Consider the following 57,671-nt stretch of genomic DNA (forward strand, 5'->3'; position numbering starts at 1 on the left):
CTAGTCGCGCTCGGCGACAGTCCAACGAGTGCGGCGCATTCGGTGGCGGTCACCCCCTCACCCGTGCTCCCGAGGTATTCCATGATCTCCATCCGCGCCGGATGAGCCATCGCTCGCATGACCTGCGGATTGGTGATTTTCCTGGTGGTCGACGCCGGACGCCCTTCAGCCATACCCCGTATGATCCCGCACCGTTCTGCTTGCGGCGCCATCGCCACCGCGCGCGGACGGCACGCGACTGTGGACGCCTACGCGGAAGCGGTACGTAGACCGAACCGTGTGGGCGTAACGGCGGCGATCCGTGATGTGACGCACTGTGCCGGCCGCCAATCATGGGAGGGCTATAAGTGCGCTTACGCCCGTTTCGTAGATTGGGCAAGGCCACTGCCCTGCGCTACCTGGAGTGGTACCGGCAGCACCGCAACCTGCCTTACGCGGCGCTAGCGCTGGGCAACGTGTACGGCCCCCGCCAGTTCGGCCAGGACTGCGGCGTGGTGTCACGGATGGCCAACGAGATCGTGCGCGGCTCGATGCCCTCGATCACCGGCGACGGACAGCAGACCCGCGACTTCGTCTACGTCACCGACGTCGCCGAGGCTGTGGCGATGTCCTGTGCTGCGGGCGACGTCGGCTCGGTCAACATCGCTTCCGGCACCGAGGCCACGGTCTACGACGTGTTCAATTCGGTGCGTTTGTTCACCGGTTCCCGCATGTCGCCGCGTTTCATCGCAGCCAGCCCCGGTGAGGCCCGCCGCATGGTCATGGACATCAGCCGAGCCCGCACCGTCCTGGGCTGGCTGCCCGCAGTCAGGCTGGACGACGGCATCAAATTGATCATCCGTGAAGATTCGATGGATATCAACGCCTGGGGGAGTCAGCTACAGCTCCAACCCGATCGCGCGCCGACTGCGACTGCGCTCAACCGACCCGGGCAACCTGGCCATCACCACCCGCAAAGCGGTCCGCGAGGCGCTGGTCGACTACTGCGAGCAGCGCCGATACGCCGAGCCGGCCACCGGCACCGACGCGCAGGCGTCGCGGCTGGCCCTCACCTCGCTACCAACTCCGATCCCTCTCAAGGTCGGCACGTTCCTCGACTTGGAACACCGTCTGCCCGCGCCGTGGGACACCGAGGGTCTCGACATCGACGCGCACCGGGCGATCCCCGCGCGAGCAGCTCTACAAGCTCGACCAGCGAGTGCTCTACACCTTCGCCGGACTCGGCCGGGACAGCCCGATCACGGCCAGCCTCGCCGATGCGAACACCGGCCCCAACGTGCTGGTGGTGCTGGCCAGCTACACCAACGACACCCCGGCGGAGACGACGGAGGTCGCCGACCCCATCGACGCGCTCATGGCGCACGTGCGAAGTGACTGGATGTCCGACCCCACCCTCAACCAGCGATACCCGCCCCGCCACGAGCGCCAGCCGGCACCTCGTCGTCGATCTCGACGAGCCGTCACCGATCTACGCGGGCACCCGAACCCCAGCGCATCACGGCGTCCGCAGCCTGACGACACGGAGGAAAGACGAACGTGGCTGTTACGTTGAGCAGCCGATCGGCCTCACTGCGCTTTTGCAGTTCTGTGATGTGCCCCCGGCAGGATTCGAACCTGCGCTCCCGCCTCCGGAGGGCGGTGCTCTATCCCCTGAGCTACGGGGGCTCAGCGACTGGAGAAGAGTAGCAAACCCTTGCCGCGATCACCGAATCGGTGTACACGGATACGCTCCAGTCGCCCGGACCCGGCCGAGCTGGGTCACGCGGCGACGGCGCGACCGCAGCTGGGCAGCGGGTGTAGCGCGATGCGGCGGGGCAGCCGACGCGGCCACTCGTTGCGGGGCCACGAGCCGTCCACGATCAGGTGGACGGTGCGTTGCTCCGCTCCGCTGAGTCGGAGTACGAAGTCGCGAGGGAGCGGCGGGTCCACCGACGGCGTAGTGATCATGAATTGGACCCGCCCCCGCGACGAGACCGCGGAGATGATGTCGGCCGCTGGCATCGTGCCGCGGAGCCGGATCCGGCCGATCCAGTGCACGTCGGCCAGGTGCTCCTGAGCGGCCCGGATGATCGCTGGGTATCCGGTGCGTACCCAGCGCTCCACCGCGCCGACGCAGAGCCCGCAGGCGCGCTCGCGTGGCTCCCGGGGGCCGAGTCCCCACGCCCGCAGGTACGCCGCGACGGCGCCGGGGTCGAGCGGCAACCCGAATCGGTTCTGGATGAGGGTGTGGAGCCCCTGTCGCGTCCAGAGCTCCTCGTCCAAGCCGAACGCGTCGGGGTAGCTGCCCCGCAAGGTGTCGATCAGCTCGAGTTCCTGTTCGCGGCTGAGCGCTCCCGGCTCGCTCTGCCGCACTCCGCGACGGACGGCCGCCACCGCCCCGTCACCGCCGATTGTGTGGCGCCGACACCAGCTGGTGACCGAGCGCCGTGCGTCTCTCAGTGCAACACCCACGTCCTACGCAACGAGCTCGAATCGCAACTGGTCACGATATGTGGGGAGAAACTTCTCTTTGAGATGTATTCGCCCGGAGAGGGAGCAAACTCTCGAATCGGACTTACCGCGTCGGCTGGGTGGCCGTCCTGCCCGTGAGGTGAGACGGATTCGGTGCCCGAAGCCGTGCGCGCGGAGCGCGCCTCTGACCATGACAAACGACCCGCACCACCCGGTGGTGGTGCGGGTCGCGGGACGGCCCAGCCGCCCAATCAGCCCTGAATGCGCTCGAGTGCGTTGCGCAGGTTGGTCAGATCTGTCTGCTGGGTGTTCTTCATCGTCTGCGCGGTCTGGACCACGTCCTTCTCGTCGCTCTGGTCGAGCAGGGCATCAACCATGTGGATGCCACCGATGTGGTGCGTGATCATGAGCTCGAGGAAGAGGACATCCAACTCCGTGCCCCGGGCCTCCCGGAGCTGGGTCATCTGCTCCGCAGTGGCCATCCCGGGCATCAGCCCGTCGCGGATCATCTCGGTGCCATCCGGCAGCCACGCCATCCGCGGCTCCGAGCCGGTCGGGTCCAGCTCCCATGACCGCAGCCAGGCCTGCATGATGCCGATGTCACCCTGCTGGCCGAGGGCGATGTCGTTACCGATCGTCTGGACCTCCCGGTCCGTGCCGTGCTTGAAGGCGATCAACCCCATCTCCACCGCCTGGGCGTGGTGGGTGGTCATGTCCCGAGCGAAGCCCGCCTCGGCGGAGGTGTCCCCCGGTCGATTGAGGTCGGGGGTGAGTAGGCCGCCCGCATAGCCGAGCAGGAGGCCGATCACGATGGCGATCGCCATCACCGCCGTGCCGAACCGGGTCGCGGGGCGACGGGTGCTTTCGGTGGGCGGAGCCCCATCGGGCTTTCCGTCGAGGGTCGTGAGGGCGGACATCCCGGCTCCTTAGCTACTGCGGCATCTGCGGGCCGAGTTCCCGCGGTGTGGTGCCGGTGGCGGTGACGCCCTGGGCGCAGAGGGCGGTGGGGCCCTCGACGGAGGCATTGACCCTCAGCGTCTTGATGAAATCGTCGATCCGGCCGTCGTCGGCGTTGTCGACCTTGAGCTGGTAGCCCCAGGCTTGGAGCGAGATCGGCTGGTCCAGCCCTTCGTGCGGGCTGAGGAAGAGCTTCTCGTTGCCGCGTACCCGCTCGGCCAGCTTCTCGACCTGGCCAGCGTCGAGGTCGGGCTGGTAGGTGATCCACACCGCGCCGTGCTCCAGGCTGTGCACGGCGTGCTCGTTGGCGATCGGGGCGTCGTAGATGTCGCCCATGCAGTTCTGCCAGGCATCGTTGTGTGGGCCGGCGACCGGGGGCAGGACGGAGTACTCGATCGAGCCCTGCTGGTGGTTGCCGCCCGCGACCAGCTCCGGGTCCTGCTCGCGGTAGTTGACGATGTCGGCGATATCGTTCGCCCGCTCATCCCACGGCTTGGAGCCCTGGAATGCCGCCCAACCGCCGTAGCCGACGATCGCGACAGCGAGCACGCCGACGGCGACGAAGAGGGCGATCGGCCCCCAGTTGCGCTGCTGGGTTACCTTGACCGGAGTGATCGGCTTGCGCGGCTTCTTGCCGCCGCGTTGGCTGCCCACTGGTTTACCGGACCCCGGTCTGCCCCCCGTTGGCTTGCCGGATCCGGGCTTGCCGCCGGCTGGCCTGCCCCCGGCTGGCTTCTTCGTGGTGCTGGCAACGGTCGGGTGACGTTCTGGGCCGCCCGGGGTGCTGATGCTCATCGTGCCTCGTCAGGTCGGTCGGTCGGGGGATCTGGCGGGCCGGGGTCACATGCTGGGTCGCCGCCGCGGGGACTGAGTCTACCCCCGATAGCATGGTTCGGTGACTCCCGCAGAACTCGCCGAGGTCGTCCTCACCGCAGCCCACGCCGTCTTCACCGAGCGGGGCCTGGACCGCTCCACGCTTCCGGAGCGGACCGCGGTGGAGCGACCCCGCAACGTCGAGCACGGGGACTACGCCTCGACGCTGGCCCTGCAGCTCAGTAAGAAGGTGGGGGTCCCGCCTCGGGAGCTCGCCGTCGCGCTGGCCGAGCAGCTCGGCCAAGCCGTGGGAGTCAAGTCGGTGGAGATCGCCGGCCCGGGCTTCCTGAACATCCGCCTGGACGCAGCCGCCGCGGGCCAACTGGCCCAGGTGATCGTCGAGACCGGCGCGGAGTACGGCCGCAGCGGCCGACTCGCCGGTCAGTCGATCAACCTCGAGTTCGTGTCGGCCAATCCGACCGGCCCGGTGCACATCGGCGGTGTCCGGTGGGCGGCGGTCGGTGACGCGTTGAGCCGGTTGCTGCGCGCCACCGGGGCCGCCGTCGCCACCGAGTACTACTTCAACGACGCCGGTTCGCAGATCGACCGGTTCGCCCGCTCCCTGCTGGCCGCCGCGAAGGGGGAGCCGGCGCCGGAGGACGGGTACGCCGGCGCGTACCTCGCGGAGATCGCGCAGCAGGTCCAGTCCCGGCGCCCGGACGTGCTGGCGCTCGACGCCGCCGCCGCCCAGGAGGTGTTCCGGGTCGAGGGCGTCGAGTTGATGTTCGCCGAGATCAAGTCGTCGCTGCGTGACTTCGGCGTGGAGTTCGACACCTACTTCAATGAGAAGGACCTGCACGACCGGGGCGAGTTGGAGCTCGCCCTGGAGCGGCTCCGGCAGCAGGGCCACATCTTCGAAGCCGACGGCGCCACCTGGCTACGTACCACCGACTTCGGCGACGACAAGGACCGGGTGCTGCGCAAGTCCGACGGCGAGTGGACGTACTTCGCCGCGGACTGCGCCTACTACCTGGACAAGCGGGAGCGTGGCTTCGAGCGGGTCGTGCTGATGCTCGGCGCGGACCACCACGGCTACCTGGGCCGGATGAAGGCGATGGTCGCCTGCTTCGGTGACGACCCGAGCCGCAACCTGGAGATCCTTATCGGGCAGCTGGTCAACCTGGTCCGTGACGGGGCCCCGGTGCGGATGAGTAAGCGGGCCGGCACTGTGGTGAGCCTGGAGGACCTGGTTGACGCGATCGGTGTGGACGCCGCCCGGTACGCGTTGGCGCGTTACTCCACCGACTCGCCGATCGACATCGACATCGAGCTGTGGACCCGCGCCACCCGCGACAACCCGGTCTACTACGTGCAGTACGTGGCGGCGCGTACGGCGAGTGTCGGGCGTAATGCCGCGGAGGTCGGGCTGGCCCGGGGCGGCCCGGCGGACTTCCACCCCGAGCTGCTCGACCATGACAAGGAAAACGAGCTGTTGAAGGCGCTGGCCGAGTTCCCCGCCGTGGTGGCCACCGCCGCCGAGCTGCGGGAGCCGCACCGGATTGCCCGGTACCTGGAGGACCTGGCCGGGGCGTACCACCGCTTCTATGACAACTGCCGGGTGCTGCCGCGGGGCGACGAGGAGATCACCGACCTGCATCGCGCCCGGCTCTGGCTCAACGACGCCACCCGCGTGGTCATCGCCAACGGCCTGCGGTTGCTCGGCGTCACGGCCCCAGAGCGGATGTGACATGCGAGCGCGAGGAGTGAGCTTGCGAGCCCCGCAGTCGGGAAGCGGGGATGTGACATGCGAGCGCGAGGAGTGAGCTTGCGAGCCCCGCAGTCGGGACGCGGAGATAAGTCGGGAAGCGGAGATAAGTAATGCGTGCACACGAGGCCGGCGCCCTGCATGGGGAGATCGGCAGCCATACGGCGTGGCTGCGTGCCCCGCGGGACGTGAACGCCCTGCTGCCCGGGCTGTGGCCGCGTACCGTCAGTCGGGCGGCGGACGGCGCGCTCGCCGTCGCGGGCCGCTCGGTGCGGGAGCTCGCGGCCGAGTTCGGCACCGCGGTGTACCTGCTGGACGAGGCGGACCTGCGGAGCCGCTGCCGGGATTTCCGTGCCGCTTTCCCGACCGAGGATGTCTACTACGCCGGTAAGGCGTTCCTCTGCCGGGCGGTCGCCCGGATGGTCGCCGAGGAGGGCCTGTACCTGGACGTGTGCAGCGGTGGCGAGTTGGCGACCGCGCTGGCGGCCGGGATGCCGGCGGAGCGGATCGGCTTCCACGGCAACAACAAGTCGGCCGCCGAGCTGAGCCGGGCGTTGGAGGTCGGGGTGGGGCGGATCATCGTCGACTCATCCCACGAGATCGACCGGCTGACCGCGTTGGCCCGCGCGCGGGGCGTCCGCCCGCGGGTGCTGGTGCGGGTCACCGTCGGGGTGGAGGCGCACACCCACGAGTTCATCGCCACCGCGCACGAGGACCAGAAGTTCGGCTTCTCGCTGGCGGACGGCGCGGCGATCGCCGCCGCGCTGCGCATCCTCGACGAGGACGTGCTGGAGTTGCGCGGTCTGCACTCGCACATCGGGTCGCAGATCTTCGATGCGAGCGGGTTCGAGGTCTCCGCCCGCCGGGTGCTGGCGCTCCAGGCGCAGATCCGCGACGCGCGGGGGGTGCAGTTACCGGAGCTGGACCTGGGCGGCGGTTTCGGCATCGCTTACACCTCGCAGGACGACCCGGCCACGCCGGCCGACCTGGCGAAGCGGCTACGCAAGATCGTTGACGCGGAGTGTGCCGCCGAGCGGCTGGCGGTGCCGCGCCTGTCGATCGAGCCGGGCCGGGCGATCGTCGGCCCGGCCATGTTCACGCTCTACGAGGTGGGCACGGTCAAGTCGGTGCCGGTCGGAACCGGTGGCGACGCGGCGGATGGGCGTCGTTGCTATGTGAGTGTTGACGGCGGCATGAGCGACAACATCCGAACCGCGCTCTACGACGCGTCGTACTCGGCGACCCTGGCGTCCCGAGCGAGCGTTGCCGAGCCGGTGCTTGCCCGCGTTGTGGGAAAGCACTGTGAGTCCGGGGACGTCGTGGTGAAGGATGAATTCCTGCCCGCCGACGTGCAGCCGGGAGATCTTGTCGCCGTGCCCGGCACGGGTGCGTACTGCCGGAGTATGGCCAGTAACTACAACCACGTGCCGCGCCCCCCGGTGGTCGCGGTACGCGACGGCCGGGCTCGCCTGATCGTCCGCCGGGAGACCGAAGAGGACCTGCTCGCTTTGGATGTGGGATGACATCACCTGTGCGCTTGGCGCTGCTCGGCTGCGGTACGGTCGGCAGCGAGGTGGTTCGGCTGCTGCACTCGCAGTCCGCCGATCTCGCCGCCCGGATCGGTGCCCCGCTGGAGATCGCCGGCATCGCCGTCCGGCGGATCGGCCGGGACCGGGGGGAGCTGCCGGTCGATCCGGCCGTCTTCACCGCTGACCCGTTCGACCTGGTCAAACGGGACGACATCGACGTGGTGGTGGAGTGCGTCGGCGGCATCGAACCGGCGCGGAGTTGGCTGGTGGAGGCGCTGCGGGCGGGTAAGAGCGTGGTAACCGCGAACAAGGCGCTGCTCGCCGAGGACGGCGGGACGCTGCACGACGCGGCGGCGCGGGGTGGGGGCGACCTCTACTACGAGGCGGCTGTGGCCGGCGCGATTCCCCTGCTGCGCCCGCTGCGGGAGTCGCTGCACGGGGATCGGGTCACCCAGGTGACCGGCATCGTCAACGGCACCACCAACTTCATCCTCTCCGCCATGGACACCACCGGCGCCGGCTTCGCCGAGGCGTTGGCCGAGGCGACCGATCTGGGGTACGCCGAGGCTGACCCGACGGCCGACGTGGAGGGTTTCGACGCGGCGGCCAAGGCGGCGATCCTCGCCTCACTGGCATTCCACACCCGGGTCGGTGCGGCGGATGTGCACCGGGAGGGCATCACCGAGGTCACCGCCGCCGATGTCGCCAGTGCCAAGGCGATGGGCTGCACCATCAAGCTGCTCTGCATCGCGGCCCGGGGCACCGCCGCGGATGGCCGGGAGACCGTCAGCGTACGGGTGCATCCGGCGATGATTCCGCTCACCCATCCCCTCGCCGGCGTGGGTGACGCCTTCAACGCGGTGTTCGTGGAGGCCGAGGCGGCGGGGCAGTTGATGTTCTACGGGCCGGGTGCGGGTGGGGCGCCGACCGCCAGCTCGGTGCTGGGTGACGTGGTGGCGGTCTCCCGTAACCGGCTCGCCGGGGTTCGGGCGGCCAGTGAGTCCGCCTACGCCGACCTGCCGGTGCGGCCGATGGGGGAGGCGCTCACCCGGTACCACATCAGCCTCGACGTGACCGACCGCCCCGGGGTGTTGGCGGCGGTGGCGGGCGTGTTCGCGGAGCACAGCGTATCGATCGCAACCGTTCGGCAGGGCGCTGCGGGCAGCGGCGTCGCCGAACGGGACGAGGATGCCGACCTGGTCATCGTCACCCATGTCGCGTCGGACGCCGCACTCGCCGCGACGGTCCAGGCGTTGCGCGGGCTGGACGCGGTCCGGTCGGTGGCCAGCGTGCTGCGGGTCGAGGGGAGCGCATAGCTTAGCCCCGGTGGAGCCTGGGAGAGGCGGAGGAGACGACATGTGGCGGGGTCTTATCGACGCGTACCGAGAGCGGCTGCCGGTCACGGCAACCACCCCGGTTGTCACCCTGCACGAGGGGAACACCCCACTGCTGCCGGCGCCGGTGCTGTCGGCGCGGACCGGGTGCGAGGTCTATCTGAAGGTCGAGGGCGCCAATCCGACCGGCTCCTTCAAGGACCGGGGAATGACCGTCGCGGTCTCCAAAGCGGTCGAGGCCGACAACAAGGTGATCATCTGCGCCTCGACCGGTAACACCAGCGCCTCGGCCGCGGCCTACGCGGCGCGAGCTGGCCTGACCTGCGCGGTGCTGGTGCCACAGGGAAAGATCGCGCTGGGCAAGCTCGCCCAGGCGTTGGTGCACGGTGCCCGACTGCTCCAGGTCAGTGGCAACTTCGACGACTGCCTGTCGTTGGCCGCCAAGCTCGCTCAGGACTACCCGGTCGCGTTGGTGAACTCGGTGAACATCGACCGGCTACACGGCCAGAAGACCGCCGCCTTCGAGATCGTCGAGGCGCTTGGCGCGGCACCGGACATTCACTGCATGCCGGTCGGTAACGCGGGGAACATCTCCGCCTACTGGCTCGGCTACTCGGAGGAACAGGCTGCCGGAAATATCATCCGGACCCCGAAGCTGTACGGCTTCCAGGCCGCTGGTGCGGCGCCGATCGTCACCGGCCAGGCGGTGCGTGAACCGGCCACGATCGCCACCGCAATCCGGATCGGCAATCCGGCGAGCTGGCCGAGAGCACTGGATGCCCGGGATGCCTCGGGCGGTTTGATCGCCGCGGTCACCGACCGGGAGATCCTGACCGCGTACCGGCTGCTCGCTCGCGATGTCGGGGTCTTCGTCGAGTTGGGCAGCGCCGCGAGTGTCGCGGGACTGCTCCAGCAGGCCGCTGCGGGTACGGTGCCGCCGGGTTCCACGATCGTCTGCACGGTCACCGGCCATGGCCTGAAAGACCCGGAGTGGGCGATCTCGACCGCCCCCGCGCCGGTGACCATCGCCAATGACCCGCTGGCCGCGGCCCGTTCGCTCGATCTGGCCTGAGGGCCGGGACGGGCTCGTTCGCGGTGCCGGCGAACGAGTCCCGCGGGCGTTGCCGAGTGAACTCGTGGGCCTCAACTGGTGAACCCCGTCGCACCGGTGCCGAACCGGTACGGGACACTCGACTCGCCCGTACCCGATTCCCGCATCAGGAGTGAGCCCAGTCGATGTCGCTGCTCGCCAGATTTAGTCTCGCCAATCGAGGGCTGATTGCCCTTGTCGCGGTGGTCACCACGGTGTTCGGAGCGTTCGCCGTACCGTCGCTGAAGCAGCAACTCCTACCGTCGCTGGAGTTCCCGGCCGCCTTCATCGTGGCGGCCCATCCCGGCGCCGGTCCGGAGGCTGTTGAGTCGCAGGTAACCGTGCCTATTGAGAACAGCCTGCAGGGCGTCGCCGGGCTGGAGAAGATTGTCTCGACCTCGCGCGAGGGGTCGGCGACCATCCAGGTTGAGTACGCGTTCGGTACCGATGTGGACGATGCGGTCAACCAGCTGCAGAGCGCGGTCAACCGGGTCGCCGGGCTGCCGGACGGGGTTGAGCCGCAGGTCATCGCCGGCGGCACGGATGACCTGCCGGCGGTGGTGCTCGCCGCCTCCGGCGGGGCCGACCAGCGCGCGCTCGGCGAGCAGCTGCGCAGTACGGTCCTGCCGGAACTGGCCGCGATCGAGGGTGTCCGTACGGTCGACCTGACGGGCACCCGCGACGAGGTGCTGGTGATTTCCGCAGATGTGGAGAAGCTCACGAAGGCCGGGATTCGGCCCGACGCCTTCGCCAGGGCACTGCAGGCCAACGGCGTCGCTATCCCGGCCGGCGCGGTTGTCGACGGCCAACGGACGCTCCCGGTGCAGGTCGGCACCCCGCTGGGCACCCTCGACGAGTTGCGCGACGTCATCCTCACGGTGGCGCCGGCCGACCCGGTGCGCCTCGGCGACGTGGCGACGGTCGAGGAGCGGCTCACGCCGGTCACCGCGATCACGCGTACCAACGGCCAGGAAAGCCTGGGCATCGCTGTGACCGCGACGCCGGACGGAAACGCGGTGGAGATCTCCCAGGAGATCCGGGACCGGCTCGCGGAACTGCGCACCGCCTCCGGCGCCGAGTTGACCGTCGTCTTCGACCAGGCACCCTTCGTCGAAAAGTCGATCAAGGGTCTCGCCACCAAGGGGCTGATCGGCCTCGTGATGGCCGCCCTGGTGATCCTGGTCTTCCTGCTCTCGGTGCGCTCCACCGTCGTTACCGCGGTCTCCATCCCGTTGTCGGTGTTGGTCGCGCTGATCGCGCTCTGGATCGGCGACTACTCGCTCAACCTGCTCACCCTCGGCGCGTTGACCATCGCCGTCGGCCGGGTCGTTGACGACTCGATCGTGGTGCTGGAGAACATCAAACGGCATCTCGAGTACGGCGAGTCCAAGCAGGAGGCCATCCGTACCGCGGTCCGTGAGGTGTCCGGTGCGGTGACCGCCTCCACCCTCACCACGGTCGCTGTCTTCGCCCCGATCGCGCTGGTCGGTGGATTCATCGGGCAGCTCTTCGCGCCGTTCGCGATCACCGTCACGGTGGCGCTGCTCGCCTCGCTGCTGGTGTCGCTGACCCTCATTCCGGTGCTGGCGTACTGGTTCCTCCAGCCGGCTGGTAAGACCGCGGGCGAGGCGGCGGTGCGCCGGGCCGCGGAGGAGAAGGAACTGCGTAACCCGCTGCAGCGCGCGTACCTGCCGGTCATCGGCTTCGCCACCCGGAAGCGGTCGACCCGGTGGATCACCCTCGGCCTCGGCGTCCTGGTCCTCTTCGGCACGTTCGGCCTCTCCCGCCAGCTGGAGACGAACTTCCTCGACGACTCCGGCCAGGACACGATGACCATCACCCAGGAACTGCCGGCGGGCACCGGGCTGGCGGGTACCGACGCGGCGGCCCAACAGGTGGAGGAGGTGCTGGCCGGGACCGAGGGCATCGAGACCTATCAGGTTACGGCCGGCGCGGGGGGTAACCCGTGGGCCGGTGCCGGTGGCAACAGTGTGGCGACCTGGTCGCTCACCCTCACGGATATCGACGCCGAGCAGATGCGTGCTGTCCTGCGCGAGAAGTTCGATGAGTTCGGTGCCGAGGCGGGTGAGTTCCGGTTCGGGGCCGGGCAGGGTGGAGCCGCCGCGAATCAGCTTGAGGTAGTCGTGCAGGCTACCGATCCGGCGATCCGGTCCCAGGCCATTGACGAGGCATTGGCCGCGATGACGGGGCTGTCCGGCGTCGAGGATGTGACCACCAGCGTGGCGACCCAGGTCGGGCAGGTCGAGGTCAAGGTTGATCGGGCGAAGGCCGCGGCGGCCGGGCTCACCGAGGCGGGCGTCGGGCAGCTCGTCGCGCAGGCATTCCGGGGCGCCCCGCTAGGGCAGCTGACGATCGAGGGCCAGCAGCGGAACGTGGTCCTGCAAACCGCCCAACCGCCGGTGTCGCCCGAGCAGTTGCGGGCGCTGCCGGTCGGCGCGGTCCCGCTGGGCGCCATCGCTGAGGTCAGTGAGGTTCTCGGCCCCCAGCAGATCACCCGGATCGACGGTGAGCGCAGCGTCTCGGTGACCGGCACGGCCACCGGCTCCGACCTCGGCGCCACCAGCCAGGAGTTGCAGGAGCGGCTGGACGCGATCGACGTCCCCGGGGCCACCTTCGTCATCGGTGGCGTCAGCGCGGATCAGGAGGATGCCTTCGCTGATCTGGGGCTGGCGGTGCTCGCCGCGATCGCGATCGTCTTCCTGATCATGGTTGTGACGTTCCGTAGCCTGACTCAGGCGCTGATCCTGCTGGTCTCCGTGCCGTTCGCGGCGACCGGCGCGATCGGGCTGCTACTGGCCACCGGCACCCCCCTGGGAGTACCGGCGTTGATCGGCGTTCTCATGCTGGTCGGCATCGTGGTGACCAACGCGATCGTCCTGCTCGACCTGGTCAACCAGTACCGGGCGCAGGGCCTGGGGGTCCGGGAGGCGGTTGTCGAGGGCGGCCGGCGGCGGCTGCGCCCGATTCTGATGACCGCGGTCGCGACCATCTTCGCGCTGCTGCCGATGGCCCTCGGCCTCACCGGCGAGGGCGGCTTCATCTCGGAGCCCCTGGCGATCGTGGTGATCGGTGGTCTGCTCAGCTCGACCTTGCTCACCCTGGTGCTGGTTCCGACCCTGTACGTCATGGTTGAGCACGCCAAGGAGTCGATCCGGGACCGGCGGGCCGGTCGGCGGGGGCCGCGGGCCGGGGCGGATGCCTCGGTCGGCACGCCCGCCTCAGCTGAGCCGGCGGCCACTGGGCCCGGTGCGGCCTCCGCCGCGGTCAGCGGTCCCGGTGCGGCGGAGTCGGCGGGTTCGGGCGGTGGCGCCGACACCGGCACCGACACCGCCGGCGAGGTGTCCGACCAACCGACGCCCTCGCCGGCACTGGTTGAGGGAACTGACCAGTTCGAGGTGCTGCGACTGCCCAGAAGCCGTACCTCGCCGCTTCCGCCGGCGGAGTAACTCTGCGGCTCGCGGACGCCCTCGACGGCTGGTCGAGGGCGTCCGCGCCGTTTCCGGGCCCTGCTGTCCGCACGATGACCAAAGCGCGGCACCGCGGTGGATAGGGTTCGGTGATGCCGTCCGTCCTCTCGGTCCTGCGTCGTAACCGGAGCTTCCGCAAACTGCTCTTGGCCGAGCTGATGGTCTTCGGCGTGGACTGGTTCGTCATGGTTCCGTTGCTGGTGCTCCTGCCGGCGTTGACCGGCAGCGGCGTGTGGGGTGCGCTGCTGCTGGCCATGGACACCGGCGTCGTGGCACTGCTGCTGCCGTACACCGGGGCGATGGCGGACCGGTTCGACCGCCGCCGGATCATGATCGGAGCCAACCTCGCCGCGTTGGTCGGCGTCCTGCTGCTCCTCGGGGTACGCGATGCCGGCACCGCCTGGCTGGCGTTGGTGGGGATCGGGGTGGTGGCGGTAGCCAAGGCGTTCTACTCGCCGGCCGCGCAGGCCGCCCTGCCGAACGTGTTGGACCGGGACGAGTTGGCTGCGGGTAACGCGGTCGCGGGTTCGGCGTGGGGCACGATGACGATTGTCGGGGCGTCGCTGGGTGGGGTGCTGAGCAGCGCCACCGGACCGTACGTCGCCTTCTGGGTAGCTGCCGGCGGTCTGGTCTTGGCGGCGATCCTGGCCGCGCTGATCCGCCGGCCGTTGCAGGCTTCCCGAGAGCAGGATCGGCCGGCACAGCAGACCTGGGCGGCGGTCCGGGAGGCGCTTGGCTACATCGGCCACCGGCCCCGGGTGCTGGCGTTGGTCACGGTGAAGTCGGCAGTCGGTCTGGGTAACGGTGTGTTGACGGTTTTTCCCTTGCTGGCAGCGACCTATGGGGCCGGCCCGATCGGCGCCGGTCTGCTCTTCGCGGTCCGTGGGGCGGGAGCTCTGGTCGGTCCGATCCTGATGCGACGGGTCCTGGGTAACCGGGCCTGGCTGCTGCCGGGCCTGGCGCTGTCCATGTCGCTGTACGGGCTGGCCTATCTGGGTACCTCGGCGGTGAATTGGTTCCCGCTGGTGCTCGTGTTGGTCTTTGTGGCGCACTTCGCCGGGGGCAGTAACTGGGTCATGTCCAACTACGCCCTCCAGGGTGAGGTCCCGGACCGGCTCCGCGGGCGGGTTTTCGCCACCGACATGATGCTGGCGACCCTCGCCATCTCGGTGAGCCAGCTGGTGGTGGCGTCGGTGATCGACGTGGTGGACCAACGGGTGGTGCTGGCCGGTGGCGGTCTGGTCACCCTGGTCTACGCGATCGGCTGGCGGGTGGCGACCCGCCACCTCTCGCTGACCGAGCCGGTCGCCGAGCCGGAGTCGGCTCCGCGCTGACCGGCCGCGGGTTCTCCGCCCCTATCATCTGCCCAACAGCCGGGTCGGGGGCGGTGGTTCGGAGCGTCGGTGCGCGGTCCTAGCATGAGCGCGTGTCGACCAATTTCCTGCCAGGCCCGGTCCGGGTGCGAGTCGCTGCCACCAGCGCGAATCTGGGGCCGGGTTTCGACGCCGTCGGGCTCGCCCTTGGACTCTATGACGATGTCTGCGCCGAGGTTACCGCCGGCGGTGTAACCGTACGGGTGCTCGGCGAGGGCGCCGGTGAACTGCCCAGCGACGACCGGCACCTCGTGGTGGGCGCGATGCGGGCCACCTTCGCCGAGTGTGGCGGCCAGCCGGCGGGGCTGGCGGTGGAGTGCGTCAACCGGATCCCCCAGGCGCGTGGCCTCGGCTCGTCCTCGGCGGCGATCGTCGCCGGGGTGCTGCTGGCCCGGGCCCTGGTGCCCGACGGGCAGCAGCGGCTGGACGACGCGGCCGTGCTCCGTCTCGCGGCCCGGCTCGAGGGCCATCCGGACAATGTGGCGCCCTGCCTGCTGGGTGGGTTCACCGTCGCCTGGACCGAGCCGGAGGGTGCTCGGGCGGTGTCGCTTCCGGCCGCCGTCGGGGTCCGGCCGACGGTGTTCGTGCCGGCGGAGCGAGGGCTCACCGTCGCCGCGCGGGCCGCGCTGCCGGCCACGGTGCCGCACCAGGACGCGGCGCACAACGCGGGCCGGGCCGCCCTGCTGGTCCATGCGCTCAGCGTCGCGCCGGAGCTGTTGCTGCCGGCCACGGTTGACCGGTTGCACCAGGATTATCGGGCCGAGAGCATGCCGGCGACGGCCGCGTTGGTCGCCGAACTCCGCGCGGCGGATGTGCCAGCGGTGGTTTCCGGGGCCGGCCCGACTGTGCTGGCGCTGCATGATCCCCCCGCCGACCTGGTAACGGGGCCAGACTGGCAGGTTTGGTCGTTGCCGGTAGAGGTGCACGGCGCCCGGGTTGGGCGGGGTAGACTGGGACACGCGGAGCGGGATCCTGTTGCCGCAGGTCGGAAGAGTTGATTACGCTCTAGACTTAGCACAGCCGCGAAGCATGCGATCTTCCTGCGGGTCGGCGCACCCCCGAAACTATCGGCGGTCTGCCCGTCACCCCTGCCTAGATACGCCGCACCGCAGTGCACACCGGTCGCGGCAGACGGCGAGCCCGTCCTCATCACCTCGGTGAGTCGGGAAGGCAGCCGGCTGCTGTGCCACCATCTCCCGCGACGCGTCCAGCGAGGCGGGTGCACCGAGGCCGCCCGGCCACCTGTATGTCGATTCCGGGCAGTCCCGGCCTATCGAGGGAAGGATTCCATTGAGCGACACCACCGACGTGACGTCGGATGTTTCCAACGTCGCTGGCGATGCCACGACCGCTGCTCCCACCCGTCGTCGGCGTAGCGGCACAGGTCTGTCGGCGATGCTGCTGCCGGAGCTTCAGAGCCTGGCCGCGTCGCTCGGCATCTCGGGCACGGCCCGCATGCGCAAGGGTGAGCTGATCAGCGCGATCACCGAGCGCCAGAGTGGCGGGGCAGCCACCGGAACCCCTCGACCGCGGGCCGAGGTTGCGGCTGCTGCGGCCCCCGCCCGGGGAGAGGTCCACGCAGAGGTTCGGGAGTCGGGCGAGCGGCCGGAGGCCGAGTCGCGTCCCGCCGAGTCGTCAACAACCACGCCGACCACCGGGCGCGCCCGTGGCCGACGTGGCCGGGCGGCCAGCGAGGCCGGTGAGGCCCGCGCTGAGACGCGGCCGGAGGGGACCGAGGCCGGCGAACGCCGGGAGCGCGGTGAAGGCCGCGGTGGCCGGGACCGTGCGGAGCGGGGCGACCGCGCTGAGCGGGGCGACCGGACCGACCGGAACGACCGTGCGGAGCGGGGCGACCGCGCTGAGCGGGGCGACCGGACCGACCGGAACGACCGTGCGGAGCGGGGCGACCGCGCCGACCGGAACGATCGGAACGACCGCGCCGAGCGGGGCGACCGGAACGACCGGAACGACCGCGCCGAGCGGAACGACCGGAACGACCGGAACGACCGGGGTCAGCGTGACAACGACGGCGAGGAGGAGAACGAGGGCGGCGGTCGGCGCGGCCGGCGCAGCCGCTTCCGGGACCGTCGGCGCGGCCGTGGTGACCGGGACGGCGATGGCGGCCGGGAGCCCCAGGTTAGCGAGGACGACGTCCTGGTCCCGGTGGCCGGCATCATCGACGTGCTCGACAATTACGCTTTCGTCCGGACTACCGGTTATCTGGCCGGGCCGAACGATGTTTACGTCTCTATGTCCCAGATCAAGCGGTACGGTCTGCGGCGCGGTGACGCGATTACCGGTGCCGTCCGCGCGACGCGGGAGGGCGAGCAGCGGCGGGACAAGTACAACCCGCTGGTCCGGCTGGACACCATCAACGGGATGGAGCCGGAGGAGGCGAAGCGCCGGCCCGAGTTCTACCGACTCACCCCGCTCTACCCGCAGGAGCGGCTGCGGTTGGAGAGCGAGCCGCACATCCTCACCACGCGAGTGATCGACCTGGTGATGCCGATCGGCAAGGGCCAGCGGGCACTCATCGTTTCGCCACCCAAGGCCGGTAAGACGATGGTGTTGCAGGCGATCGCGAACGCGATCACCCACAACAACCCGGAGTGCCACCTGATGGTGGTGTTGGTGGACGAGCGCCCAGAAGAGGTCACCGACATGCAGCGGTCGGTGAAGGGCGAGGTCGTCGCGGCAACCTTCGACCGCCCGCCGCAGGACCACACCACCGTCGCCGAGCTGGCGATCGAGCGGGCGAAGCGGCTGGTCGAGTTGGGCCACGACGTGGTCGTGCTGTTGGACTCGGTGACGCGGCTCGGCCGGTCGTACAACCTGGCGGCGCCCGCCAGTGGCCGGATCATGTCGGGTGGTATCGACTCCACCGCGTTGTATCCGCCCAAGCGGTTCCTGGGTGCGGCCCGCAATATCGAAAACGGCGGTTCGCTGACCATCCTCGCCACCGCGCTGGTGGAGACCGGTTCGACGGCGGACACGGTCATCTTCGAGGAGTTCAAGGGCACCGGCAACGCGGAGTTGAAGCTGGACCGGAAGATCGCCGACAAGCGGACCTTCCCGGCCATCGACATCCACCCGTCCGGCACGCGTAAGGAGGAGATCCTGCTCGCGCCGGAGGAACTGGCCATCGTCCACAAGCTTCGGAAGGTGCTGCACGCGCTGGACTCCCAGGCCGCGCTGGATCTGTTGCTGGACCGGCTCAAGCAGTCGCGGACCAACATCGAGTTCCTGATGCAGATCGCGAAGTCGACGCCCGGGGAGTGAACCCCCGGTCGGCCCGGGGCACGGCCGCGTGGGTCGTGCCCCGGCGCCGCTAACAGCGGCGACACCGCGGTGGATCGTCCGTACGCCCGGAGCGGAACCGCCCGGGCGAATGCTCGGCGGCGGATCGGGGAATGCGGTGGTACGGGTCGACGTTTACGCTGCCAGTGCCGTGGCGCGGCCCGCCTGCCGAGCCGACGCGACCCCGTGGCAGACTGGTTCGTCGGCCACCGGTTCCGGTTCACGCCCTCCGTCGTACACCTGCGGCCGGGCGACCCGGCGACCACCAACGAGAGGACCGAGGCGACATGAAGCCCAACATCCACCCGGAGTACGCGACCACGGAGGTCGTCTGCTCCTGCGGTAACACCTTCACCACCCGCAGCACCGCCAAGGGCGGTTCCATCCACGTGGAGACGTGCAGCGCCTGCCACCCGTTCTACACCGGTAAGCAGCGCGTTCTGGACACCGCCGGCCGGGTGGCCAAGTTCCAGCAGAAGTACGCCAAGGTTCAGGCCAAGAAGGGCAAGTAACGCCCCAGTCGGCGCCCGTGTCCGGTTTCTGGCCGGGCGCGGGCGTCGTCCGTATTCCGCCCCGGCGGCCCGGGGCGCCGCCGTCCAGCGCCGTTGTCGAAGGAGTAGCTGTCCATGAGTAGCGAGCGTCTGGCAACCCTCCTCGACGAGTACGCGGAGCTGGAAAGGCGGCTGGCCGACCCGGCTATTCACGCCGACCAGAACGCGGCTCGCCGGGTGGGCCGCCGGTACGCGGAGCTGGTGCCGCTGCACAAGGCCGCCACCGAGCTGGCGCAGGCCCGAGCCGACCTGACGGCGGCGAGGGAGCTGGCGGCCGAGGAGCCGGCCTTCGCCGCCGAGGCCGAGGCGATCGCGGCGACCCTGCCGGCGCTGGAGGAGTGCCTCGCCGAGCTGTTGATCCCGCGGGACCCGCACGACGCCAAGGACGTCATCGTCGAGATCAAGGCGGGGGAGGGGGGCGAGGAGTCGGCGCTCTTCGCCGGCGACCTGCTGCGGATGTACACCCGGTACGCCGAGCGCTGTGGCTGGCTGGTCGAGGTGATCGACGCGCAGGACTCCGACCTGGGCGGGGTGAAGGACGTCTCGCTCGCCATCAAGTGCAAGGGAGTGCCGGAGGGCGGCAACGGGGTGTGGTCCCGGCTCAAGTGGGAGGGCGGGGTGCACCGGGTGCAGCGGGTGCCGGTCACCGAGTCCCAGGGACGCATCCACACCAGCGCCGCCGGCGTACTGGTGCTGCCGGAGGCCGAGGAGATCGACGTGACGATCGACCCGAACGAGCTTCGGATCGACGTGTTTCGCTCCTCTGGTCCCGGTGGTCAGTCGGTGAACACCACCGACTCCGCGGTCCGGATCACCCACCTGCCGACCGGCATCGTCGTCTCCTGCCAGAACGAGAAGTCCCAGTTGCAGAATCGCGAGCAGGCGATGCGGATCCTGCGGGCCCGACTCCTGGCGGTGGCGCAGGAGCAGGCCGACGCCGCCGCCTCCGACGCGCGTAAGGCTCAGGTCCGGACGGTGGACCGCTCGGAGCGGATCCGCACCTACAACTTCCCGCAGAACCGGATCACCGACCACCGGATCGGCTACACCGCGTACAACCTGGACCTGGCCCTCGCCGGAGAGTTGGACGGCGTGCTGGCGGCGCTGGGCGAGGCCGACCGGGCGGCCCGGTTGGCGGGCAACGTGGAGCTGGGGCGCCGCTGACCAGCCCGCCCCGGGCAGCGCCCCCGCGGACGGTACGTGCGGGCCCGCTTGGTGACGGTCAGGAGGCGCGGGGGCGGGTCTTGGCGCGCAGCATCTCCCGGTCGGCGGTCTCGAAGGCGATGCTCAGCGCGTCCGGTACGTCGGGGCCGGTGGCGGCCACCTCGGCGAAGCCGATGCTGACCCCGACCGGGGTGCCGGGCACGAGCGCTTCCCAGTCCTCGGTCCGCACGGCGGACTTGATCCGGCGCGCCACCTCCTGGGCCTCGGCCATGTCCGTACCGGGTAGCACCACGACGAACTCGTCGCCGCCGTAGCGGGCCACGAAGTCGTTCCGCCGCATCACCCGGTTGACCACTCCGGCGACGCGCTGCAGGACCAGGTCGCCGGAGTGGTGGCCGTGGTAGGTGTTCACCGCCTTGAACCCGTCCAGGTCGCAGACGCCGATCACCACCCGTTCCCCCTGGGCCATCACGGCGGCGATGTGCCGTTCCAGCCGGCGTCGGTTGGGTAGCCCGGTCAGCGGGTCGGTCAGTGCCTCTCCCTCGAAGCGGGCTGCTTCGCGGCGCATCTCCTCGTGATCGATGCGGGCGGCGATTCCGTCGATGTAGACGTCCCGAAGTCGATCGTTGCGTTGCGCGGCGAGCCGGAACGCCAGCCGGTCGACCCGATGCGCGGCGACGTGTTCACCGGCCCGGCCCAGCGCGATGCTGCGGAGCCGATCGGGCTCGGCCGCGCCCAGGGTCTCGGTGGAGACCTGCACGGTGTCCAGTCGGCTGACCGCCTCGATCGGGCGGTCGGCCGCGATGGCCAGGCAGACCCCGCCGAGTTGGCGCATGTCCCGTGCCCGGGCACTGTCGCCGCCGTGGCCCAGCAGTCGGGCCGGGGCGGCGTCCGTTCCCACCTCCAACCGGTCACCCAGGGCGGCCTGCCGCGCCGCGGCGTAGCCGTACGCGGCGAGGCTGCTCGGGCGCAGCCGCCCGGCCTGTCCGGCGTGCAGGAACTCCCTCAGGTCGCTGCCGATGTCGCGGAGCACCCGTAGGCAGCCGTCGCTGTCGCCGGTGTGGTCCAGCGCGACGGCGTTGCGCAGGCGGATGCCGGGGGCGGCGAAGGTCTCCGCCGGGATGCCGGCGGCGAGCCCGAGCTGTCGTGCTCGCTCGATCGCACCCAGCGCATACCCGTGGAAGCTGAGGTAGGAGTAGGCCATCGCGAGGTCGTGCCAGCCCCAGGCGGTGTCCCGGTCGGGGTCGCTGACGGCGCCCAGCGCGCGAGCGGCCCGCACCAGGTGCATGACACACCGGTCCAGCGCGCCCTGGTGGTGGGCGGCGAGCGCGGCGAGCGCGTGGAGGTGCCCGTGCGGGTACGGCTCGGCGAGGTCCCGGACGGCGGTGGTGGCCTCCTCGATGGCCCGGGTGTACTCCGCGGTCCGGCCCAGGTTGACCACCGCGGACAGGCGTTGCACCAGGGCGTCGGCCCGGGCGTATCGGTCGGTGGTGGTGGCGAGCACCTCCGAGAGGATGCGGTACGCCTCGGCGGAGCGGCTCGATTCCTGCAGCCCGCGTGCCCGGGTCAGGGTGTCAACCTGGTCGCCGACTTGGTCCAGCCAACCCACCCGCGACCTCCTGTCTGTGTGCGTCTGACCGCACCGGCTCGTGGTTGGTTGCGTGACGCTTCATGATTATGGCGTGAGCTTTTTGGCGCAACAGCCGTCCGAAGGGACGAACCGGGAGCGACCCACTCGGGCGGTCGTCCGGGCCGCCCGGGTGCTGGCCGATGCCGGGGTGGAGGGATCCCGGGGGGAGGCGGAGGTGCTGGCCGCGTACGTGTTGGGGGTGCCGCGGGGGCGGCTGGCGTTGGCCGACGGGCTGAGCCTGGATCAGCGTCGCCGGTTCGACGCGTTGGTGGCCCGCCGGGCGGGCCGGGAACCGTTGCAGCATCTCACCGGCAGCGCCCCTTTTCGGCATCTCGACTTGGCGGTCGGGCCGGGTGTTTTCGTGCCTCGACCGGAGACGGAGCTGCTCGCCGGGTGGGGTGTTGAGCAGGCACGCCGGGAGGCGGCGCCGCTGGTTGTGGATTTGTGCAGCGGCTCTGGGGCGATCGCCCTGGCGGTGGCGCAGGAGGTGCCGGCGGCCCGGGTGGTCGCGGTGGAGCGTTCCTCGGGGGCGCTTTCGTGGCTGCGGCGTAACGCGACCAGCCGGGCCGCTGCCGGCGATCGGCCGGTTGCGGTGGTGGTCGCCGATGTCACAGCGCCCGACCTGCTCGACGACCTCCTGGGTCGGGTGGACGTGCTGCTGTGCAACCCGCCGTACGTGCCGGTGGACGTGGTGGTGCCGCCAGAGGTCGGCCGGCATGATCCGGCGGCTGCGGTCTTCGCTGGCGCGGACGGGTTGGCCGTGATCCGGCCGGTGGTGTCCCGGGCCGCGCTGTTGCTGCGGCCCGGGGGCCGGCTCGGGATCGAACACGACGACACGCAGGGTGCGGCGGTGCCCGGGCTGCTGGCCGGGGACGGCCGGTACGACTCGATCGCCGAGCACGCTGACCTCGCCGGCCGCCCTCGATTCGCTACCGCGACCCGGCGTGGGGAGGCCGGGGACCCGCGAGAGCCCGGTGACGTTGGCCGCTAGCCGGCGAACTTGCCCACCTCCGGGGTAGGGGTGGAGCGCGTGTCTCCCGCCGTCCCGGTATGGCCGGCACACCGCCCGGAACCGGGCGTGGCAGACTGCTGCTCGTGATGCTCTACGACTGCCGGTCGCCCGTTGACCGGGACCGCGGCATCGCGGCAGCCATCAAGGCGGTCCGCGACGGCGAGTTGGTCGTCCTGCCGACCGACACGGTCTACGGGATCGGGGCGGACGCGTTCGCTCCGCACGCGGTCAAGGCCCTGCTCGACGCCAAGGGCGGTCAGCCGGTGCCGCCACCGGTGCTGATCGGTTCCCGGCACACCCTGGACGGGCTGGTCTTCTCGTTGCCCAGCGCGGCCCGGGACCTGGTGGCGGCCTTCTGGCCGGGTGCGCTGACCATCGTGGTCGAGCACTCGCCGAGTCTGCGCTGGGATCTGGGGGAGACCGCGGGACGGGTCGCGGTGCGGATGCCGTTGCATCCGGTCGCGCTGGAGGTCCTCCGGGAGACCGGCCCGATGGCGGTGGCGTCGGCGAATACGGCTGGGCTGCCCGCGGCGACCACCGCGGAGGCGGCCCGTGGACAGCTCGCCTATTCGGTGCGCACGTATCTGGAGGCGGGGCCGGCGGTGGATCCGGTGCCGAGCACGATCGTGGACCTGACCGGGCCGGTGCCCCAGCTGCTCCGGGCCGGTGCGATCGAGCTGGACCGGCTGCGGGATGTGGTGCCGGAAATCGACTCAAGCCGGGTGGCCTGAGTGCCGCCGTTTACCGTTCTCCACGTCTGTATGGGCAATATCTGTCGCTCGCCGATGGCGGAGCGGCTGTTGGTCCTGGCTGTCCGGGAGCAGCTGGCCCGGCGCGGCGATGCCGTACCGGGGCTCGCCGACGAGCTGCTGCTCAGTCACAGCGCCGGCACCGGCGGCTGGCACGCCGGTGAGGAGATGAACCCGCCGGCGGCCCGACAGGTGACCGGGCGGGGTGGTGGCGCCGACGGTTTCGCGGCCCGCAAGCTGCGTTCGGAGCACATCGACGGCGCTGACCTGGTACTCACCGCGACCGCCGACCAGCAGGAGTTCGTGTCGGTGTTGCGGCCGGGTGCGGTTTCCCGCACCTTCGTGCTGGGTGAGTTCGGCCGTCTGCTGCAGGCGGTGGACCTAGCGGGTCTGCCGGCGGCCGGAGCGACCCCGGCTGCGGTCTACGCGCGAGGCGTGGCGCTGGTCGAGGCGATCGACGCCGTTCGGGCTGGGGCCGAGCCGCTGCCCGCGGATGACCTTGACGACCCGTGGGGCCGGGGCGACCAGTGTTTCGGCCGGGTCGCGGACGAGGTGGAGGCGACGGTACGTCCGTTGACGGCGGCGTTGTTGCCGTAACCCACCCGGGTTACCCGCCGACGAACGAGACGGACAAGAGGCGCATTCGGGTCATTCTGGACGGGTCCTGCCGGCTCCTGCGGGGAGAGCTGATGACCCGGGCACACCTGACCAAGCTGATGACCGTCCTGCTCGCCGGCCTACTGGCCGGTCTCGGGCTCGCGGTGGCGGCCCTGCCCGCCGCCCTGGTGTACGGGGTCGGCCTCTCGGCGCTCGCCGCGCCCTACACCGAGCTGCCGAACACCCTGCGGACGCCGCCCACCCCCCAACGGTCCAACCTGTACGCCAACGACGGCAGTACGTTGATCACGTCCTTCTACCAGGAGGACCGGGTGGATGTGCCGCTGCACGAGGTGGCCCCGGTGATGCGTCAGGCGATCCTCGCCGCCGAGGATGCCCGCTTCTACCAGCACCGGGGGGTGGACCTGCGCGGCGTCGTCCGGGCGTTCACCGCCAACCAGCGTGGCGGGGTGGTCCAGCAGGGGGCGTCCACCCTGACCATGCAGTACGTCCGCAACGTGTTGTCCAGCGACCCCCGTCTCACCGAGGAGCAGCGCCGGGCCGCCACCGAGGTCACCCCCGCGCGCAAGGTGCAGGAGGTGCGGTACGCGCTGGCGCTGGAGCGGGAGCTGGGCAAGGACGAGATCCTCGCCCGGTACCTCAACATCGCGTACTTCGGCGCCGGCGCGTACGGGGTGGCGGCAGCGAGTAAGCGCTACTTCACCAAGTCCCCGGCGGACCTGAACCTGGCCGAGGCGGCGTTGCTCGCCGGACTGGTCCAGTCCCCGCACACCGACGACCCGCTCAACGGGGATGCCGATGCCGCGTTGGAACGCCGGGCGTACGTGCTGGACCAGATGGTCGAGGCCGGTCAGCTCGCGGCGGAGGAGGCGGCCCGGGTGGCGGCCGAACCACTGCGGCTGCGCCCCACCGAGACGCCGAATGACTGCGCGGCGGTGCCGGCGGAGCAGAACGACTGGGGTTTCTTCTGCGACTGGTTCACCCGCTGGTGGAACTCGCAGGAGGCGTTCGGCTCGACGGTTGACGAGCGGCAGCTCGCCCTGCGTCGGGGCGGATACCAGATTGTGGCGTCCCTGGACCCGACGGTGCAGCAGGCCGCGGTCGAGCAGGTGCGGCGGATCTACTCGGCGGAGCACCCGCACGCGCTGCCGACCGCGGTGGTGCAGCCCGGCACCGGGCGGGTGCTCGCGATGGCGGTCAACCGTACCTACGGCGTGGCGCCGAACCCGGCAGGGTGGAAGAACCGCCCGAACACGGTCAACCAACTGGTCGCGGGCGGCGGCGCGATCCAGGGCTACCAGGGCGGAAGCACATTCAAGTTGTTCACCGTGCTCGCCGCGGTGGAGGCGGGATTGCCGTTGAGTACCGTGTTTGACGCGCCCGACCGGATCGTCACCAGTTTCCCGGTCAGCGGTCCGGTGAGCTGCGACGGGAAGTGGTGCCCTCGCAACGCCAGCCCACTGGTCCGGGGCGAGCACACCATGTGGAGCGCGTTCGGCAAGTCGGTCAACACGTACTTCGCCTGGTTGACCGAGCAGGCCGGCGCGGACCGGGTGGTGGAGATGGCCGAGCGGCTGGGCATCGAGTTCCGGGCGCCCAGCGACGAGCAGCTGGCCCGGCACGGTGCTCGGGCATGGGGCCCGTTCACGCTGGGGGTCTCGGCCACGACCCCGTTGGATCTGGCGAACGCGTACGCCACCATCGCGGCCGAGGGCCGGTGGTGCGCGCCGCTACCGGTGGTGCGGATCACCGATGCGGCCGGGCGGCCGGTCGCGGCGGGGTCGCCGGACTGCCGGCAGGTCGTGGACCGGGACGTGGCCCGGGCGGCGGTGGATGCCGCCCGCTGCCCGGTCGGGGACCAGTCGATGTACCGGGGCTGTGAGGGGGGAACCGCGGAGGAGTTTCGCTCCCGGCTGGGACGACCGGTCGCCGGTAAGACCGGCAGTTCGGAGGGGTACGGCACGGAGTCCTTCGTCGCGTTCACGCCGCAGCTCGCGGTGGCGGCGATCGCCGCCAACCCGGATGAGCCACGCGATGCGGTGGGGCACGCGGTCCAGGCGCGGATGGCCGACGGGGTGGCGGAGCTGATGTCCGTCGCGCTGCGGGGGCAGCCGGTTCGGGACTTCGTCCCGCCGAGCCAGGTAACCGCCTTCGACGTGATCCAGGCCCGGACCGGGGAGTAGGAGCCCTCGCCCGGGGTGGACGTTCTTGCCCCGGTGCGGCGCGGTCTCGCCCGCGGGGCGGGAGTCGCCCGCCGGTGTGCCCCGTCGCACCGGCGCACCTGGCGTCGCGCGGCCGCCGGCGCGGGGAGCAATAGACTGTGGTGCTGTGAGCACCGAGACGACGCCGACCGCCCGGGGGCGGGACGACGACCAGCCGCGGCGGACCGAGCCGGCCGCGGGCGAGCCGGGCGCGATTCGCGCGCGGCTGCCGTACCTGCGGCTGCCCCTGGCCGCGTGCGCCCTCCTCGCGGTCGCCGCGGTACCGGTCGCGGCGGCCGTCCGGGGTGCTACCTCCGCGGTCGCGGTGGCGGCGGGGATCGCGCTCGTTGTCGTGAGCTATCTGGTCTCCGGTCTCTCGGTGGCCTGGGCGGACGCGGTCAGCCCGCAGCTGATCATGTCGGTTGGGCTGGTCACCTACGTCACGAAGATCGTGGTGCTGGGCGTGGCGATGGCGGCGGTCGCCGCGACTGGTTGGGCCGGGTTGCCGGACCTGGGGGTGGCCATCGTCGCCGCCGTGGTGGTCTGGACGGCCGCCCACCTGACCTGGGCGCTCCGCGCTCCGTTACCCACAGTCGACTCGTCGTCGCGGAGCTGAGCAGCGGTTGGCGGGCTGCAGGCGGACGGCTGGCGTCTACCCGACGTTTTGATGTCCTGTGCGGCGTGTCGGACAGGAGTAGGCTGGCCCGGATTGATGCGCCAGCCGCCGCCCGCACGCCGTCCTGCAGTGTGGGGGGTGCCGCACACTCCTGCGAATTACGGCTGCTAATGTACGCGTCGTAATGGCCGACAACCCAGACCGCGAACCGTCCGACGCGCACTCGTCGGAGGGTGTGGCGGGTGCCGTGCTTGGCTATCTCCTCGCCGGCATTCTGGTCTGGGGATTTCTCGGCTGGTTGGCGGAGGGCTTCCTCGGCGTGCCGGCCGGCGTGGGGATCGCCGTCGGCATGATGCTCGGCGCAGCCGCAGCGATCTACCTGATCATGAAGAGGCTCGGTGCCTGAGTGTCGGCATGCGCCGGTCTGTCGAGTGTGGAGGATGACACGGTGAGCGGACAGCTGGTCGTCGCCCAGGACCTTCCCTGGCCCCCCAGCGTCAATGACTTCTACCCGCCAGCGGTGGCTGGACCGTGGGTCACGAAGTTCACCCTCATGGTCTGGCTGGCCGTCGGGCTGGTGATCATCTTCTACATGGCCGCCTACCGGAACCCGAAGCTGGTCCCCAGCAAGGGGCAGTGGCTGGCCGAGTCGGCCTACGGGCTGGTGCGGGACAACATCGTCCGGGAGCAGATGGGTAATGCCGGTATCCGGTTCGCCCCCTACTTCACGGTGCTCTTCAGCTTTATTCTGGTCACCAACATCTTCAGCATCCTTCCCGGGCTGCAGATCTCGCCGAACGCGCACATCGCCTTCCCGATCGTGCTCTCGGCGATCTCCTACGTGCTCTACCTCGCGGTCGGGGTCCGCAAGCACGGTCTCGTCAAGTACCTCAAGATGAGCCTGATCCTGCCGGGCGTGCCGTGGCCGATGCACTTCCTGCTGATCCCGATCGAGTTCCTGCAGAACTTCGTGGTGCGGCCGGTTACCCTGGCCCTCCGGCTCTTCGCCAACATGTTCGCCGGTCACCTGCTCCTGCTGGTCTTCACCGTGGGTGGCTTCGTGATGCTCTCCGCGGACAACCTCTTCGTTCAGGTGACCTCGGTCTTCTCCTTCGCGATGGCGATCGTGATGGCCTTCTTCGAGGCGCTGGTGGCCGTGCTGCAGGCGTACGTCTTCGTCACGCTGTCCGCCAACTACGTCGGCACCTCGCTGGCCGAGGAGCACTGAGATCCCGCTCGGCGGGCTGCCCGGCCCGACCAAGCTTCTGGTACAAACCCCGAACGCGTGAGCCCTCACGTGTGAGCTAGGAGGAATACCCGCAATGGACGTTCTCGCCGCCCTGGAAGGCAACCTCAACACCGTCGGCTATGGCCTCGCCGCCATCGGCCCCGGTATCGGTGTTGCACTGGTCTTCGCGGCCTACATCCAGGCCAGCGCCCGCCAGCCGGAGTCCGCTGGCTTCAACCGCACCTGGCTGGTCCTGGGCTTCGCCCTGGTCGAGGCGCTCGCCCTCTTCGGCCTGGTGCTCGCCTTCGCCCTGAGCTGACGAGTACCCTTCCCCGACCCGGAGGTCTGACATGTATCTCGCCGCCGAAGGTGGGCACAATCCGATCCTGCCGATCTGGCAAGAGCTTGTCGTCGGGACCATCGCCTTCGCCTTACTCGTCTTCGTGCTGCTGAAGTTCGTCATGCCGCGCATGGAGACGATGTACCAGGCGCGGGTGGACGCGATCGAGGGCGGCCTCAAGCGCGCCGAGGTTGCTCAGGCCGAGGCCAACCAGCTGCTCGAGCAGTACCGGGCCCAGCTGGCCGAGGTGCGCACCGAGGCGGCCCGGATCCGGGACGACGCCCGGGCCGACGCGGAGGGCATCCGGCAGGACATCCTCGCCAAGGCACGGGAGGAGTCCGACCGGATCATCGCCGCGGGCAAGGAGCAGCTCGTCGCCGAGCGGACCACGATCGTGCGCGAGCTGCGCACCGAGGTCGGCACGCTCGCGGTGGACCTGGCCAGCAAGATCGTTGGCGAGTCGCTCGCCGACGAGGCGCGCCGCGCCGGCACCGTCGACCGGTTCCTGGACGGTCTCGAGAGCGCGGGGGCCCGCTGATGCAGGCCGCCACCAGCCGGGAGTCGTACAAGATCGCGGCCGACCGCCTCGACGCGTACGTCCGGGGCGCGGAGTCTTCGGCGGTGGCCGCCACCGCCGAGGACCTTCTCTCCGTCGCCGACCTGCTCCGGCGCGAGCCGCGGCTGCGTCGGGCCCTCGTTGACCCGGCCCGCTCCGGTGCGGACCGGGCCGACCTGCTCGCCGGAATCCTCGGCGGGAAGGTCGGCGGGGACGCGCTCGACCTACTGACCACGTTGGTCTCCCACCGCTGGTCGGCCCCGTCGGAACTGCTCGACGGCGCCGAGCGGCTCGGGGTGGCCGCGCTACTGGCCGCCGCCGACAAGGCGGGCGACCTCGGTGAGGTCGAGGACGAGCTGTTCCGTTTCGGTCAGGTCGTGGCCGGCCAGTCCGCGCTCTCCAACGTGCTGTCGGACCCGGCGGCCCCGGCCGCGCAGCGGGCCACCCTCGCCGGTGAGCTACTCGCCGACAAGGCCCGCCCGGTCACCGTCCGGCTGGTCGAGGTGGCGCTCGGCGGGTTCGGCGGGCGCTCCTTCGTCGGGGCGCTCACCCGGCTGGTCGAGCTCGCCGCCGACCAGCGGGACCGACAGGTGGCGTACGTGACCGTCGCGGCCCCGTTGGGTGCGGAGGAGGAGCAGCGCCTGGTCGCCCGCCTCTCCGCCATCTACGGTCGCGAGGTGACCGTCAAGCAGTCGGTCAACCCCGAGGTCCTCGGTGGGGTCAGCGTCCAGGTCGGCTCCGACCTGTACGACGGCACCGTCCTGCGTCGCCTCAACGAATCCCGTAACGCGCTCGCTAAGCGCTGAGCCGGAAACTGCCGCGCCAGCGCCTGACCAGACGTCATTCGGACCGGTCGGTACTAGGTATCCCGGGCCCCTGATACTTAAGGAAGCAGAGGATGGCCGAGCTGACCATCTCGACGGAGGAGATCCGCGGCGCGCTGGAGCGCTACGTCTCCTCCTACCGCGCCGACGTGTCCCGCGAGGAGGTCGGCACCGTCGCTGACGCCGGCGACGGCATCGCCCACGTCGAGGGCCTGCCCTCGACCATGACCAACGAGCTGCTCGAGTTCGAAGACGGCACGATCGGGGTGGCGCTGAACCTCGACGTCCGGGAGATCGGTGTCGTCGTCCTCGGCGACTTCGCCGGCATCGAGGAGGGGCAGCGGGTCAAGCGCACTGGCCGGGTGCTCTCGGCGCCGGTCGGCGACGCCTTCCTCGGCCGCGTGGTCAACGCGCTCGGCGAGCCGATCGACGGCCTCGGCGACATCCCGAACGAGGGCTACCGGGAGCTGGAGCTCCAGGCCCCGAACGTGATGTCCCGGAAGTCGGTCGACGAGCCGCTGCAGACCGGCATCAAGGCCATCGACGCGATGACGCCGATCGGCCGGGGCCAGCGCCAGCTGATCATCGGTGACCGGAAGACCGGTAAGACCACCGTGGCCCTGGACACCATCCTCAACCAGCGGGACAACTGGCGCTCCGGCGACCCGAAGAAGCAGGTCCGCTGCATCTACGTCGCCGTCGGCCAGAAGGCCTCCACGATCGCCTCGATCAAGGGCGTGCTGGAGGAGGCGGGCGCGATGGAGTACACCACCATCGTGGCCTCCCCGGCGTCCGACCCGGCCGGCTTCAAGTACCTCGCCCCGTACACCGGCTCGTCGATCGGGCAGCACTGGATGTACGGCGGCAAGCACGTCCTGATCGTCTTCGACGACCTGAGCAAGCAGGCCGAGGCGTACCGGGCCGTGTCGCTGCTGCTGCGTCGCCCGCCGGGCCGCGAGGCGTACCCGGGTGACGTCTTCTACCTGCACTCCCGGCTGCTGGAGCGCTGCGCGAAGCTCTCCGACGAGATGGGCGGCGGCTCGATGACCGGTCTGCCGATCATCGAGACCAAGGCGAACGACATCTCGGCGTTCATCCCGACCAACGTCATCTCCATCACCGACGGCCAGATCTTCCTGGAGACCGACCTGTTCAACCAGGGCGTCCGGCCGGCGATCAACGTCGGCACCTCGGTCTCCCGGGTCGGCGGTGCCGCGCAGGTGAAGCCGATGAAGAAGGTCTCCGGCTCGCTGCGGTTGAACCTGGCCCAGTACCGTGAGTTGGAGGCGTTCGCCGCCTTCGCCTCGGACCTGGACAAGGCCTCCCGGGCCCAGCTGGAGCGGGGTTCCCGCCTGGTGGAGCTGCTCAAGCAGTCGAACTACACGCCCTTCCCGGTGCAGGATCAGGTCGTCCTGGTCTGGGCCGGGGTCGAGGGCAAGCTGGACGACATCCCGGTCGGCGAGATCGGCCGCTTCGAGTCCGAGTTCCTGCAGTACCTGCGGCACCGGCACGAGGGGATCCTCGCGCAGATCGCGGGCGGCACCTGGGGCGACGACGTCATCGCCTCCCTGGACGCGGCGATCAGCGACTTCAAGAAGCTCTTCCTGGGCAAGGAGGACGAGCGGCGGATCAACGAGCCGGCCGCCGAGCCGCTGGCCGGCGAGGAGGACCGGGAGACGGTTACCCGGTTCCAGGACGAGCCGACCGACCGTCCGGCTGGAAGCTGACCGATGGCCGCCCAGGTACGCGTACTCCGCCAACGCATCCGCGCGGCGAAGTCGATGAAGAAGATCACCAAGGCGATGGAGCTCGTCGCGACGAGCCGGATCGCCAAGGCCCAGGAGCAGGTGGCGGCCTCCCTGCCCTACTCCCGGGCCATCACCGAGGTGCTCACGGCGCTGGCGTCCAACACGCGGATCGACCATCCGCTACTCACTCCCCGGGAGCGGGTGCGGCGGGCCGGTGTGCTGCTGGTCACCAGTGACCGGGGCCTGGCCGGCGGCTACAGCTCCAACGCCATCAAGACGGCGGAGTCGCTGCTCGCCCGGCTGCGCGCCGACGGCAAGGAGCCCTCGCTCTACGTCATCGGCCGCAAGGGCGTGCAGTACTACCGGTTCCGCAACCGGCCGATGACGGCGTGCTGGACCGGCTTCTCGGAGCAGCCGACCTTCGCCGACGCCCGGGAGGTGGGTGAGACGCTGATCAAGGCGTTCACCGCCGGTGTGGACGACGGCGACGGGGATCCGGGGCCGGACGGGGTTCTCGGTGTGGACGAGCTACACATCGTCTCCACCGAGTTCAAGTCCCTGATGACCCAGGTGCCGGTACCGCGGATCCTCGGACCGATGCAGATCGAGGACCGGCCCCGTTCCGAAGGCATTCTGCCGGCCTACGAATTCGAGCCGGAGGCGGAGGCGCTCCTCGACGCGCTGCTGCCGAAGTACATCAACACGCGGATCTACGCGGCGTTGGTCGAGTCGGCGGCGAGCGAGTCGGCGTCGCGGCGGCGGGCGATGAAGAGCGCCACCGACAACGCCGAAGAGATGATCGAGAAGTACACCCGCGAGATGAACTCGGCCCGCCAGGCCGGGATCACCCAGGAGATCAGCGAGATCGTCGGCGGCGCGAACGCGCTGGCCGCGTCGGGAAGTGAAGTGTGATGACTGTTTCCGCTACTGCTGATGGGCCGGCCGGCACCAACGCGGCCACCGGTCGCGTGGTCCGGGTCATCGGCCCGGTCGTCGACGCCGAGTTCCCGCGCGACGCGATGCCGGACCTGTTCAACGCCATGCACGTTGACGTGACCCTCTCCGGCGGCGAGAAGACGCTGACCCTGGAGGTCGCCCAGCACCTGGGGGACAACCTGGTCCGTGCGATCTCCATGCAGCCGACCGACGGCCTGGTCCGCGGGGTGGAGGTGCGGGACACCGGTTCGCCGATTACGGTGCCCGTGGGTGACACGGTCAAGGGCCACGTGTTCAACGCGATCGGCGAGTGCCTCAACCTGGAGCCGGGTGAGACGCTCAGTCCGGACGACCACTGGCAGATCCACCGCAAGGCCCCGGCCTTCGCGGACCTGGAGCCGAAGACGGAGATGCTGGAGACCGGCATCAAGGTCATCGATCTGCTCGCCCCGTACGTCAAGGGCGGCAAGATCGGTCTGTTCGGTGGCGCCGGCGTGGGCAAGACGGTGCTGATCCAGGAGATGATCACCCGGGTCGCCCGGAACTTCGGTGGTACCTCGGTCTTCGCCGGGGTGGGTGAGCGCACCCGCGAGGGTAACGACCTGATCGCCGAGATGACCGAGTCCGGCGTGATCGACAAGACCGCGCTGGTCTACGGCCAGATGGACGAGCCGCCGGGCACCCGCCTCCGCGTCGCCCTCTCCGCGCTGACCATGGCGGAGTACTTCCGGGACGTGCAGAAGCAGGAGGTGTTGCTCTTCATCGACAACATCTTCCGGTTCACCCAGGCCGGCTCCGAGGTCTCCACGCTGCTCGGCCGGATGCCGAGCGCCGTGGGCTACCAGCCGACGCTCGCCGACGAGATGGGCGAGCTCCAGGAGCGGATCACCTCGGTCCGGGGTCAGGCGATCACGTCGCTGCAGGCGATCTACGTGCCTGCTGACGACTACACCGACCCGGCGCCGGCCACCACCTTCGCCCACCTGGACGCGACCACGAACCTGGAGCGTTCGATCTCCGACAAGGGCATCTACCCGGCGGTGGACCCGCTGGCGTCCTCGTCCCGGATCCTCGCCCCGGAGTTCGTCGGCCAGGAGCACTTCACGGTGGCCACCGAGGTGAAGCGGATCCTGCAGCGGTACAAGGACCTGCAGGACATCATCGCGATCCTGGGTATTGAGGAACTCTCCGAGGAGGACAAGCTCACGGTCGGCCGGGCGCGTCGGATCGAGCGCTTCCTGTCGCAGAACACCTACGCCGCTGAGCAGTTCACCGGCATGAAGGGCTCGACGGTCCCGATCAAGGAGACCATCGAGGCGTTCAAGAAGATCAGTGAGGGTGAGTACGACCACTTCCCCGAGCAGGCATTCTTCATGTGCGGTGGCCTGGAAGACCTGGAGAACAAGGCCAAGGAGCTGATGGCGGAGGGCTGATTGCCCCCGCTGCGGCTACCGCCGCAGCCTGCGCGAGCAGCGACGAAAGGCCGCTCTGGTGGACGCCGGGGCGGCCTTTCGGTGCATCCGTTGCCGCCTTTGTGGTCGCGGGCTTCGCATCGACGGTGGGTGATCTTGATGTGTGGCGCGGTACCGTTCACGCGCGTCGCGCTGACCGTGCGCGCATTCGTGCAATCATTCGCTGACGTGCGCCCGTCCCGACAGACGTTGACGAACGGAGATGATCGTGGGTAAGGCCGGCAAAGGCGGTAAGAAGCCGTCGGTGTGGGCGGGCGTGCCGCGGTGGGCCCAGGTGTGCACCGTCTTCGGCGCTGTCTTGATGTTCGTCAGTGGCGTGGCACTGGTCGGTGTCGAGGCGCTGGTGGCACGGTACGAGGGTGCGGTGGGCAAGGCGGACCTGTTCGGGGACCAGGCGGCGGGAGCCAATGAGCGCACGAGCGACATCAAGGGCCCGCTCAACATCCTGCTCGTCGGCGTTGACCCGCGCAAAGAGGAGCAGCTACCGCTGGCTGACTCGATCATGGTGCTGCACGTGCCGGAAGAGCTCGACCAGGCATACCTCTTCTCGATGCCCCGGGATCTCTACGTCGAGATTCCCGCTTTCGACAAGGCCGGATTCCGCGGCGGTACGGACAAGCTCAACGCGGCGATGTCTTACGGAAGCCGGATGCAGGGGGAGAATCCCAGCACGGCGCAGGGCTTCGAACTGCTCGCCAAGACGGTCCAGTCGATCACCGGCATCCAGCGGTTCGACGCCGGAGCGATCATCAACTTCGGTGGCTTCATCAAGATTGTGGATGCGATGGGCGGCGTCACCATGGACATCGAGCGTGAGGTGCGCTCGGAGCATCGCCATCCCGACGGCACGCACCGGGAACTGCGCCCCGGCGGTGGGGGATACCTCGGTGAGCAGGCGGTCTACCCGGAGGGGGAGCAGCTCCTCGAGGGTTGGCAGGCGCTGGACTACGTCCGTCAGCGCTACCCCAAGAACGGTGTGCCAGACGGTGATTATGGCCGCCAGCGGCACCAGCAACAGTTCGTCAAGGCCATGGCGAGCCAGGCCCTCAGCGCTGATGTGGTGACCAACCCGATCAAGCTGGACTCGGTGCTTCGGGCGGCTGGTGAGTCACTGGTCTTCAACGGTCGGGGGCACAGCGTGATCGACTTTGGCCTCACCCTGAAGGACCTCCGGCCGAGCAACATTCAGATGATCAAATTGCCGGGCGGTGGCATCATGGATGGCGGGCAATACCGCGGTGAGCGCTTCGAGCCGGCCGTTCAGGATTTCTTCCAGGCGCTGCAGGACGAGCAGCTCGACGCGTTCCTGCTGGAGCACCCGGACTTCCAGAACAAGATCTGACGCTGACCGCATCGGGCCAAATCCGAACCCCGAGTGGCGTACGTCTCGCCACCCGCGTTACCGGCCCCCCGATGGCGAGACTAGAATTTCGGCAACCCGCCGCCGCAGCAAGGAGACAGCGTGGCACAGCAGCTTCACGTCGAGCTCGTAGCCGTCGAGGAGACGGTATGGTCCGGCGAGGCCGAGATGGTCATGGCCCGGACGACCGAGGGTGAGCTTGGTGTGATGCCGGGGCATGCTCCCCTGCTCGGCCAGCTCGCGGAGTCCGGCCAGGTTCGGATCAAGGTCCCCGGAGGCGACCAGCTCTCCTACGAGGTGGCTGGCGGTTTTCTCTCCGTGAGCGACAAGGGCGTCACCGTCCTGGCCGAGAGCGCCAGCCCGGTCCGGGCCGCGCAGGGTAGCTGAGCGCCACCCGGCGATGGAGATCGTCGAAGGGGTCGGGATCGGCATCGCCGTTGTCGTCGGCGCGCTCCTGATTCTCTTCGTCCGGCGGGCGTTGGTGACCCGCAGCGGGGGAATTATCCGGCTCAGCGTCCGGACCTCCGCGATGCTCGATGGCCGGGGTTGGGCCCCCGGCTTCGGCCGTTTTGTGGGGGACGAGCTTCGCCTCTACCGGATGTTCAGTCTCGCCCTCCGTCCCCGGCGGACGCTCTCCCGGAAGGGCCTCGCGGTGGAACGCCGTCGGCTGCCGGAAGGGCAGGAGCGGTTTTCGATGCCCGCCGATTGGATCATCCTCCGCTGCACCAGCCGCCGCGCCCCGGTCGAGATCGCTATGGCGCGCTCGACCGTCACTGGGTTTCTTTCCTGGCTTGAGGCCGCTCCTCCGGGAGCGGCCTCGCCGAATCTAACTGCCCAGGACTGGCCAGCGGCCTAGCGCGCCGCCCGCCGAGCGGCACCAGAAACCCGCCGAGCGGCACCAGAAACCCGCCGAGCGGCACGGGGGGAACCCCGGTCGAACAATCCTGCTGTTTTCCCCGTCGAGCTGCTGCCCTTGGGCGCGGATGGTATCCGGCAGGTCGGGTATGCAGACCGCGGTGCGGTGCGGTGCGCCGGCTCCCACACCGGCGCGTCGGACGGTTTCGGTCAGTGCTTACCGCCGGGTACCCATAGCACATCTCCGGCCGGATTTGCCGTCCTTGACAGGATAAAGAGTAGATCGGAGAGCCGGTTGAGATACTTTGCCGGGAGCGTGCTGGTTCGGTCGGGGTCCTGGGTGATCAGGGCCCAAGCCGCACGCTCGGCGCGCCGGGCTACCGTCCGCGCAACATGCAGTAGCGCCGCGCCAGCGGTGCCGCCGGGGAGGGTGAAGGAGTCGAGCTTGCTCAGGCGTGCGTTGTATTCGTCGCACCAGGCCTCAAGGCGCTCGACGTACGCCTCGGTGACCCGCAGCGGCGGGTACTTCGGGTTCGGCTCGACCGGCGTCGCCAGGTCGGCCCCCACGTCGAACAAGTCGTTCTGGATAGCTCCAAGGATCGTGCGCAGCTCTTCGTTGAGTTGCCCGAGGGCGAGCGCCACGCCAATCGCCGCGTTGCACTCGTCCACGTCCGCGTACGCGGCGATCCGCGAGTCGGTCTTCGGAACCTGCTCGTTGTTGCTCAGCCTGGTCGTGCCGGCGTCGCCGGCCTTGGTGTAGATGCGCGTGAGGTGGACGGCCATGACGCACAGCCTACGGACACCGGATCTGATGATCCCGGACCGGCCGGACCCCGCCTGGCTGACCGGCCCGGGTGCTGCCGGCGGTGCGCCGGTTGACGATGCTATTCGGGTGCGGGGTGGCATCCAGATGGCCGGCACGGTGCATGTGGTGGGCGCCAAGAACTCAGCCTTGAAGCTCATGGCGGCCGCGCTGCTGGCGCCGGGCCGGAGTGTCATCACCAACGTCCCACGGATCACCGATATCGCAATCATGGGAGAGGTGCTGCGTGGGCTCGGCTGCGGGGTTCGGTTCGACGAGGACGATCCGGTGGACCCGATGGTGGCATACGGTGGGGTTCCCCGCTCCCGGTCGGTGATCATTGACGTGCCGGAGCGCCCCGACATCGACGCGGACTGCGATCTGGTTCGTCGGCTGCGCGCGTCGATCTGCGTCCTCGGTCCGCTGCTGGCGCGTCGGGGAGCTGTCCGGGTGGCCCAACCGGGGGGCGACGCGATCGGCTCGCGCGGGTTGGACATGCATATCTCCGGGCTCACCCGAATGGGCGCCGAGATCTCTGGGGAGCGCGGCTGCGTGGTCGCCACGGCTCCGCGTGGGCTGCGCGGCACCGAGATCGTGTTGGACTTCCCGAGTGTTGGCGCCACCGAGAACCTGGTGATGGCGGCGGTGCTCGCCCAGGGCACCACGGTCATTGACAACGCCGCCCGGGAACCCGAGATTGTGGACATCTGCACCATGCTCGAACGGATGGGTGCGCTCATCGACGGTGCCGGCACCTCGACGTTGACCGTCGTCGGCGTGCCGGGGCTGCATCCGGTACGGCACGCCACCGTGGGGGACCGGATCGTCGCGGGTACGTGGGCGTTCGGCGCGGCGATGACCCGGGGTGATGTGACGGTGACCGGCGCCTCCCCGGCCTTCCTCGACATCGCCCTGGACAAGCTGGTCTCCGCCGGTGCGCTGGTGGAGACCCGGCGGGACGCCTTCCGGGTCCGGATGGAGGAACGCCCCCGTGCCGTGGATGTGGTCACCCTGCCCTACCCCGGGTTCGCCACCGACCTGCTACCCATGGCGATCGGGCTGGCGGCGGTCAGCGACGGTGCCTCCCTGATTACCGAGAACATCTTTGACGGCCGGTTCATGTTCGCCAACGAGATGATGCGACTCGGCGCGGATATTCAGACCGACGGCCACCATGCCGTGGTCCGGGGGCGACAGCGACTCTCCGGGGGGCTGGTCCGGGCAACCGACATCCGGGCCGGAGCGGGCCTCCTGATCGCCGGGCTCTGCACCGACGGGGTCACCGAGGTCTCCCAGGTGCACCATGTGGACCGGGGCTACCCGGACTTCGTGGCGGACCTGCGGGCCCTCGGCGTCGAGGTGGAGCGGGGCGGCGCTGCCGACGGGGGTCTCTCGCTCGGACGGTGAGGGTGCCACGGTGGGCCTTGCGGGCCCGCAGCCGACCGCCGCCCTGCCCTTAAGCTGCGTTCAGGTCTGCCGGTTAGGGTGCAGGCAGACACCAATCGCAGTGAGGGAGTAAGCAGATGGCGGGTCGACTCGCAGTTGTCGGTGCTGGACTGATGGGCTCGGGAATCGCCCAGGTCGCGGCGCAGGCGGGCTGGCAGGTGACGCTGCGGGATCTGGACGACACGGCCACGAAGCGGGGCCTGGCGGGCATCCAGCGGTCGCTGGAGAAGTTCGCCGAGAAGGGGAAGATCTCGTCGGCCGACGCCGAGGCGGCACTCGGCCGGATCACTCCCACCACCGACCTGGCGGCGGCCGCCGACGCGGACATCGTCGTCGAGGCGGTCTTTGAGAAGCTTGAGCTCAAGCACGAGGTCTTCCGCGCGCTGGACAAGATCTGCAAGGCGGATGCGGTGCTCGCCACCAACACCTCGGCGATCCCGGTCACCCAGATCGCCACCGCCACCGAACGCCCCGAGTCGGTGGTCGGCACCCACTTCTTCTCGCCGGTGCCGATGATGAAGCTGTGCGAGTTGGTCCGTGGCTACAAGACCAGCGACGCCACCATCGACACGGCGAAGGCGTTCGCCGAGGAGATCGGCAAGACGGTCGTGGTCGTCAACCGGGACACCGCCGGCTTCGTGACCACCCGGCTGATCTGCGCGTTGGCGATGGAGGCGGTCAGCCTGGTCGAATCCGGCGTGATCTCCGCCGAGGATCTGGACAATGCCTGCAAGCTGGGCTTCGGCCACGCCATGGGCCCGTTGGCGACGGTGGACCTGACCGGGGTGGATGTGCTGCTCAACGCCACCCGCAACATCTACACCGACACCGCCGACGAGAAGTTCTTCCCCCCGGAGCTGCTCCAGCGGATGGCCACCGCCGGTGACCTGGGCCGCAAGACGGGCCAGGGCTTCTACTCGTACGGCTAGCCCCGGGCCGACCGGCTGGGCGGGCCCCTTCTGGACAGCGGTCCGAAGGGGCCCGCCGCTCCCGTCCGTTGATCCGGGCTCGCCCTCAGCCGTCGCGGCGGGTGGTCCAGCGGAAGGTGCCGAGGCAGAGCAGTAGCCCGATCACGCACCAGGCGGCCAGCACCAGGGCGACCCGACCCAGCTCGTACGAGCCACCGGGCTCCTGCCCGGCGAAGGTGCCCGGCAGGAAGACCGAGCGGAGCCCCTGACACATCCACTTGAGCGGGAAGAGCGCGGCCACCTGCTGCATCCAGCTCGGCAACTCGGTGAAGACGAAGAACACCCCGGAGGTGAACTGGAGGACGAGGGCGACCGGGGTGACCACCGCCGAACCGCTGCGGGCCGTCCGCGCCAACGAGGAGATCGCGATGCCGCAGAGCGTGCAGGCGGTGATGCCGAGGACGGAGACCCAGCCGAAGGTCAGCCACTTCGTGGCGGTGCCGGGCAGTTGTAGGTCGAACGCGGCCACCGATACGGCGAGCAGCAGCACGGTTTCGGTGATGCCGACCACCACGACCATGATTACCTTGCCGGCGAAGTACACCCACTTCGGCATCGGTGTGCCGCGGTAGCGCTTGAGCACCCCGCGGTCTCGTTCGATCGGAATCCAGATGCCGAGGTTCTGGAAGCTCACCGTCATCAGACCGGCGGCGATCATGCCGGTGATGAAGTACTGGGGAAAGCTCACTCCGGGCGCGATCTCGCCGTCGAAGACCGCGGCGAAGATCAGGATCATGACGACCGGAAATCCCATCGTGAACACGACGGACTCCCGGCTGCGCAGGAACTGGGTGAGCTCCAGCCGGCCCTGCCGCAGCGCGAGGGCGAGTGGGCCGGGCTGTTGGCTCGCTGCCCCGGTGGCCGTGGCGGGCTTCAACGTCGTGGTCATCGGTGTCCGATCATCTGCAGGTAGATGTCCTCGAGGGTCGGCCGGGTAACCGTGAGCCCGGGCACCTCGCCGCCGAAGCGCGCGGCCAACTCCGTCACCAGCTCCGTGGGCGTCGCGCTCTCCGCGCTCTCGGTAAGCCCCTCAGGCGTACGCCAGGAGACCGTCGCGTGGGCCTGTTGCCGGTCGCCCAGGTGTTCGGGTGCAGCTACCTCGATCAGCCGGCCGCCGGCGATCACCCCCACCCGGTCCGCGAGCGCCTCCGCTTCGTCGAGATAGTGCGTGGTCAGTACGATCGTCGTGCCGGCCGCCGCCAGATCCCGAATCAGCTGCCAGAACTCGCGCCGTGCCTCGGGGTCGAAACCGGTGGTCGGTTCGTCGAGGAAGAGCAGCTCGGGCCGGCCGATGATGCCGAGCGCCACGTCCAGGCGGCGCTTCTGTCCGCCGGAGAGGGTGTGGGTGCGGGCCCGGGCCTTGCCCGCCAGCCCGACCCGGGCGATCACCTTCTCCGGATCGTCGGCGTCGGCGTAGAAGCCGGCGAAGTGGTGGACCAGCTCGGAGACGTTGAGCTCGTCGAACTCGCCGACGCCCTGCAGGACGATGCCGATCCGGTTGCGCCAGTCCGCGGCGGGGGCCGTCGGGTCGCTGCCGAGCACCGAGACCTCGCCGGCGTCGCGCCGCCGGTAGCCCTCCAAGATCTCCACGGTGGTCGTCTTGCCGGCGCCGTTCGGGCCGAGGAGGGCGAACACCTCACCCCGGCGGACCTCCAGGTCCACCCCGGCCACGGCCACGTTCTTCCCGTACGCCTTGCGTAGCCCCCGCGCGACGATCGCGAGCTCGTTGTCCATGCAACAAGTGTGCTGCCCCCGCGCAACCGGACGCGCTCCGGGGTGTGGTGGTCGCTGTGGAATTTTCCACAGCGCGCTCTACCCGTCAGTAACTTAGACTCCCGCCATGGACGAGAAGGCCCCCCCAGGTCGGCTGCCCGAGCGGGACCGTCCGTGGGTGATGCGAACCTACGCCGGGCACAGCTCGGCCGCCGCGAGCAACGCGCTCTTCCGCCGCAACCTGGCGAAGGGGCAGACCGGGCTGTCGGTCGCCTTCGACCTGCCCACCCAGACCGGGTACGACCCCGATCACGAGCTCGCCGCCGGGGAGGTCGGCCGGGTCGGGGTGCCGGTGGCGCACCTCGGTGACCTGCGGGCTCTCTTCCAGGGCCTTCCCCTGGAAGAGATGAACACCTCGATGACCATCAACGCGCCGGCGATGTGGCTGCTCGGCCTCTACCGCACCGTCGCGGCCGAGCAGGGGGCGCAACTCGACCGCTGCGCCGGCACGACCCAGAACGACATCATCAAGGAGTACCTGTCCCGCGGGACCTACATCTTCCCGCCGGCAGCGTCCCTGCGGCTGACTGCCGACCTCATCGCGTACACGCTCGAGGAGATGCCCCGGTGGAATCCGGTCAACATCTGCTCGTACCACCTCCAGGAGGCCGGCGCCACCCCGGTCCAGGAGGTCGGCTTCGCGCTCGCCACCGCGGTCGCCGTCCTCGACGCCGTCCGGGACTCCGGGCAGGTGCCGGCCGAGCGGATGGGAGATGTGGTCCAGCGGATCAGCTTCTTCGTCAACGCCGGCGTGCGCTTCGTCGAGGAGATCGCCAAGATGCGGGCCTTCGGTGCGCTCTGGGACGAGATCACCCGCGACCGGTACGGCGTGGCGAACCCGAAGCAGCGCCGGTTTCGCTACGGCGTCCAGGTCAACTCCCTGGGGCTGACCGAGGCGCAACCGGAGAACAACATCCAACGCATCGTGCTGGAGATGCTCGGCGTGACCCTCTCCCGGAGTGCCCGGGCCCGGGCGGTGCAGCTCCCCGCCTGGAACGAGGCCCTTGGCCTGCCCCGACCGTGGGACCAGCAGTGGTCGCTGCGGATGCAGCAGGTGCTCGCGTACGAGTCGGACCTGCTGGAGTACCCCGACCTGTTCGACGGTTCACACCTGATGACGGCGCTGGTTGACGAGATCGTGTCCGGAGCCCGGGTCGAGTTGGAGAAGGTGCTGGAGCTGGGGGGCGTGGTCGCCGCGGTCGAGACCGGCTACCTGAAGAGCGCCCTGGTCGCCTCGCTCGCCGACCGGCGACGCCGGATGGAGGCCGGCACCGATGTGGTGGTCGGCGTCAACCGGTTCACCGAGACCGAGCCCTCCCCGTTGACCGCGGCCGGCGCCGCCGCGATCGAACAGGTCGACCCGGCGGTGGAGGTAGCCGCCACGATGGCCGTACGCCACTGGCGGGCCAGCCGGGACGCGGTAGCCGTGGACGCGGCGCTCGCCCGGCTCCGCGCGGACGCCGCGTCCACCACGAACCTGATGTCGGCCACGCTCGACTGCGTACGCGCCGGGGTGACCACCGGTGAGTGGGCGGGCGCGCTGCGGGAGATCTTCGGGGAGTACCGGGCCCCCACCGGCCTGTCCGGGGCGGTCGGTTCCGGCGTGGACGGCCAGCTGTCGGCGGTCCGGGCCCGGGTCACCGCCACCGCCCGGCAACTGGGCAGTGGACGGCTGCGGCTGCTGGTCGGCAAGCCCGGTCTGGACGGGCACTCCAACGGTGCCGAGCAGATCGCGGTCCGGGCCCGGGACGCCGGATTCGAGGTGGTCTATCAAGGCATTCGGCTGACCGCTGGGCAGATCGTGGCCGCCGCCGTGGAGGAGGACGTCGACCTGGTCGGCCTCTCGGTTCTCTCCGGCTCGCACCTGGCGGCGGTGCCGGCCGTCCTGGCGGGGCTGCGCGCCGCCGGGCGGGGGGATCTGCCCGTCGTGGTCGGCGGCATCATCCCGGAGGCGGACACGCAGACTCTTCGGGATGCCGGGGTTGCCCGGGTCTTCACGCCGAAGGATTTCGCGCTCACCGGGGTGATCAACGAGTTGGTGACCGTGGTCCGCCACGCCAACGGCCTGCCGGAGCAGTAGTTCCGTTACCCTCGTCGGGTGCGGTTGGTGATTGCGAAGTGCTCTGTGGACTATGTTGGACGGCTCTCGGCCCACCTGCCGCCAGCCACCCGTCTGGTGATGGTGAAGGCGGACGGGTCGGTGTCGATCCACGCCGACGACCGGGCCTACAAGCCGTTGAACTGGATGAGCCCCCCGTGCCGGCTGGAGGAGGCCCCCGGCGTCTGGCGGGTGGTCAACAAGGCCGGTGAGGAGCTGCGGATCACCCTGGAGGAGGTCTTCCAGGACACCGCGTACGAGCTGGGTGTCGATCCGGGCCTGCGGAAGGATGGCGTGGAGGCGCACCTTCAGGAGCTGCTGGCGGCCAGCCCGGAGACGCTGGGTGAGGGCTTCACGCTGGTTCGCCGGGAGTACATGACGGCGATCGGCCCGGTGGACCTGTTGTGCCGGGACGCGGCGCAGGGTGCCGTGGCGGTCGAGGTGAAGCGTCGCGGTGAGATCGACGGGGTGGAGCAGCTCACCCGCTACCTGGAACTACTCAATCGGGACCCACTGCTGGCGCCGGTGCAGGGTGTCTTCGCCGCGCAGGAGATCAAGCCGCAGGCGCGGGTGCTCGCCACCGATCGGGGAATCCGCTGCGTTGTCCTGGACTATGACAAGCTGCGCGGCATCGAGCGGGACGAGCTGACCCTGTTCTGAGCCGCCCGCGGCCCGAAGGCAGGGCGCCGCGGAGCGGGTCAGCGGCCGTAGAAGCGCTTGACGAGTTTGACCAGTCGGGCGATGTCCGCGTCGGTGCGGTCGAAGGTCGTCGCGGGCAGCAGCGACCGGGCCCGGCGTCGGGTGATGGCCTTGGGGCGGGCGAACTCCCGCAGCCCGTCCGCGCCGTGGATCCGCCCGAAACCGGAGTCACCCACACCGCCGAAGGGCAGGGTGGACATCCCGGCGAAGGTCAGGGCCGAGTTCACCGAGGCCATTCCGGAGCGCAGCCGCTGCGCGACCGCCATCGCCCGACGCCGACCGAAGACCGAGCCGCCGAGGCCGTAGCGCAGCGCGTTGGTCCGGGCGACCGCCTCGTCCACGTCGCGGACCCGGTTGATGGTCAGGGTGGGGCCGAAGGTCTCCTCGCGTACGGCGGCGGAGTCCTCCGGCACGTCCACCAGCACGGTCGGCTGCACATACGGCGGCTGCACCGCGTCTGCCCCGCCGAGCACCGCCCGGCCACCGCGGGCCAGCGCGTCGTCGATGTGCCGGCGGATCACCTCCAGCTGGCTCGGCATGGTGATCGGGCCGATGTCGGTGCCGTCGGCGCCCACGGTGAGTCGGCCGGCCCGCTGGACCACCCGGTCAACGAAGCGGTCGAAGACCCCCTCGACGGCGTAGACCCGTTCGATGCCGATGCAGGTCTGACCGGCGTTGGTGAGACCGCCCCAGACGGCTGCCGCGGCCGCGGCGTCCAGGTCGGCGTCGGTGTCGACGATCATCGCGTCCTTCCCGCCGGCCTCGATGAGCACGGGGGTCAGGGACTCGGCGCAGGCGGCCATCACCTTTCGAGCAGTCGCTGTGGACCCGGTGAAGGCCAGCTTGTCGACGCCGGACCGGCACAGCGCCGCGCCGACGTCACCGAGGCCGTGCACCGCGGCGAACACCGGCTCCTCGGTGACGACCTCGGCGAAGCTGTCCACCAGCCACTGGCCGACGGTCGGGGTGTACTCGCTGGGCTTGAGGACCACGGCGTTGCCTGCGGCCAGGGCGTAGGCGATGGAGCCGATCGGGGTGAACACGGGGTAGTTCCACGGGCCGATCACGCCGACCACCCCGTACGGCTGGTATTCCAGGTGGGCGGCGAACTCCGCCAGCATCAGCCGGGACCGTACCCGGCGGGGGCCGAGCACCCGCTTGGCGTTGCGCGCGGCCCAGTCGAGGTGCTCGACGGCGGTGACCACCTCGACGACGGCCTCGGCGACCGGCTTGCCGCCCTCGACATGCACCAGCTCGGCGAGCTCCTCGATCCGGGACGCCAGCCGGCTCCGCCAGCGCAGCAGCCGTTCCCGTCGGGCGGCCACGCCGAGCCCGGCCCACCACCCGCTGGCGGCACGGGCCCGGGCGACGGTTGCTTCGACCTCGGCGGGGGAGGCGACCGGCAGCCGCCCCGCCTCCACGCCGGTTGCCGGGTTCGTCGACACGAGTCGACCGTCCTCGATCACTGGCATGCCCGGAACATGTACAGCCGTCATGGCAGAAGTCTAGACCCGGCTTGCTACTCGCCGGTAGGGCCGGCGGTGCCCGCCTACTGTCGCCCCGGCGCCGTGACATAGCCCACGGCATCTCGACAACCCTGCGGCACATGGCAGACTCGCGCGCAGACCTTAGCGGCCGTTAACGCCGGCTGCATGGAGCTGACCAGGGAGGCTTGGCGTGACGCGCGAGTTCGCCAGTGTGGGTGTGGTGGGTCTGGGCACCATGGGTGCCGGCATCGTCGAAGTCTTCGCCCGAAACGGCATCGACGTCGTCGCCGTCGAGGTGACCGAGGCCGCGCTGGAGCGCGGCCGGGCGACCCTCACCGGCTCGACCGACCGGGCGGTCGCCAAGGGCAAGCTCGCGGCGGCCGACCGGGACGCGCTCCTGGCCCGGGTCAACTGGCAGGTCGGGCTGGCGGCCCTGCACGCGGCCGACCTGGTGATCGAGGCCATTCCCGAGCAGCTCGATCTGAAGCAGCGAATTTTCGCGGAGCTGGATCGGGTCTGCAAGCCCGAGACGGTGCTGGCCACGAACACCTCGTCGCTGTCGGTAACCGAGATCTCGGTGGCCACGACCCGCCCCAACCAGGTAATCGGCATCCACTTCTTCAACCCGGCGCCGGTCATGAAGCTGGTGGAGATCGTCCGGACGGTGGTCACCTCGGCCGAGGTCGTCGCCGACGTGGAGCGGCTCTGTGCGCGGCTGGGCAAGGTCGATGTGACGATCAGCGACCGAGCGGGCTTCATCGCCAACGCCCTGCTCTTCGGTTACCTCAACCATGCGGTCAGCCTGGTCGAGGCGCGGTACGCCAGCCGGGAGGACATCGACGCGGCGATGAAGCTCGGCTGCGGGTTGCCGATGGGTCCGTTGGCGTTGATGGATCTGATCGGGCTGGACACCGCGTACGAGATTCTGGACACGATGTACCGGCGGGGCGGCCGGGACCGGCGACACGCCCCGGTGCCGCTGATCAAGCAGATGGTCACCGCCGGGCTGCTCGGTCGGAAGTCGGGGCGCGGCTTCTACACCTACGAGCGGCCGGGTTCGCCGGTGGTCGTACCGGACGACCAGACGCCGGTGGATGCGGAGTCGACGGTCGAGGCCGGTGCGCGGGGCATCGCGAAGGTCGGTGTGGTCGGTTCCGGGACGATGGCGACCGGCATCATCGAGGTCTTCGCCAAGGCTGGCTACGAGGTGGTCTCGGTGACCCGCGGGGCGGAGAAGTCCGGCAAGCTCTTCGAGGCGGTCAAGACCTCGCTCAACAAGGGCGTGGTGCGGGGCAAGCTGGGCGAGGCCGACCGGGACGCCGCGCTGGGCCGGGTCACGTGGTCCGCGACCTTGGAGCATCTCGCCGACGTCGACCTGGTGGTCGAGGCGGTCATCGAGGAGCTGAGTGTCAAGAAGGCGCTCTTCGCCAGCCTCGACGAGATCTGCAAGCCCGGTGTCGTGCTCGCCACCACCACCTCGTCGCTGCCGGTGATCGATGTCGCGATGGCCACCCAGCGTCCAGCGGACGTGGTCGGCCTGCACTTCTTCAACCCGGCACCGGTCATGTCACTGGTGGAGATCGTGCAGACCATCCGCACCTCGGCGGAGACCACCGCGACCGCGAAGGCGGTCTGCGGTGAGCTGGGCAAGACTGGTGTGGTCTGCGGTGACCGCTCCGGGTTCATCGTCAACGCGCTCCTCTTCCCGTACCTTAACGACGCGGTGAAGATGCTGGAGGCGAGCTACTCGACCGCCGACGACATCGATCATGCGATGAAGCTCGGCTGCGGCTACCCGATGGGTCCGTTCGAGTTGCTCGACGTGGTCGGCCTCGACGTGTCCCTGGCTATCCAGCGGGAGCTGTACCTGGAACTGCGCGAGCCGGGGTTCTCCCCCGCGCCGCTGCTGGAGCACCTGGTCACCGCCGGCTATCTGGGCCGGAAGGCTGGCCGGGGCTTCCGCGATCACACTCGTCGCTGAGCGGTGGGGCAGGTACGGGCCGGTCGCGTCGCCGGCCCGCCGACGCCGTACGACGTCCTCCCGCCGTACGCTGGAGGGTGTGAGCCCTCGTCGTAACCGATCCCGCCGGGATGAGAGCGTGCAGTTCGATTCCGCGCGGCTGCGGCAGGGGGTCGAGTCGGTGCAGCAGTGGCGGGACGGCGACTGGCAGGTCCGGTTGATCAGCGGCGGCGCGTCGGTGAAGACCTACCGTTGCCCCGGTTGTGACCAGGAGATCCGGCCCGGGGTGGCGCACGTCGTGGTATGGCCCGCCCAGGGGTGGGGGGACCTGACCGACCGCCGGCACTGGCACAGCGGCTGTTGGCGCGCCCGGGACCGGCGGGCACCGATCGTGCAGCGGGGCCGCGGCGCGCCCCGCCACGGGTGAGGCGCGATCTGGTTGCCGTCTCCTGACCCCGGCCGGGTTGCCGGCCCGGTGACGGGGGAGACTGGGCGGGTGAGCACACCCATCCGCGCCTCGTCGATCCTGCCCGGCCGCCGGGAGGAGATCGAGCTGCACACCGCCGACGGGCTGTGCCTCGTTGGTGAGCTGGCCCGCCCGGTCGACCGCGCGCCGGTCGCCACGTTGGTCTGCCTGCACCCGCTGCCCACCCACGGCGGGATGATGGACAGCCACGTGTTCCGCAAGGCCGCCTGGCGCCTGCCGGCCCTGGCGGACCTGGCGGTGCTGCGGTTCAACACCCGGGGTACGACCAGCCTGCGCGGTACCAGTGCGGGGACGTTCGACAACGCGGTCGGGGAGCGGTACGACGTCGCCGCCGCCATCGAGTACGCGGAGTTCCACGAGCTGCCGGAGATCTGGCTGCTGGGCTGGTCGTTCGGCACCGACCTGGCCCTGCGGTACGGCTGTGACCCGGCGGTGGCGGGTGCCCTGCTGCTCTCCCCGCCGCTGCGGTTCTCCGGCCCTGAGGAGCTGGCGAACTGGGCCTCCGCCGGCAAGCCGATCACGGCGTTGGTGCCGGAGTTCGACGACTACCTGCGGCCCGAGGAGGCGCGGGAGCGCTTCGCGGCCGTGCCGCAGGCTGAGGTGGTCGGAGTGCCGGGGGCCAAACACCTGTGGGTCGGTGACGCCGAGACCGTCCTCGACGAGGTCGTCCGGCGGGTCAACCCCTCCGTCCCCGTGCCGCTGCCGACCACCTGGGACGGCCCGATGGAGACCGGCGATGTCAGCGCGTACGCCGACCGCACGGTGGCGGCCTTCGCCGACCGGCCGGTGCCGGGCCCAGCGGCCGGTTAGCGGGAGTCCTGGCGCGGGATGACCACCTCGCGCAGGATCAGCTGGACCGCCGCGACGGTGGGGATCGCGATGAGGGCGCCCACCACGCCGATCAGGGCGACGCCGAGCAGCGCCGCCACCAGTGCGGCCACCTCGTTGACCTGCACCGACCGGCGCATTACCTTGGGGTAGATCAGGTAGTTCTCCACCTGCTGGTAGGTGAGGAAGAACAGCACGCAGGCGATTCCCACCGGCAGGTCGGTGGCGAAGCCGACCAGGCTCACGATCACCGCCCCGAGCGTGGCACCGATCTGCGGGATCAGGTCGGTCACCGCCACCACGACGGCCAGGGCGAACGGGTACGGCAACCCGGCAAGCAACGCGAAGACGAAGGTGCTCGTACCGGCAAGGAGGGCGATGATGAGCGCCCCGACGATGTACGCGCCGACCTTGGCGATGATTTCATCACCGATGAGACGTACCCGATCCCGACGGGACCGGGGGACGAGCGCGTACCCGAGCGACCGCAGCCGGTTGAAGTACGCCAGGAAGTAGATGGTGAGTACGAGCACGGTCAGGGTCCGGAAGGCGGTGCCGAAGATGAGCTGGGCGCCGCCGAGTACTCCGTCGAGTGCCTGGCCGAGGGTCCCGGTGTCCGCGGCCTGCTGCGCCCGTTCCACCAGGTCGTACCGCTCGATCAGCTCGTTGATGGTCTCATTGCGCCGCAGCGTCTCCAGGTAGCTGGGGAACTGCTCGATGAACTGGTTGGACTGGGTGATGATCGGTGGCACCAGGGCTACCGCCCCGCTGCACAGCAGGAGGAGCAGGGTCAGCATGACGACCGCGACCGCCAGCCCGTGGGGCAGCCCGAGCCGGCGTAGCCGCGCCACCGCCGGATAGAGCCCGACGGCGAGGAAGAGCGCGATCACGACGGGGACGAGTAGGCCGGCGGCGTTGCGCACGCCGAGGAAGAGGGCGTAGGCCAGCAGCGCACCGAGTCCACCGGTGAAGCCGACGAGGAAGCTGCTCCGCCGCAGGGGCCGCCCCGGCACGCCGAACCGCCCGGACCCCTGGTCGGCGCGGTGCTGCTGCGACTCCGGCTCGCCCGGCGCCACCGGAGCTCAGGCCGCTCGCCCAGCGCCGTTGCCGGCCCGCCGCGCCTCGCTCCGCCGTCGGCAGCGGCGAGCCAGGCCCAGGGTCGCCGTCCAGCCGGCCGGGCCCAGGATCGCCGTCCAGCCGGCCGGCTCAGTCCTTGTCAACGACGACCTTGCTCGGCTTGGAGCTGCGCTCGTCGGTGGTGGGCTTCGCCGGCCGGGTGTTGTTCTCACCGGTACTGGTGATCTTTGTGGGGGCGGCTGCCCGACCCCCTTCACCCGGTACGGCCGCGACGGTCGGCTCACCGTCCACCCCGGCGCTGGCCTCATCACCGTCCTTTGTGGTAACCGACTTCACGCTGCCCTTCGCGGACTCGTCAACTGCGGGTTCGATCCGCCCGCGGGCCGGCTGGCCGGCATCCGCCGGGTCGACCTTGCCGGCTCCGGCCCGGTCGCCGGCGGGCGGCGCCGGTGCGGCCGTGGGGGCCCGACCGTTGTCGGAATCGCCGCCGGCGGGCCCGACCGGAGCGGGCCCGACCGGAGCGGGCCCGACCGGAGCGGGCTTGGCCGCACCGGACAACTCCAGCCGAAGTTCTGCCACCTGTCGCTGCAGGTCGTCGGACTCCTGGCGGGATCGCCAGGTCTCTTGCCGCAGGTCAGCGAGTTGCTGCTGCGCCTGCGCGATCTCCGCCATCACCTGGGCGAGTTGCTGCCGGCTGGTCGCGGCCTCCTGCTGGGTCGCCGCCAGGTGCTGTTGGGTGGTGGCCAGAGCCTGCTGGGTGGTGGCGGCGTACTCCTCGAACTGGCGTCGGGAGGTGGCGGCGTACTCGTCGGCGGTACGGCGCTGCTCGGCCGCCGCCTCCTCGGCCTGGCCCAGCAGCGCCGATGCCTCCTGGTCGGCACGCTCGCGTAGGGTCCGGGCATCCTGCTCGGCGGTCCGCCGGATGCTCTCGGCAGCACCCTCGATCTCGTTTCGGCGGGCCGTGTACGTGGACTCCAACTCGGTCTTGCGCGAGGTGAACTCGGTTTCCAGCTCCTGCTGTCGGGTGGCGAAGCCGCCTTCCAGCTCCTGCTGTCGGGTCTCCAGCTCCTGCTGTCGGGTCTCCAGCTCCTGCTGTTGGCTAGCGAATCCGGTCTCCAACTCCTGCTGCCGGCTTGTGTACTGCTGCTCCAACTCGGCGTGCCGGGATTCGTGCTGCTGCTCCAACTCGGCGTGCCGGGATTCGTGCTGCTGCTCCAACTCGGCGTACCGGGATTCGTGCCGCTGCTCCAACTCGTCGCGGCGGCTGGCGAACTCCTGGTCGTCGGCGGCCCGGCGCTGGTCCAGCTCGCGGTCAGCCGCCGCCCGGCGGTTGTTGACCTCTTTCTCCACGCCCGCCCGCCACGCTCCCAGCTCCTGTTGGGCCTGGGCTCGGGTTTGCCGGGCGTACGCCTCGGTCTCGGTGCGTGTTTCCTGCGCGTACGCCTCGGCCTCGGCCCGCTGCCGCTTTGCCGCGTCGGCAGCCTGCTTGGCGAGTAGCTCCGCCTCCTGGCGGGCCTTGGCGTGGGCGGCCCGGCCGGCGGTGCTGGCGTCGTCGATGACCTGCTTGGCCTCCTGCTGGGCCTTGGCGTGGGTGGCCCGGCTCGCCTCGGTCGCCTGCTCCACGAGGCGTCCGGCCTCCTCCTGCGCCTTGGCCTGTACCTCCTTGGCGGCCTCCCGCAGCTCGGTCGCCTCCTGCTGGGCCTTGTCCTGCGCGGCGCGGGCCGCCTCGCGCAGCTTCGTCGCCTCCTGCTGGGCCCGCGTGTGCACCTCTTTCGCGGTGTCCCGCAGTTGGGTAGCTTCCTGCTGGGCCCGCGTCAGCGCCTCCTGCGCGTTCTTGCGTTGCCGGGCGGCCTCCTCGGTCGCCGCCTTCACCGCGGCGTCTGCCTCCATGGCCGCGGCGTTGACCGTGGCGTCTGCCTGTTCGGTGGCGGTTTTGACGGTGGCCTCTGCCTGTTCGGTGGCGGTTTTGACCGTGGCCTCTGCCTGTTCGGTGGCGGTTTTGACCGCGGCGTCTGCCTGTTCGGTGGCGGCCTTGACGGTGGCGTCTGCCTGTTCGGTGGCGGCCTTGACGGTGGCGTCTGCCTCCGCTTTCCGAGCTGCGGTGTGCCGCTCCTCCTCGACCCGGCGAGTGGCCAGGGCCAGCTCGAAGTCCTCGAGTGCTTGGGCCGCCTCGGCCCGTGCCTCGTCAATGATGTGCTCGGCGGCGGCTCGGCGGGAATCGATCTCCTTGTTCGCGGCGGCGAGGATCTCTTCGGCCTGTTCTTCGGCGAGGGTGAGGACCTGCTCGACGCGGGGTCCAAGGTGCCGGAAGGAAGCGCGGTCCACCACGCCGACCTGCTTGCGGACCTGGGCGAGATCTCGCTGGAGCACCTCCACCTGGCCGGCCAGCTTATGGATTTGGGTGTAGGCCTGCTCTCGCTCGGCGGTCAGGGTGGCGATCTCGTGCTCGGCGCGAGCGACGTACCGATTGACCTGCCCTTTCACGTACCCCCGCAGGCCGGACTCGAAGCTGGGCTCCGTAGTCACATCCCCGCCGAGAGCGAACAGTTCCTCGCCGTTCGACATGCCCCCATCCTCACACGCAATCGGCCCTCTTGGGGTGATACGGACTCGTCGGATGCAGCGGTTCAACCGGTGCGATCCGGACTTACAGCAACGTACGGCGCGGGGCGACACCGGATGTCCAGCATCGCCCCGCGTGGTGGAACAGGTCTGGCTGCGCCGATCAGCTGGCTGATTCGGTGCTCTCGCTCTTCTTCGCCTCCGTGGTGTCCTCCGATTTCGCCTCCGTGGCGGCAGCCACGGCGGAGGCTGCGGCCACCGCGGCGTCCGGTCCCGTACCCGGGACGATGCCGGCGAGCCCGGAGAGCATCTGGCCGAGCTGAGAGGTGACCGCGTCCTTCTGGCGGGTCAGATCCTCGACCTCGCGGCGGGCCGTCTGAGTGGCCAGGTCGGCCTCGGCGCGGGCCTCGGTGAGCAGTCGCTCCGCCTCGGTCTTCGCTTCGTTCAGGCTCTTCTCGGCGGTCGCCTTGGCCCCTTCGACCGTGTCGTGGGCGGTGCGTTCCGACTCGACCCGGCGAGCTTCGGCGCGCTGTTCGATCTCCTTGGCCCGCTCCTGGGCGGCCCGGGCCCGCTCCTCGGCCTCGTTGACCAGCTTCTGGGTCTGGGCTACCTGGGTGGCGTGCCGCTCCGACTCCTCGCGCTCGGCCTTCTCCCGCCGCTCGGCCAGCTGCAGCTCAAGGGCCTGTAGGTCCTTGTCGCGCTTGTCCCGCGCGTCGGTGAGGAGCTTCGTCGCCTCGGCGCGCTTCTCCTCGGCCTCGCGGGCGGCCTTCGCCCGCTGCTGAGTGATCTCCCGCTCCGCGGTGGCGCGGAGGGTGGAAACCTCCCGCTCGACGGTGGACTTCAGCTCGGCCACCTCGTGCGCGGTGACGGTACGCAGCTGCTTGGTCTCCCGATCGGCGTCGGCCCGCAGGGTGTCGGCCTCGCGGCGGGCCTGGACGCGAACCTCGGCCGCCTCGCGCTCCGCGGCGGTCCGGACGTTGCCCACCTCCCGCTCCGCGGTGGCCTTCATCGCCGCCACCTCGGCCCGCGCCTTGTCAGTGATCTCCCGGGCCTCGAGGCGGGCGGCGGAGAGAATGCCCTCGGACTCCCGCTTCGCCTCGTTGCGGTGGTCGTTGGCGTGCTCCTCGGCGAGCCGGAGGATCTGCTCAACGCGGGTGCCGATGCCGGAGAGGGTCGGCCGATTGTTCTCTTCGAGTTGCTTGCTGGCCTCGGAGAGCTTCTGGTCGAGGGCGGTCATCCGCTGCTCGGCCTGGCGGAGCCGGCGCTGCGCGTCGTTCATCCGCTGCTCGGCCTCGGCGCGGGCCTGCTCGGACTGGGTCAGCGCGGCGCTCAGCCGACCAAGGAAGTCGTCAACTTGACCTTTGTCGTAGCCGCGCAGGGTGACGGTGAAGTCCGGCTGGGTGTTCGCGCTATCGAAGAACGCAAGAGGGGAGGACTGCTGCTGGGGCATTGGGACATACTGGCAGACGACCTGGGGGCCTTCGCAAGAGCGCCCCGGCCTTTGCCATCCTCATTACAGGGTCAACCCGGTCGGGTCGCCGCGGCCGACCAATCGTCGACCTTGGCAGCTCCCGGCCGCCCTGACGATCTGAAGTGGGCTCTGAAATGGGGCCGTGAGCAAGGACTCGCGGCCCCATTCCGTTCTGCACCCGTATCGGGGGAGCCGGTATCGTTCGAATGGGTGTCCAGGCCAGCGAATGGAAAGCAATCCAGCCACCACATTGGTGGCGACCCGTGCCCCGTCTGATCAGTGACCGCGGAACCGGTTGATCGCCGCCTCGTGCCGCGCGCGGAACTCGGGGTCGCGCACACCGAGGCCGTCCGCCGGAGCGAGGCAGCGAACCCCGACCTTGCCCTGGTGCGCGTTTCGGTGCACCTCATATGCGGCCTGGCCGGTCTGCTCCAGGCTGTAGGTCCTAGACACGGTTGGGTGGATCTTGCCGAGGGCGATCAGCCGGTTCGCCTCCCACGCCTCCCGGTAGTTGGCGAAGTGGCTGCCGACGATCCGCTTCAGGTGCATCCAGAGGTAGCGGTTGTCGTACTGGTGCTGGTAGCCACTGGTCGAGGCGCAGGTGACCACGGTGCCGCCGCGTTTGGTGACGAAGACGCTGGCGCCGAAGGTCTCCCGCCCCGGGTGCTCGAAGACGACGTCGGGGTCCTCGCCGCCGGTCAGCTCGCGAATCCGTTCCCCGAAGCGACGCCACTCGTCCGGGTCCTGGGTCTGCTCGTCCTTCCAGAACCGAAAGTCTTCGGCCGCCCGGTCGATCACCAGCTCCGCGCCCATCCGCCGGCACAGCTCCGCCTTTTCCGGCGAGGAGACCACGCAGACCGGAATCGCACCGCCGGTGAGCGCCATCTGGGTGGCGTAGCTGCCCAGGCCGCCTGAGGCCCCCCAGATCAGTACCACATCCCCCTGCTTCATGTTGGCGCCGTGGTGGGAGACGAGCTGTCGGTACGCGGTGGAGTTGACCAGTCCCGGGCTCGCCGCCTCCTCCCAGCTGAGGTGGCGGGGCTTCGGCATGAGCTGGTTGGCCTTGACGATCGCCAGCTCGGCCAGACCGCCGAAGTTGGTCTCGAAGCCCCAGATCCGCTGCTGTGGGTCGAGCATGGTGTCGTCGTGTCCGGCGGCCTCCTCCAGTTCCACCGAGAGGCAGTGGGCGACGACCTCGTCGCCGGCCTGCCACCGGGTTACGCCGGGACCGGTGCGCAGCACGACGCCGGCCGCGTCCGAACCGACCACGTGGTACGGCAGGTCGTGTCGCCTGGTCAGCTCGGAGAGTCGGCCGTAGCGCTGGAGGAACTTGAAGGTTGGTAGCGGTTCGAAGATGCTCGTCCAGACCGTGTTGTAGTTGATGGCGCTGGCCATCACCGCCACCAGCGCCTCGCCGGGACCGGGTTGCGGGGTCGGCACGTTCTGGACATGCAGCGCCTTGCGTGGATCCTTGTCCCGCGTGGCCATCCCGTCGAAGATCTGGGTCTCCTCGGCGCGTACGACGACGCCTCGGTAGGACTGCGGAATCGGGAGCCGTGCGACACCGGCTAGTTCACGTTCGGGGTGCGCCGAACCCTCCGCAGCCATGATTGTTTCGAGGATGTCCTGCACTTCGACCTCCCGTTCGTCTGCCCCGCGCGTCGCCGGCAGGGGCGTGCCATCGTCGGTGCCCGGCGGTCGGTCACCGTCTTGGCATTGACGCATCCCGGCACCGACCGCGCTGTTGTGGAGGCGGATGTTACTGAACGGTAGCTTTGCTCGGAAGTGCTGTGTGAAAAAGTGCATCGATCGGTGGGTGGGCCCGGCTCGGCGGGAGCAGGGCGGGCGCACCCCGGCTCAGTGGACTGTGGCGGGCTCGACCAACTCGACCAGGACGCCACCGGCATCCTTCGGGTGGACGAAATTGATCCGGGAGTTCGCGGTGCCCCGCTTCGGCTGCTCGTACAGCAGGCGGAGACCCCGCTCGCGCAGCTTCGTGCAGGCTACGTCGATGTCGGCGACCGTGTACGCGACCTGTTGCACGCCCGGGCCCTGCCGGTCGAGGAACCGCGCGATCGTGGACGCTGGCGAGAGTGGGGCGAGCAGCTGCACGCAGCCGCCGGTGGCAGTCGGGCCGACTGCCAGCATCGCCTCGCGGACGCCCTGCTCCTCGTTGGTCTCGGTGTGTACGCACCGCATACCGAAGGTGCGCTGGTAGAAGTCGATCGCCTCGTCCAGGTCGGGTACGGCGATACCGATGTGGTCGATGCGACGTAATCCGATGTCTGTGCCGTGGTCCGCAGCGGACTCGACGGGGGGATGCTCGGCCATGGCGTCAGTCTGGCCGAACGGGTGCGCGGGGAGTGTGGCCGGTTGGCATTCTCACGGCAAGGAAAGGCGCTGAGCCGGGTCACCGGATGGTGTCGCGCTAGCCTGTCCGGACCGTCGCGCGGTGTTCCCGCGCCCCTTGGGCGGCGGGGTGACGCGGTTGTGCACCGGGTCGGCCCTACCGTGCGTCGTCGATGTGCGCGGGGTCACCGTCGCCGATCTGCGCTCAGAAGCTAAGGTGCGTCCTAACAATCGTTAAGGCGTACAGGTCGGGACCCTCGGAGGCAGGTATGGCTTCGGTGATCGTCAGCGGCGCTCGAACCCCGATGGGGCGACTGCTGGGAAATCTCAAGGATCTTTCCGCGACCCGGCTTGGTGGCGTGGCGATCAAGGCGGCGCTGGAGCGTGCCGAGGTCGCCCCCGATCAGGTCCAGTACGTGATCATGGGGCAGGTGCTGCAGGCGGGCGCCGGTCAGATTCCGGCCCGGCAGGCAGCCGCCGAGGCGGGCATCCCACTCTCCGTTCCGGCGCTGACCATCAACAAGGTCTGCCTCTCCGGGCTGGACGCGATCGCCCTGGCCGATCAGTTGATCAGAGCTGGGGAGTTCGACGTCGTCGTGGCTGGCGGCATGGAGTCGATGACCAACGCCCCGCACCTGCTGTTGGGACAGCGGGGTGGCTACAAGTACGGCGACGTGGTGATCAAGGACCACATGGCCCTCGACGGGCTCACCGACGCCTGGGACTGCTGCTCGATGGGGGAGTCGACCGAGCGGCACGGCAGCACCAAGGGGATCAGCCGTGCGGAGCAGGACGCCTTCGCCGCGGGAAGCCACCAGCGTGCCGCCGCAGCCCAGAAGAACGGGCACTTCACCGAAGAGATCACTCCGGTTGTGCTCCCGCAGCGCAGGGGTGAGCCGCTGGTGATCAGCGAGGACGAGGGCATTCGTCCGGACGCCACCGCGGAGTCGTTGGCGAAGCTACGCCCGGCCTTCGCGCCGGAGGGCAGTATCACCGCCGGCAGTTCGTCGCCGATCTCCGACGGGGCTGCCGCCGTGCTGGTGATGAGTAAAGCCAAGGCCAAGGAGCTGGGGCTGACCTGGCTGGCCGAGATCGGTGCGCACGGCAACGTCGCCGGCCCGGACAACTCGCTGCACTCGCAGCCGTCCAACGCGATCGGGCACGCGCTCCGGAAGGCGGGCCTCACCATCAACGATCTGGATCTGATCGAGATCAACGAGGCGTTCGCGCAGGTGGGCATCCAGTCAACCCGTGACCTCGGGATCAGCCCGGACAAGGTCAACGTCAACGGCGGTGCGATCGCCCTCGGGCACCCGATCGGTATGTCCGGTGCCCGGCTGGTCCTGACCCTGGCGCTGGAGCTCAAGCGGCGCGGCGGCGGCACCGGCGCGGCGGCGCTCTGCGGCGGTGGCGGCCAGGGCGACGCGCTGATCATCCACGTCCCAGCGGGGGCCGAGAGCCAGGGGTGAGCCAGGCCGGCGAGCCCTCCTGGTTGGGAACGAAAGGCACCATGACTGACGCCGTCAACAATGTCCCGGCCGCGCCGCCGGTGCGCCGCAGCCGGGACATTCCCATGCTCGTTGAGCGGGCTCGCGTGGGTGACCCCCGTGCGGTCGCCCGGCTCATCACGTTGGTCGAGTCCGGGGATGAGACGCTGCCGCGGATCGCGGCGGCGCTCGCCCCGTACGCGGGCCAGGCCCAGGTGGT

General features: G+C 70.0%; 49 protein-coding genes, 1 tRNA gene and 2 pseudogenes (1 of these 52 running past the window's edge). 37 read left to right on the forward strand and 15 right to left on the reverse strand.

The annotated features are described in order from the left end of the window. Positions 1-173: pseudogene (locus T398_RS20755) on the reverse strand (ArsR family transcriptional regulator); the annotation flags it as partial. 174 nt (positions 174-347) lie between these two features. Between T398_RS20755 and T398_RS20760 the strand changes: the two are divergent. Further along, positions 348-818, forward strand: a pseudogene (locus T398_RS20760) (NAD-dependent epimerase/dehydratase family protein); the annotation flags it as partial. Between the two features lie 380 nt (positions 819-1,198). After that, on the forward strand, positions 1,199-1,552 hold the full coding sequence (locus T398_RS20765) for a hypothetical protein (protein ID WP_496449252.1): 354 nt from the start codon (positions 1,199-1,201) through the stop codon (positions 1,550-1,552). Between the two features lie 41 nt (positions 1,553-1,593). On the opposite strand, the gene T398_RS20770 is transcribed toward T398_RS20765, so the two are convergent. The 4 genes from T398_RS20770 to T398_RS20785 all read right to left on the reverse strand — a co-directional run bounded on the left by T398_RS20770 (position 1,594) and on the right by T398_RS20785 (position 4,203). Beyond that, positions 1,594-1,665, reverse strand: a tRNA-Arg gene (locus tag T398_RS20770). A gap of 93 nt (positions 1,666-1,758) precedes the next feature. After that, positions 1,759-2,451: a winged helix-turn-helix domain-containing protein gene (locus T398_RS20775; protein WP_496449254.1), complete on the reverse strand. Its 693-nt coding sequence runs from the start codon at positions 2,449-2,451 to the stop codon at positions 1,759-1,761. Between the two features lie 251 nt (positions 2,452-2,702). Further along, complete coding sequence (locus T398_RS20780; RefSeq protein WP_496449256.1) at positions 2,703-3,368, reverse strand: DUF305 domain-containing protein; 666 nt, start codon at positions 3,366-3,368, stop codon at positions 2,703-2,705. Between the two features lie 13 nt (positions 3,369-3,381). Beyond that, positions 3,382-4,203 (reverse strand): thioredoxin-like domain-containing protein, encoded by an 822-nt coding sequence (locus T398_RS20785; RefSeq protein ID WP_496449258.1) that lies wholly within the window; start codon positions 4,201-4,203, stop codon positions 3,382-3,384. A 100-nt stretch (positions 4,204-4,303) separates the two neighbouring features. Here T398_RS20785 and argS point away from each other — a divergent pair, with 100 nt between their 5' ends. The 10 genes from argS (at position 4,304) to prfA (ending at position 19,812) form a co-directional block, all read left to right on the forward strand. Next, positions 4,304-5,968 (forward strand): arginine--tRNA ligase, encoded by a 1,665-nt coding sequence (gene argS, locus T398_RS20790; RefSeq protein WP_496449260.1) that lies wholly within the window; start codon positions 4,304-4,306, stop codon positions 5,966-5,968. A gap of 131 nt (positions 5,969-6,099) precedes the next feature. Beyond that, the gene (lysA, locus tag T398_RS20795) at positions 6,100-7,509 is read left to right on the forward strand and encodes a diaminopimelate decarboxylase (protein ID WP_496449261.1); all 1,410 of its coding nucleotides are present in this window, start codon (positions 6,100-6,102) and stop codon (positions 7,507-7,509) included. An 8-nt stretch (positions 7,510-7,517) separates the two neighbouring features. Next, the gene (locus tag T398_RS20800) at positions 7,518-8,831 is read left to right on the forward strand and encodes a homoserine dehydrogenase (RefSeq protein WP_496449332.1); all 1,314 of its coding nucleotides are present in this window, start codon (positions 7,518-7,520) and stop codon (positions 8,829-8,831) included. Positions 8,832-8,871: 40 nt separating this feature from the next. Next, positions 8,872-9,921, forward strand: a complete 1,050-nt coding sequence (gene thrC, locus T398_RS20805; protein ID WP_496449263.1) for a threonine synthase — start codon at positions 8,872-8,874, stop codon at positions 9,919-9,921. 164 nt (positions 9,922-10,085) lie between these two features. Further along, positions 10,086-13,406, forward strand: a complete 3,321-nt coding sequence (locus T398_RS20810) for an efflux RND transporter permease subunit (protein ID WP_496449265.1) — start codon at positions 10,086-10,088, stop codon at positions 13,404-13,406. 113 nt (positions 13,407-13,519) lie between these two features. Continuing rightward, the gene (locus T398_RS20815) at positions 13,520-14,761 is read left to right on the forward strand and encodes an MFS transporter (RefSeq protein WP_496449266.1); all 1,242 of its coding nucleotides are present in this window, start codon (positions 13,520-13,522) and stop codon (positions 14,759-14,761) included. A gap of 92 nt (positions 14,762-14,853) precedes the next feature. Next, on the forward strand, positions 14,854-15,798 hold the full coding sequence (gene thrB / locus T398_RS20820; protein ID WP_496449267.1) for a homoserine kinase: 945 nt from the start codon (positions 14,854-14,856) through the stop codon (positions 15,796-15,798). A 292-nt stretch (positions 15,799-16,090) separates the two neighbouring features. Next, positions 16,091-18,079, forward strand: a complete 1,989-nt coding sequence (gene rho / locus T398_RS20825; RefSeq protein ID WP_496449269.1) for a transcription termination factor Rho — start codon at positions 16,091-16,093, stop codon at positions 18,077-18,079. Positions 18,080-18,384: 305 nt separating this feature from the next. Beyond that, the gene (rpmE, locus tag T398_RS20830; protein ID WP_496449271.1) at positions 18,385-18,609 is read left to right on the forward strand and encodes a 50S ribosomal protein L31; all 225 of its coding nucleotides are present in this window, start codon (positions 18,385-18,387) and stop codon (positions 18,607-18,609) included. A gap of 114 nt (positions 18,610-18,723) precedes the next feature. Next, positions 18,724-19,812 (forward strand): peptide chain release factor 1, encoded by a 1,089-nt coding sequence (gene prfA, locus T398_RS20835; RefSeq protein WP_496449273.1) that lies wholly within the window; start codon positions 18,724-18,726, stop codon positions 19,810-19,812. A 58-nt stretch (positions 19,813-19,870) separates the two neighbouring features. Here the strand turns inward: prfA and T398_RS20840 are convergent, their stop codons facing one another. Further along, positions 19,871-21,421 carry a GGDEF domain-containing protein gene (locus T398_RS20840; RefSeq protein WP_496449274.1) on the reverse strand — a complete coding sequence of 517 codons (1,551 nt, stop codon included), beginning with the start codon at positions 21,419-21,421 and terminating at the stop codon, positions 19,871-19,873. 73 nt (positions 21,422-21,494) lie between these two features. On the opposite strand from T398_RS20840, the gene prmC reads away from it, so the two are divergent. From prmC to T398_RS20920, 16 genes are all read left to right on the forward strand, one after another. Continuing rightward, on the forward strand, positions 21,495-22,433 hold the full coding sequence (gene prmC / locus T398_RS20845) for a peptide chain release factor N(5)-glutamine methyltransferase (RefSeq protein WP_496449275.1): 939 nt from the start codon (positions 21,495-21,497) through the stop codon (positions 22,431-22,433). 107 nt (positions 22,434-22,540) lie between these two features. Continuing rightward, positions 22,541-23,185: an L-threonylcarbamoyladenylate synthase gene (locus tag T398_RS20850; RefSeq protein ID WP_496449334.1), complete on the forward strand. Its 645-nt coding sequence runs from the start codon at positions 22,541-22,543 to the stop codon at positions 23,183-23,185. Then, the gene (locus tag T398_RS20855) at positions 23,186-23,800 is read left to right on the forward strand and encodes an arsenate reductase/protein-tyrosine-phosphatase family protein (protein WP_496449277.1); all 615 of its coding nucleotides are present in this window, start codon (positions 23,186-23,188) and stop codon (positions 23,798-23,800) included. 92 nt (positions 23,801-23,892) lie between these two features. Continuing rightward, positions 23,893-26,004, forward strand: coding sequence for a transglycosylase domain-containing protein (locus T398_RS20860; RefSeq protein WP_496449279.1), 2,112 nt, complete (start codon positions 23,893-23,895; stop codon positions 26,002-26,004). 145 nt (positions 26,005-26,149) lie between these two features. Next, positions 26,150-26,638, forward strand: coding sequence for a hypothetical protein (locus T398_RS20865; protein WP_496449280.1), 489 nt, complete (start codon positions 26,150-26,152; stop codon positions 26,636-26,638). Positions 26,639-26,822: 184 nt separating this feature from the next. Beyond that, positions 26,823-27,044, forward strand: coding sequence for an MATE family efflux transporter (locus tag T398_RS20870; protein WP_018216786.1), 222 nt, complete (start codon positions 26,823-26,825; stop codon positions 27,042-27,044). Next, entirely contained in the window at positions 27,045-27,866 is an 822-nt protein-coding gene (gene atpB, locus T398_RS20875; protein WP_496449282.1) for a F0F1 ATP synthase subunit A, read from the forward strand. Between the two features lie 94 nt (positions 27,867-27,960). Beyond that, on the forward strand, positions 27,961-28,185 hold the full coding sequence (atpE, locus tag T398_RS20880) for an ATP synthase F0 subunit C (protein WP_018216784.1): 225 nt from the start codon (positions 27,961-27,963) through the stop codon (positions 28,183-28,185). Between the two features lie 31 nt (positions 28,186-28,216). Further along, the gene (locus tag T398_RS20885) at positions 28,217-28,744 is read left to right on the forward strand and encodes a F0F1 ATP synthase subunit B (RefSeq protein WP_496449284.1); all 528 of its coding nucleotides are present in this window, start codon (positions 28,217-28,219) and stop codon (positions 28,742-28,744) included. Continuing rightward, complete coding sequence (locus T398_RS20890; RefSeq protein ID WP_496449286.1) at positions 28,744-29,568, forward strand: F0F1 ATP synthase subunit delta; 825 nt, start codon at positions 28,744-28,746, stop codon at positions 29,566-29,568. Before T398_RS20885 ends, T398_RS20890 begins: the two co-directional genes overlap by 1 nt. Positions 29,569-29,660: 92 nt before the next feature. Then, positions 29,661-31,313: a F0F1 ATP synthase subunit alpha gene (atpA, locus tag T398_RS20895; protein ID WP_496449288.1), complete on the forward strand. Its 1,653-nt coding sequence runs from the start codon at positions 29,661-29,663 to the stop codon at positions 31,311-31,313. Positions 31,314-31,316: 3 nt separating this feature from the next. After that, positions 31,317-32,246 (forward strand): F0F1 ATP synthase subunit gamma, encoded by a 930-nt coding sequence (locus T398_RS20900; RefSeq protein ID WP_496449289.1) that lies wholly within the window; start codon positions 31,317-31,319, stop codon positions 32,244-32,246. After that, the gene (atpD, locus tag T398_RS20905; protein WP_496449291.1) at positions 32,246-33,703 is read left to right on the forward strand and encodes a F0F1 ATP synthase subunit beta; all 1,458 of its coding nucleotides are present in this window, start codon (positions 32,246-32,248) and stop codon (positions 33,701-33,703) included. The genes T398_RS20900 and atpD overlap by 1 nt, the downstream gene beginning before the upstream one ends. Positions 33,704-33,944: 241 nt before the next feature. Then, complete coding sequence (locus T398_RS20910) at positions 33,945-35,084, forward strand: LCP family protein (RefSeq protein WP_496449292.1); 1,140 nt, start codon at positions 33,945-33,947, stop codon at positions 35,082-35,084. A gap of 120 nt (positions 35,085-35,204) precedes the next feature. Beyond that, positions 35,205-35,489, forward strand: coding sequence for a F0F1 ATP synthase subunit epsilon (locus T398_RS20915; protein ID WP_018728374.1), 285 nt, complete (start codon positions 35,205-35,207; stop codon positions 35,487-35,489). 13 nt (positions 35,490-35,502) lie between these two features. Further along, on the forward strand, positions 35,503-35,958 hold the full coding sequence (locus T398_RS20920; RefSeq protein ID WP_496449293.1) for a DUF2550 domain-containing protein: 456 nt from the start codon (positions 35,503-35,505) through the stop codon (positions 35,956-35,958). A 209-nt stretch (positions 35,959-36,167) separates the two neighbouring features. Here the strand turns inward: T398_RS20920 and T398_RS20925 are convergent, their stop codons facing one another. Continuing rightward, positions 36,168-36,740, reverse strand: a complete 573-nt coding sequence (locus T398_RS20925; RefSeq protein WP_496449294.1) for a cob(I)yrinic acid a,c-diamide adenosyltransferase — start codon at positions 36,738-36,740, stop codon at positions 36,168-36,170. On the opposite strand from T398_RS20925, the gene murA reads away from it, so the two are divergent. Then, positions 36,739-38,166, forward strand: coding sequence for a UDP-N-acetylglucosamine 1-carboxyvinyltransferase (gene murA, locus T398_RS20930; protein ID WP_496449296.1), 1,428 nt, complete (start codon positions 36,739-36,741; stop codon positions 38,164-38,166). The two genes, T398_RS20925 and murA, sit on opposite strands and share 2 nt — an antisense overlap. 116 nt (positions 38,167-38,282) lie before the next feature. Continuing rightward, the gene (locus T398_RS20935; protein ID WP_496449298.1) at positions 38,283-39,134 is read left to right on the forward strand and encodes a 3-hydroxyacyl-CoA dehydrogenase family protein; all 852 of its coding nucleotides are present in this window, start codon (positions 38,283-38,285) and stop codon (positions 39,132-39,134) included. A gap of 85 nt (positions 39,135-39,219) precedes the next feature. On the opposite strand, the gene T398_RS20940 is transcribed toward T398_RS20935, so the two are convergent. Beyond that, the gene (locus T398_RS20940; protein WP_496449300.1) at positions 39,220-40,062 is read right to left on the reverse strand and encodes an ABC transporter permease; all 843 of its coding nucleotides are present in this window, start codon (positions 40,060-40,062) and stop codon (positions 39,220-39,222) included. Continuing rightward, positions 40,059-40,907 (reverse strand): ABC transporter ATP-binding protein, encoded by an 849-nt coding sequence (locus T398_RS20945; protein ID WP_496449302.1) that lies wholly within the window; start codon positions 40,905-40,907, stop codon positions 40,059-40,061. The genes T398_RS20940 and T398_RS20945 overlap by 4 nt, the downstream gene beginning before the upstream one ends. A gap of 106 nt (positions 40,908-41,013) precedes the next feature. On the opposite strand from T398_RS20945, the gene T398_RS20950 reads away from it, so the two are divergent. Together T398_RS20950 and nucS are read left to right on the forward strand one after the other, a co-directional pair. After that, positions 41,014-43,026: a protein meaA gene (locus T398_RS20950; protein ID WP_496449304.1), complete on the forward strand. Its 2,013-nt coding sequence runs from the start codon at positions 41,014-41,016 to the stop codon at positions 43,024-43,026. Between the two features lie 18 nt (positions 43,027-43,044). Further along, the gene (gene nucS, locus T398_RS20955; RefSeq protein WP_496449306.1) at positions 43,045-43,704 is read left to right on the forward strand and encodes an endonuclease NucS; all 660 of its coding nucleotides are present in this window, start codon (positions 43,045-43,047) and stop codon (positions 43,702-43,704) included. 38 nt (positions 43,705-43,742) lie between these two features. Here the strand turns inward: nucS and T398_RS20960 are convergent, their stop codons facing one another. Beyond that, the gene (locus T398_RS20960) at positions 43,743-45,239 is read right to left on the reverse strand and encodes an aldehyde dehydrogenase family protein (protein WP_496449308.1); all 1,497 of its coding nucleotides are present in this window, start codon (positions 45,237-45,239) and stop codon (positions 43,743-43,745) included. 181 nt (positions 45,240-45,420) lie between these two features. Here T398_RS20960 and T398_RS20965 point away from each other — a divergent pair, with 181 nt between their 5' ends. From T398_RS20965 to T398_RS20975, 3 genes are all read left to right on the forward strand, one after another. Further along, complete coding sequence (locus T398_RS20965; protein ID WP_496449309.1) at positions 45,421-47,211, forward strand: 3-hydroxyacyl-CoA dehydrogenase family protein; 1,791 nt, start codon at positions 45,421-45,423, stop codon at positions 47,209-47,211. Between the two features lie 118 nt (positions 47,212-47,329). Beyond that, positions 47,330-47,617 (forward strand): Rv1322 family protein, encoded by a 288-nt coding sequence (locus T398_RS20970; protein WP_496449311.1) that lies wholly within the window; start codon positions 47,330-47,332, stop codon positions 47,615-47,617. A gap of 69 nt (positions 47,618-47,686) precedes the next feature. After that, positions 47,687-48,487 (forward strand): alpha/beta hydrolase, encoded by an 801-nt coding sequence (locus tag T398_RS20975; protein WP_496449313.1) that lies wholly within the window; start codon positions 47,687-47,689, stop codon positions 48,485-48,487. On the opposite strand, the gene T398_RS20980 is transcribed toward T398_RS20975, so the two are convergent. The 5 genes from T398_RS20980 to mce form a co-directional block, all read right to left on the reverse strand. Further along, positions 48,484-49,581 carry an AI-2E family transporter gene (locus tag T398_RS20980; RefSeq protein WP_496449314.1) on the reverse strand — a complete coding sequence of 366 codons (1,098 nt, stop codon included), beginning with the start codon at positions 49,579-49,581 and terminating at the stop codon, positions 48,484-48,486. The two genes, T398_RS20975 and T398_RS20980, sit on opposite strands and share 4 nt — an antisense overlap. A 130-nt stretch (positions 49,582-49,711) precedes the next feature. Next, positions 49,712-52,147 carry a hypothetical protein gene (locus tag T398_RS20985; protein ID WP_496449315.1) on the reverse strand — a complete coding sequence of 812 codons (2,436 nt, stop codon included), beginning with the start codon at positions 52,145-52,147 and terminating at the stop codon, positions 49,712-49,714. Between the two features lie 160 nt (positions 52,148-52,307). Next, positions 52,308-53,594: a DivIVA domain-containing protein gene (locus T398_RS20990; RefSeq protein ID WP_496449316.1), complete on the reverse strand. Its 1,287-nt coding sequence runs from the start codon at positions 53,592-53,594 to the stop codon at positions 52,308-52,310. 297 nt (positions 53,595-53,891) lie between these two features. After that, complete coding sequence (ccrA, locus tag T398_RS20995) at positions 53,892-55,247, reverse strand: crotonyl-CoA carboxylase/reductase (protein ID WP_496449336.1); 1,356 nt, start codon at positions 55,245-55,247, stop codon at positions 53,892-53,894. A 225-nt stretch (positions 55,248-55,472) separates the two neighbouring features. Beyond that, the gene (gene mce / locus T398_RS21000) at positions 55,473-55,946 is read right to left on the reverse strand and encodes a methylmalonyl-CoA epimerase (RefSeq protein ID WP_496449317.1); all 474 of its coding nucleotides are present in this window, start codon (positions 55,944-55,946) and stop codon (positions 55,473-55,475) included. A 287-nt stretch (positions 55,947-56,233) separates the two neighbouring features. Here mce and T398_RS21005 point away from each other — a divergent pair, with 287 nt between their 5' ends. Both T398_RS21005 and meaB read left to right on the forward strand, forming a co-directional pair. Then, positions 56,234-57,433 carry an acetyl-CoA C-acetyltransferase gene (locus T398_RS21005; RefSeq protein ID WP_496449319.1) on the forward strand — a complete coding sequence of 400 codons (1,200 nt, stop codon included), beginning with the start codon at positions 56,234-56,236 and terminating at the stop codon, positions 57,431-57,433. A gap of 41 nt (positions 57,434-57,474) precedes the next feature. After that, positions 57,475-57,671 carry the start of a methylmalonyl Co-A mutase-associated GTPase MeaB gene (meaB, locus tag T398_RS21010; protein ID WP_496449321.1) on the forward strand. 841 nt of this gene lie beyond the right edge of the window, so only the first 197 of its 1,038 coding nucleotides appear in the window; it begins with the start codon at positions 57,475-57,477; the stop codon falls past the right edge of the window.

It is taken from the genome of Salinispora goodfellowii, assembly GCF_059570675.1.

Bases quoted from the DNA above. Each gene is read 5' to 3' on its own strand.
- T398_RS20780 (WP_496449256.1), bottom strand. From the start codon at position 3,368: ATGTCCGCCCTCACGACCCTCGACGGAAAGCCCGATGGGGCTCCGCCC.
- T398_RS20785 (WP_496449258.1), bottom strand. From the start codon at position 4,203: ATGAGCATCAGCACCCCGGGCGGCCCAGAACGTCACCCGACCGTTGCC.
- lysA (WP_496449261.1), top strand. From the start codon at position 6,100: ATGCGTGCACACGAGGCCGGCGCCCTGCATGGGGAGATCGGCAGCCAT.
- thrC (WP_496449263.1), top strand. From the start codon at position 8,872: ATGTGGCGGGGTCTTATCGACGCGTACCGAGAGCGGCTGCCGGTCACG.
- T398_RS20810 (WP_496449265.1), top strand. From the start codon at position 10,086: ATGTCGCTGCTCGCCAGATTTAGTCTCGCCAATCGAGGGCTGATTGCC.
- T398_RS20815 (WP_496449266.1), top strand. From the start codon at position 13,520: ATGCCGTCCGTCCTCTCGGTCCTGCGTCGTAACCGGAGCTTCCGCAAA.
- rpmE (WP_496449271.1), top strand. From the start codon at position 18,385: ATGAAGCCCAACATCCACCCGGAGTACGCGACCACGGAGGTCGTCTGC.
- prfA (WP_496449273.1), top strand. From the start codon at position 18,724: ATGAGTAGCGAGCGTCTGGCAACCCTCCTCGACGAGTACGCGGAGCTG.
- T398_RS20850 (WP_496449334.1), top strand. From the start codon at position 22,541: ATGCTCTACGACTGCCGGTCGCCCGTTGACCGGGACCGCGGCATCGCG.
- T398_RS20860 (WP_496449279.1), top strand. From the start codon at position 23,893: ATGACCCGGGCACACCTGACCAAGCTGATGACCGTCCTGCTCGCCGGC.
- T398_RS20870 (WP_018216786.1), top strand. From the start codon at position 26,823: ATGGCCGACAACCCAGACCGCGAACCGTCCGACGCGCACTCGTCGGAG.
- atpE (WP_018216784.1), top strand. From the start codon at position 27,961: ATGGACGTTCTCGCCGCCCTGGAAGGCAACCTCAACACCGTCGGCTAT.
- T398_RS20885 (WP_496449284.1), top strand. From the start codon at position 28,217: ATGTATCTCGCCGCCGAAGGTGGGCACAATCCGATCCTGCCGATCTGG.
- T398_RS20890 (WP_496449286.1), top strand. From the start codon at position 28,744: ATGCAGGCCGCCACCAGCCGGGAGTCGTACAAGATCGCGGCCGACCGC.
- atpA (WP_496449288.1), top strand. From the start codon at position 29,661: ATGGCCGAGCTGACCATCTCGACGGAGGAGATCCGCGGCGCGCTGGAG.
- T398_RS20900 (WP_496449289.1), top strand. From the start codon at position 31,317: ATGGCCGCCCAGGTACGCGTACTCCGCCAACGCATCCGCGCGGCGAAG.
- atpD (WP_496449291.1), top strand. From the start codon at position 32,246: ATGACTGTTTCCGCTACTGCTGATGGGCCGGCCGGCACCAACGCGGCC.
- T398_RS20910 (WP_496449292.1), top strand. From the start codon at position 33,945: ATGATCGTGGGTAAGGCCGGCAAAGGCGGTAAGAAGCCGTCGGTGTGG.
- T398_RS20920 (WP_496449293.1), top strand. From the start codon at position 35,503: ATGGAGATCGTCGAAGGGGTCGGGATCGGCATCGCCGTTGTCGTCGGC.
- murA (WP_496449296.1), top strand. From the start codon at position 36,739: ATGACGCACAGCCTACGGACACCGGATCTGATGATCCCGGACCGGCCG.
- T398_RS20925 (WP_496449294.1), bottom strand. From the start codon at position 36,740: ATGGCCGTCCACCTCACGCGCATCTACACCAAGGCCGGCGACGCCGGC.
- T398_RS20935 (WP_496449298.1), top strand. From the start codon at position 38,283: ATGGCGGGTCGACTCGCAGTTGTCGGTGCTGGACTGATGGGCTCGGGA.
- T398_RS20940 (WP_496449300.1), bottom strand. From the start codon at position 40,062: ATGACCACGACGTTGAAGCCCGCCACGGCCACCGGGGCAGCGAGCCAA.
- T398_RS20945 (WP_496449302.1), bottom strand. From the start codon at position 40,907: ATGGACAACGAGCTCGCGATCGTCGCGCGGGGGCTACGCAAGGCGTAC.
- T398_RS20950 (WP_496449304.1), top strand. From the start codon at position 41,014: ATGGACGAGAAGGCCCCCCCAGGTCGGCTGCCCGAGCGGGACCGTCCG.
- T398_RS20960 (WP_496449308.1), bottom strand. From the start codon at position 45,239: ATGACGGCTGTACATGTTCCGGGCATGCCAGTGATCGAGGACGGTCGA.
- T398_RS20985 (WP_496449315.1), bottom strand. From the start codon at position 52,147: ATGTCGAACGGCGAGGAACTGTTCGCTCTCGGCGGGGATGTGACTACG.
- T398_RS20990 (WP_496449316.1), bottom strand. From the start codon at position 53,594: ATGCCCCAGCAGCAGTCCTCCCCTCTTGCGTTCTTCGATAGCGCGAAC.
- mce (WP_496449317.1), bottom strand. From the start codon at position 55,946: ATGGCCGAGCATCCCCCCGTCGAGTCCGCTGCGGACCACGGCACAGAC.
- T398_RS21005 (WP_496449319.1), top strand. From the start codon at position 56,234: ATGGCTTCGGTGATCGTCAGCGGCGCTCGAACCCCGATGGGGCGACTG.